Genomic DNA, 57,503 nt, shown 5'->3' on the forward strand with positions numbered 1-57,503 from the left:
GGGAGATATACAAAAAGCGATTAATCCTTATCATCTTGCCTTAAAGGTAACTCAGTCACAAGAGATATTCTCAGTAGGTGGTTCATTAAGTGTGAACGCACATGGTCGTGACATTCGGAATCACTCATTAGCTAGTACTGTTAATTGGTTTACATTATTAACACCAGAAGGGAAGGTAATTAAAGTAAGCCGCACAGAGAATAAAGAATTATTCCCGTATGTATTAGGTGGATATGGATTGTTTGGAATTATCTTAGAAGTGGAGTTTCAACTAACAAATAATGAATTATATCGAGTAGAAACAAAAACGATGGACTATAAGAAGTATCCAAATTATTTTAACAAGAACGTTTTAGAAAACCCAAATGCAAGAATGCATATTGCTAGGATTTCTGTAGCACCAGATAGCTTTTTAGATAAGGTTTATGCAATTAATTATATGGCAACATCCCGTAAAATGACCGATTCAGATCAAGAGCTGAAGGAAGATCATTCCGCTTTTTTACCGAAGTTTGCACTAGGTATGTCCAGAACTTCGGACATTGGTAAAAATCTATTTTGGGACTTTCAATATCGTTTTATTCACTCCCTAAACGGGAACTATGAAACTCGTAATAATGTCATGCGTTCTGAAAGTAAGTTTATGGAATTCGATGACCGTCAAGATACACAAGTTTTACAGGAATTTTTTGTACCTGTAAATGAATTTGTTCGTTATATTGATGATGTTAGAGAATATTTACAATATGAAAATTTAAATATATTAAATATTACGATTCGATACGTTGAAAAAGATGATGAAACAGTCATGAATTATGCGAAAGATGATATGTTTGCTTTCGTTGTTTTAATTCAACATGGAAAGGATAATGATTCTGTTCGATATGCAAAAGAAGTAATTCAAAAGTGGACTGATTTAACTTTGGAGCATAGAGGAACTTATTATTTACCTTATTATCCATATCAGTCTAAGCAACAAATGGTATCAGCATATCCAAAAGCGCAAGATTTTTTCAATAAGAAAAGAGAGTTTGATCCAAATAGTGTATTTATGAATACTTTTTATGAAAATTATGGGGAGTAATCCTATGAACCGTTTTTTAATCGCATTACTTAGTATTATTGGATTTAGTAGCTCTTTAGTATTTCCATATTATGTCCTATTCTTAAGGAATATTGGAGATGCGTATGACGTATTTAGTTTATTATATGGACTTTTTTCATTAAGTTTAAGTGTAGTTGTATACTTTGGTGGACGATTCGTTGACCGGGTTTCACCATTTTTATTAATGATATTCCATTCATTATTTTGTTGTTTATTGTTTTTTTCACTGCCTTTGATTGATAATATAAAGATTGTTTATATTGGGCAAGTTTTATTTGGAGGATTTACTGCGTTATTCAAGATTGCTGAAAAGAAATTATTTATGAACGCTTCTTCTGATTTTTATAGAAGTTACTTATTTTGGACTTCTTTTGTAACAGCTATCTGTATTATTGGTGTCGGAACTTTACTTGAATCAATTGACATTCAATTTATGTTTCATTTAGCGGCTTGGCTTTTCTTAATAAGTGCACTTGGGCTTTGTTATAAAATGATAATCAGCAAGGGGCAGACTGCTCCTAAGTAATTAAGTTTATTATTTAAATTCAAAATAACGCAACAATGTTTTGTTTTTGTAGATTATTTTTGTGACTTACGTTGTTATATTCCTTTTGATACAATAAAGTTATTGAATACCATGGTTTAAGTATAAAATACTGTTATTAATAAAAATGAAATAATAAATTTAAATTTATATATTGTTTAAGTAACGAAACAATGTTATATTAACTTTAAATTAATTAAAGTATTTATGGAGACATTCATTACTTTATGTGAAGTTAAATTGTATGGAAGGAATGATTATATATTATGAGACATGAGGAAGCTGTAGGGATTTTTTATGCTGCTTTTGTAATTTTAGGATTAACGATTGGTTTAGGTGTAGGTTATTTTACATCACATTTAATCGTAGGAGGATTTATTGGTTTTGGAATTGGAATAGGTTTAGGTCTATTCAGTAATGCTATTTTATACATTAATAGAGACTGATTTTAACTACTGTTGGTCAGTCAGTTACTTAAGTTAGACCATGTATACAGTATTGATATGATATTTTAGCTTGAAATGTAAAAGGAGAGATAGTTATGCAAAAAAGGGAAACAAAACTGGTTCCTGTTATGATTGCGTTATTACTTGGGATATTTTTCGCTTCCCTTGATAACACAATCGTTTCTACGGCGATGCCTACAATTTTAAAAGATTTAGGTGGCTATGATAAATTTGTTTGGGTAACATCAGCTTACTTAGTTACAGAAATGGCTGGGATGCCAATTTTCGGTAAACTTTCGGATATGTACGGTAGAAAAAGATTTTTTATGTTAGGAATTATTTTATTCATTTTAGGTTCAATTCTTTGTGGAACAGCAAATTCTATTATTCAACTAAGTATTTACCGTGCAATCCAAGGTATTGGCGGAAGTGCTTTAATGCCAATTGCTTTTTCAATTATTTGGGATGTGTTTCCTGTTGAAAAGCGTGGTAAAATGAGTGGTATTTTTGGTGCCGTTTTTGGATTATCAAGCGTTCTTGGACCATTAATTGGTGCTTATATAACAGATTATATTAACTGGAGATATATTTTCTATATAAATATTCCTTTTGGACTTTTAACACTTGGACTAATTAGTTATTTTTATATTGAGTCAAAAAACCACACAAAGCAACAAATCGACTGGTGGGGTGCAACAACTTTTGTAATTAGTATCGTCTGTTTAATGTTTGCACTTGAATTAGGTGGAAAAGAATACGCTTGGGAATCAGTTCAAATTCTAGGATTATTTGCTGGTTTTGCTGTTTTCCTTATTATCTTTTTATTCATTGAACGTAAAGCAGCTGAACCGATTATTTCGTTTAGTATGTTTAAATATCGTCTGTTTGCTGCTAGTAACTTTGTTGGATTATTTTATGGAGCGGCATTCATCGCTGCAACAATTTACATTCCGATCTTTATCCAGTTTGTTCAAGGGGGAACAGCTACAAATTCTGGTTTAGTCTTATTACCAATGATGGTAAGTGTTAGTATTTCTGCTTCATTTGGTGGTGCTTTAGCGAATAAAACTAGTTATCGTAATATTATGGTCGGATCAGTTGTGCTTCTGTTAGCAGGTATTATTTGCCTAGGTACGTTAACTCCTGATACGACAAAATTCCAAGTGATCATTTATATGGTCATCGTTGGCCTAGGTGTAGGGGCATCATTCTCAGTACTTGGTATGTCTGCGATGCATCATTTTGATAATGAAAATCGTGGTTCAGCGAGTTCAACTAACGCATTCCTTCGTGCTTTAGGAATGACGGTTGGTATTACTGTTTTTGGTGTTATTCAACGAAATGTATTTACTGATAAAATTGCTGATGCATTTGCAAAAAGTGGCGCACCACAGGATTTTTCGAATATTAATCAAGCCTTTACTCCTGAAGCTGCCAAATTGATTCCAGCACCGATCCTGACAAAAATTACTGATGTGTTTTCAACTTCAATTGCTCATACATTCCTTTGGACATTAGTTCCTGTAGGATTAGCGTTGATTTCAATTTTCTTAATGGGTAACGAGCGTTTATCAGATAAAGAAATGGCTAAGAGCAATGCGTCATAAATAGAAATAAAAAAGAATGGCCTTTAGACTAACGGGTTCTCCTTTGTGAGATAAAATCAGAAATTAAATTGTCAAATGGCAGACCAATCAGCAAATAATTGGTCTGTTTTTTTATTGTTAAAATAAGGTTTTTGTTGAATTATCACTGCAATAGCAGAAAATTAGCATATAAAAAAACATTGGACAATAACTATTGTCTATGCTGATTAACGTGCTATTTAAATGTCGAAAATGAATGACGAAAACTATGAGATATTATTGGAGGGAAACATTTGTTAAATAAAGATTTAGAGGTAATCCTAAATAAGATTGAAGCTTTGGAAAGTTTAGAAATAGAGATGGAAGTTGATGACCCTGAAATTGAGTTTATCTCTATTCACTTATTTTCGAGGGATGAATTTAAAGAGGGCAAGTAGGATACAGTGTAGACGATAAAGGCAATTCTTTAGTAGGTAAAGCTGATGGCGATTGGAAAGGAACTTGGTATATTATCGGTTATGACGAAGACTTAGGTGACCCAATTTTCGTAGATATAGATAATAAAAATTACCCAGTAATGACTGCAATGCACGGCGAGGGTGATTGGGAACCAGAAGTAATGTTTTCATCACTGTTATTTATATTGCTATTTTAAGTACTAAAAAGTTGCTAATTTAAGACTGGAAAGACATATTATTTTACGTTTTCCCTCCCTAAAGAGAACCCGTTACCTTTAGACTGCACCCCTTAAAGTAGATGTTGAAAAACCCACAGCTGGGCAACATTGATTTTAAGGGGTGTTTTTTATGGCGAAAAAAGGTCAAAAGTTTCACAAATATAGTATGGAAATCAAATCTGATGCTATTCGTTTAAAGGAAGAAGGTTTTTCTTATCGACTATGGACTCATCGGAATTTCCGAAATTCTTGAGCCACATAAGAATTTGGAAAGTAAACCTCCGTGTAAATTTACGATGTTGAAATATCAAAAAAGTAATCATTACTAATTTTAATGTCACTAAAATCACTACGAATCATTATTGCGTATTTAGGAAATGACGTAGGATTTTTCTAAATCCACTTAATTTTTTTCACCTCTGATAGAACATTAAATTAGATAAGGTTGTCTTTTTCAAAAAATAGTTTAGACTAGTAACTGAGGTGAATGATCTTGAAAGATAAGGTTTCTAGTACGAAATGGTTTGGACTAGCATTGCAATCTCTATTAGTTTTAGCGGAGCAAGACGGAATTTGTCCAAGCGCAGTATTAGCTCAAAAACTTGAAGCACAATCTACTTTTTTAAGAAAAATTCTTGCCAATTTAGTTAAAGCAGGCATTATTTCAGCTAAAGAAGGACGAGATGGTGGATATTATTTAGCCAGAGGTGCTAATGAAATTACTTTAAAAGATGTTTATGATGCGATGAGATCAGACCCATATTCAAAAGGCTTCTTAGATGTAAATAGTAAGGAATGTTTTGCACCATCTACCCGATCTGCTTTATACGATTTAAAAGATGAGATGGAAAGTTGGCTTGTTGAAGGTCTTGCAAAGAAAACAATTTCAGACTTATTACCGAAGGAAAATGGGTAAAATAAAATCGAAACTAGTTTCAAACTGCCTGCCAAACGCTCGCAATCAGTTTAAAAATCAAATTATTAGTATTTTTCTAATTTAGTCGAAACTAAAATGTTTCGATTTTATTTTTTTATAAACTGTAGTTGACTTTTATACAGTTAAAGTCATATACTGTATTTATAAATAATACAGTTAATTAGGGAGAGATGAAATATGTCTAATGTTAAATCTGAAAAAGAAGAGTATTTAAATAAAGTAAACGAAATAGATTTTGGTATGGAAGCCCCAAAAGAACTTGATAGTACGGATTTCTTTACTGTAGCAAAGGAAAGAAGATCAGTTCGTCATTACGATCCAAGCTTTCAAATGTCTGATGATGAAATTAAGGAATTATTAGAAATTGCAGTTCAAGCACCATCTTCTTCAAATTTACAACCTTGGAGATTCCTTGTCATTAAGGACCAAGATACTAAGCAAAAATTATTACCAATTGCTAATAACCAACAACAAGTTGTGGATGCATCTGCAGTTATCGCTGTTTTAGGTGATACAGAAGCATACAAAAATGCCAATCGCATTTATGATGAATTAGTTGAAAAAGGTATGATGACTCAAGAAGTGAAAGACTTCTACGTTGGATCAATCGTGAAAAACTACGGTGGTTTACCAGAAGAAATTGCTACAAAAATTGCGATGGTTGATGGTGGATTAGTTTCAATGCAATTTATGCTTGCAGCAAAAGCAAAAGGTTTAGATACAGTTCCAATGGGGGGATTTGACCAAGCGAAATTCGTAGAAGCTTTCAATGTACCAGCAAACTTCAAACCAGTTATGTTAATTTCAGTTGGTAAAGGAATCAAAGCAGGCTTCGAAAAAGTTCGTTTAACTTTAGATGAAGTTGTTGCTTGGGATCAGTACTAAGCTTAGAAGAGTATGTAGAGCAGGGATAAGGGAAACCTTTGCCCTGTTCTTTTTTTGTTTGAAGGAAATTTACATCCGTTTAAAGAATAACTTTTTGGAGGGAGTAATGATCCATCTAACTAGCTAAGAATAAAGTGGATGAGCCAATCCGAGTGGTATTCTAAAAACATGTATAGTAAAATTTTAAACGAAGAATTTTGATGAAGCTACTAATAATAATATGATTGAGATGAAAATTTAAGGTTAAAAAAGAGGAATTAATGAGAGGTGTTTATTGATGACAAATAATAATATGCATCCTAAAGTTGAAGCATTTTTATTGAGAGCGAAAAAGTGGCAAGAAGAATTTTATAAGTTAAGAGAAATCGTCATTGACTGTGAACTGACTGAAGATTTTAAATGGATGCATCCTTGTTACACAATTGATAATAAAAATATCGTTTTAATTCATGGTTTTAAAGAATATTGTGCCCTTCTGTTTCACAAAGGTGCGTTACTAAAAGATCCAAAAGGCATTCTGATTCAACAAACAGAAAATGTACAATCAGCACGTCAGATTCGGTTCACCAATATTCAGGAAATAATTGAAATGGAAAGCGTTTTAAAGGACTATATTAAAGAAGCAATTGAAGTGGAAAAAGCAGGTTTGCAAGTAGAATTAAAAAAGACTTCAGATTATGAAGTTCCTGAAGAATTACAACTTAAATTAGATGAAAACCCGACCTTAAAAACGGCTTTTGAAGCATTAACGCCAGGACGTCAAAGAGCTTATATTTATTATTTTTCTCAACCAAAACAATCGAAAACCCGTACGTCTAGGGTTGAGAAATATATTGATCAAATTCTCGATGGAAAAGGATTAAATGATTAGTTTTATTATAAAAATCAAAACTAGCAAAATCTGTTCCAAATCGAATAAAAACTTGTTAAAATCTGCTTATTATCTGTAAAAAGATTAATCATATCAGCGCAAGCTAAATCGCTGTTGAGATTTCCCCCACCAGCGTTAGTACATTTACCCTTTTTTACACTAATAGGGCACCTCATACATCATTTAATCTGACGTATGAGACAGCCCCATTATTTGATATTAGCCTTCTCCATGTAATCGATATGCCATGTGGTTTGTTGGGCCAACGTATTGATTAAGTGGGAACGAGTGACGAATTGCTTCAGTAATGAATTTCTTTGCAGTGTAGATTGCTTCTCTTGGTTCTACTCCTTTAGCAAGCTCTGCACAAATCGCTGCAGAATAAGTACAACCCGCACCGTGAGTATATGTAGTTTCAATTCTGTCAGATTCTAGATGCTCGATTTTTTCACCATCAAATAACACATCTATTGCATTTTCATGCTGAATTTTGCTTCCACCTTTAACTAAAACAAACTTAGCACCTAATTCATGGATTTTGCGTGCTGCTTCTTCCATTTGTTCAACAGTGCAGATTGGAGCCATTTTAGCTAACTGAGCAGCCTCAAATAAATTTGGTGTTACAACTGTTGAAAGTGGTACTAAAATTTCTCTTAATGCATCATTTGTCTCTGGGTGAAGAGCCTCGTCATTTCCTTTACAAATCATAACTGGATCTACAACAACTCGATCAATATTATGTTTTTTTATAGTTTTTGCAGCTAATTCAATTATTTCAGTTGAACCAAGCATACCTGTTTTCATTGCTTGAATTCCAACGCCAACAACGATCGTTTCTAATTGTGCCGCAATTGTATCTATATCAATTGGAAACACTTGATGATGCCAATGATTATGAGGATCCATCGCTACTAAAGTTGTAATTGCACTCATGCCATAAACATTACGTTCCTGAAACGTTTTAATATCAGCTTGTAATCCAGCTCCACCACTACTATCAGATCCCGCAAGTGTCAATGCTTTATAAATTGTCATGTGAAAAATTCCTCCTTTGAATTACATAGAATTATTATACAAAAACATAAGTGCTAGGTACAAGACATGAGCATTATGAAGAGTAAATCAAGAAATAGATCTATTAGGTTGAGTCTATTTTTGTCGAAAATTTTATTGACAAACTAGATTAATAGATTGTATATTGAGTTTATAAAAATTAATTTAATATAATCTTTATCTCGTATGGATAGAGGCGCAGTTTTGATTAGTCGTTACTTTGAGGTTTATGGTACCTGTGAAAAGTAATAAAAGGTGAAACTGCCGAAATAATAAATTTACCATTTAAATTTATTATTGGGCCTATTGCTGAATAAGCATAGGACTGTCACAAGATTACTTGTGGAGGGCTATTGAAGAGATGTTGATGCTGTTTGACACATATATTTGAGTCTTAAACACGTGAACATTGCTTCACGTGTTTTTTTGTATTTTTACCAGATTTTCCATGCTTTACATATTGACGAAAATACTGAGTAAAATACACATCATACAACACTTTTATACCGTCCCATATTCTCGCGTAAAGATAAGATTGCAAGAATCAAGAGGAGGAAATAAGATGGGACTAACAAACCCTAAAAATGATAAAGTAGTATCGAATACTCACGATGGTTCTTTAAAAAGGGGCCTTAAAGCAAGACATTTAACGATGATTTCAATTGGTGGTTCAATTGGGACAGGTTTATTTTTAGCTAGTGGAACTTCAATTAGTGAAGCTGGTCCTGGTGGAGCTGTTTTAGCTTACGGACTAATTGGTATTATGGTTTATTTCTTAATGACTAGTTTAGGTGAAATGGCGACTTATTTGCCAGTTTCTGGTTCATTTAGTACTTATGGATCTCGCTACGTTGATCCCGCATTTGGTTTTGCTATGGGTTGGAATTATTGGTATAACTGGGCAATCACTTTAGCTTTTGAATTATTAGCTTCAGCAATGTTGATGAAATATTGGTTCCCACATACTCCAGCTGTTTTATGGAGCGGAATCTTTTTAGTGATTATTTTAGGTTTAAATTTACTGTCAGTTAAAGGCTATGGTGAATCAGAGTTTTGGTTTTCATTAATTAAAGTTGTAACTGTAGTTGTCTTCTTAGTTGTTGGTATTGCAATGATTTTTGGTATTTTAAGTGGACATCATGCAGGTTTCAAAAACTTTACGATTGGAGATGCTCCGTTCCATAATGGATTTTTAGGTGTATTATCAATCTTTATTGTTGCAGGTTTCTCATTCCAAGGTACAGAGTTAATTGGTGTTGCAGCAGGTGAGACAGAACATCCAGAAAAAAATGTTCCAAAAGCTATCCGTCAAATTTTCTGGCGTATCCTTTTATTTTATGTTTTAGCTATTATCGTAATTGGTTTATTAATTCCTTATACAGATCCTGGTCTAATGAAAAACGACGTGGCTGTTAGTCCATTTACTTTAGTATTTGAAAAATTAGGTGTTGCATTTGCAGCTTCTGTAATGAATGCAGTTATTTTAACATCAGTTTTATCGGCAGGTAATAGTGGAACATACGCATCCACTCGTATGTTATATACTTTAGCAATTGAAGGAAAAGCTCCTAAATTTTTAACAAAAGTAAATAAAAATGGTGTTCCTACAAATGCTTTATATCTAACACTTGCAGTTGGTTCACTTGCTTGTTTATCTTCATTTTTCGGTGAAGGTCAAGTGTATACTTGGTTATTAAATTTATCAGGTTTATCAGGTTTCCTTGCTTGGTTAGGTATTGCGATTTCTCATTACCGTTTCCGTAAGGCTTATGTTGCTCAAGGTAAAGATTTGAATGACCTACCTTATCGTGCAAAATGGTTCCCATTAGGTCCAATCTTAGCATTTTTAGCTTGTTTATTTATTGTATTAGCTCAAAACTGGCAAGCTTTCACTGGTAATGCAATTGATTGGCAAGGTGTACTTGTTTCATACATTGGAATTCCTGTGTTTTTAATTGTTTGGTTAGGTTATAAAGTTAAACACAAAACGAAAGTTGTATCTTATAAAGAGATGGATTTATCTAGAAAATGATTATAATATATGGCCCTTTCATCTTTGATGAAAGGGTTTTTTAGTCATTTTAACGATTTTTATGTAAATTTGGAATTTTTGTTCACAAAAACTAATACCTTTAGTATTATAAAACTAAAGGTATTAGTTTTTATTATTAGGAGGGTATAAAATGAAGATTACGAAAAATAATGATCTTTATGAGTTGAGCTTTTTACCCAATTTCTTTCCTGTAAATTGTTTTTTAGTTGAAGAAGAAAACGAACTTACGTTAATTGATACAGCACTATCCTTTAGTGCGACTAAAATAATTGAAGCGGCTAATCAAATCGGCAAAAAAATTACAAATATCGTTTTAACGCATGCGCACGGCGACCATGTTGGATCGCTTGATCAATTAAAATCACTACTTCCTGATGCAGTCGTCTCCATTTCAAAACGAGATGCAAAATTATTAAAAGGCGACACTAGTCTAGAAGCTAGTGAGCCTAATACTCCTATAAAAGGCGGCGTTCCTAAACATATCCAAACTACTCCGGATCGTTTACTACAGGAAGGTGACACTATTGGGTCTTTAATAGCAGTTGAAGTTCCCGGTCATACACCTGGTTCAATGGCATTTTTAGATCAACGTACTAATGCCATTATCGCTGGGGATGCTTTTTCATTAAGAGGTGGTTTTGCGATCTCTGGTCAATTAAGAATTTTATTTCCTTTTCCATCTATGGCAACATGGAATAAAGATGCTGCATTAAATAGTGCTAAGAAAATTAGTGAATTAAAACCTACATTATTAGCAGTCGGTCATGGTACGATGTTAAGTCATCCACAAGAAGCAATTGACCGTGCTCTTAAAAAGCAGTAAGTGAAGGGGAATTCGTAATGTCACCAAGAATTGGATTGAATTTTAATCAATTACTGAGTACTTCAATTAAAATTGTCGATACAGAAGGGTGGGAGGCTTTAACGATTAGTTATCTTGCAAAGAAGCTAACGATTCAACCTCCATCGATTTATAATCATATTAAGAATTTGGATGAACTAAAAAATAGTGTTGCATTACATGGGATTACACAACTTTATGAAAAACTTCTTGATTCGGTTGAAGGTAAAAATAATGAGAAAGCAATTTTTGCATTAGCTTTTGCTTATCTTGATTATGCTAGAACCCATCCTGGTTTATATAAAGCTACATTATCTCCGTCTCAAACACCTGGAGATGAGTATCGGTTAACTGGGAATAAAATATTGAACTTAATCTATGAGTTATTGAAACCATATAATTTAACGGACATTGAGCTTATTCATGCGGTGAGAGGTTTAAGAAGTTTGCTCCATGGGTTTGTTTCGCTTGAAAAAAGTGATGGATTTGGTATAAATATTCCAATTGATGAAAGTGTGCTTTTTGTATTGAAAAATTATGTAAGAAATTTGAAGCCAGATATGAAATAATTAAAAGGATAGGAAGGGTTAAATACCCTCCTATCCTTATTTATAGAGAAAATACGTTTTTATTTAAAATTAAGCTTGTACGCCATCTTTAAAGTTTTTATTCCAGTTTTTATCTCCAGCATGTTCAAGATCTTCAGTAGTACGTTCTAATACGTCAATTAGTAACGTCTTCATATGGTGAATATTGTTATAAAATAATTTTTCTTCTTCTAAATCTGGCTTTGCATGATGAGCTGCCTTAATTGCTGTTTCTTCACGAAATCTTTTAACTTTTAAGTCTAACTCATCAAAGACGTGTTTTACATACTTTACAATATTTCTATGGTTTAACGTATTTCTCTCATTTAATTCCTCTAATTTGTTTACCATAGTCATTTCCTCCATGAATAAGATTAAAAGATTTATATTGATTATACTGAACCAACATGAAAAAACAATATAAATTATAAATTTTTAACCATTATAATCAAAACCTTATGATTTTAATTTGAGGTCAAAATTGTATTTTTTTCGAACTGTTGTATGCTACAATGACTTAATAATATTTTCTATTTTGCGTAGGAGGCCTATTATGAAAGCAATTGTCATTCATCAATATGGAGATAGCTCTGAGTTTAAAAATGTTGAACTTTCAATACCGAAGCCATCTGGTCACCAAGTTTTAGTTAAAGTTTCTGCAACTAGTATCAATCCGATTGATACAAAGATTAGAAAAGGGATTGTACAAAATTCGTTCCATCCTAATTTTCCGATGATTTTACATAGTGATTTTTCAGGTGAAGTTGTCGAAGTTGGTGAAAATGTTTCACGTTTTTCAGTTGGAGATTTTGTTTTCGGTTTAAATGTCTTTACGGGTACTCTTTCAGATTATTTTTTAATAGAAGAATCAGTAATTGCTAAAGCTCCAAAAAATTTACCAATTCAAGAAGCGGCAAGTTTACCATTAACAGCTATTACTGCATGGGAGGCACTTTTTAACAGAGGTAATTTAAAACAAGGTGATCATATTTTAATTCATGGCGGGGCAGGTGGAGTTGGTCATCTAGCTATCCAGTTGGCGAAAGCTTTTGGAGCTACTGTGACGACAACAGTTTCGTCGAAGGAAAAAGCGGACTTAGTTAAAAAACTAGGTGCAGACCACATCATTAATTACAAGGAAGAGACCGTCCAAGAATATGTTAACCGCCTAACGGATGGGCAAGGCTTTGATCTTGTTTTTGATACTGTCGGTAAAGAAAACCTAGATCAATCATTTATTGCAGTTAAACCAAAAGGTACTGTTCTAGCAATCGCTGCTCGTTCGACGCATGATTTAACACCTTTACATAACAAATCTTTATCTTTACATGTAATTTTTATTCTGCTTACTCAAAAAACTGAGGAAGGGCGTAAAGAACATAGTGCTATTTTAAATAAAATTGCTACTTTAGTTGAAAAAGGTAAGCTAAAACCGCTAATCAATCCAAAATCTTTTACATTTAATCAAGTGAAAGAAGCTCATGATTACTTTGAAAATAATGAAGTGCAATTTGGTAAAGTATTAATTGAAAATAAGTAAGTGTTATTGAATCCCTTTTGCATATGCATAGGGATTTTTTCATATCATTTGATTTTTTAGCACGAAATCACACCTATCAGTAAAAAAAGCTCAGTTTTCTGAGCTTCATGCTGTTGAAAAAATACCTTGTCAATTAATTATCAAATTATCGTAAAAGGAGTAGAGTGATGTTGATTTCCATTACAGGATGCTCGCTTTCCATGGGGCGAGACCTGAGCCTCCTCGGCAAGCCGAGGCCACTGAAAAACAGTCAATTTTATTTACTGTAATCTATATATGATCTAAAAAAGGCGATTTTTCGTTCAGAATTGAACGGAAAATCGCCTTTTCCTTTATACATTTTTAGTTTTCTTCCTTCATTAAGGTCAGTATTCGTTTTAAATTAACTGCGAATATGGCCATTGCCCCTTGCATTTCCATGCCTAATAGACCCGTGGAATTTGCTACATTGTACCCGTGTCTGTGTTTTAATTCACTATTTTTTGCTTCAATTTTATAGCGTTCTTTTGATTTCTCTTTGAAATATTCGCTTTCTTGAAATTGTGCATGCTCTTTGTGTTCAGTTGATTTAATTGTTACACTATATGATTTACTTTTGGCACCTTCTTTGTAACATCCATCTTTAAAGGGACATTTTTTACATTTTTCAATATCAAAGTAATACATATCTCGCGGATTTTTTTTCTGATTTTTTCTTTCTTGTCTTCTTTTTCGGATTGCCATATGACCTGCCTTGCAATCGTACATACCCGCATCCTTATTATATTGAAATTCATCTTCTTTTTTACGTGTTCCATGTGTAATCGTTGGGTTTAATTTCGAAACTAATTTTAATTCATTTTCATTTACGTATTGAAGATTATCAATCTCTGAATAAGCTGTATCACCAATGACTGTATCAATTTCCATTCCTGTTTCACAACTTTTTTCAATCAATGTTTGTAGGTACTTTCCATCATTTTTTTCACCAGTAGTAACCAATGCAGCTGTAATAAGACGCTCTTCGTTCATCGCAATATGTGTTTTATAACCAAAGAATGAGGTATCAGCTGATTTGTGACCAGTTTTTGCGTCAGGATCATGTGAAAATTCTAGGTTGCCCTCGTAATCTTCTACAATTTCTTTTAGATAGTTTAGTTTTTCTTTGACTTTTGGATATTCACGGATTGATTCTTCTTTTTCCACAGATTGGATGACTTTTTGACTATATTTAATTTCATCGATTAAATCATTCGTTGTTGGCTTTTGTGGGAATTTTCCTCTCATTCCCTCATTGATTTGATAAACAGCTTTTCGAAGAAGCTTTGACTTTTCCATTAAAAATTCTTTTGGTGATTTTTGATTATATCGCGATCTTGTATGAGTTGCATCAACTATAATGGAAGTACTTTTAATTAGTTCTTTTTCAAGTGCGATTTCGACTGTTTTATTGATCAACATGTCTAATAATTCAACATCTTTTAAACGAAGCTTACGAAATTTCGTTAAAGAACTTGAATTGATCACTGATTCTTCCGGAGCCATATCAAGAAAATATTTAAAAGACATATCATACTTTGATCGTTCAACAACATCAACATCTGATAAATCAAAGATCGATTTTAGTAACAAATATTTGAACATACGAATAGGCGGCACTGCATTCCGGCCGTTATCAAGGCAATATTTATTTTTTAATTCTTCTAAAACAAACGTAAAATCTACTAATTCATTTATTTGACGAAGTATATTATCTTTCGGAACAATTAAATCGTATAAAGCCATGAAAGGACTGAGAGTAAAAGATTCTTGATTTGAGATCATTCGATACACCACCGTTACTTGATACAACAATTATACAAGAAAAAAGTGAAGGCTTCCTCGATGAAATCGAGAAAGCCTTCACTTTTTTTAATCACAAGGACTTTTTCAGTGGCCTCGGCAAGCCTGCGGGGTCTCAGCCTTCCCGCTTATCCCATAGGAGTCGAGCATCCCTCCATTCCAATCAACTTATTCATCTAAAAATGTCTGCGATAAACCCTAATCAAATAGCCTTTCCTTAGAGTAATCTAACTTTAATCAGATTGTAGATCAATTAATATTGAACATTTATTAAACTAAACAATCGAATTTGTTTTCTAAAAAAGCTCATAATATTTTTAACGTCTAAAAAAATCATTTCTAGTGTTATTGAAATAATGAAATTGCTCAAACATATTTACATTTAAAACCATTAAAGCTCATTCAAAAAATGCTGATTTTATCATTATTAAATGTTCATTTAAAGTCCGTTTTCCCTATTGACGTCTTCATATTTCAACACTCTGAAGCTCAGTTTTCTGAGCTTTCTAGTTTTTATGGATTAAGATGCTTAAAAAGACTAGTAAACTTACTATTTTTTTCATAATTAAACTTCCTACTTTCATAATTTGTTTGGATACTTGGATTTGCATCGATTTGTTTAAAGTAATATGCTTTTTCATTTATCATAATCTTGAAACCACTATTTTTATATGTGACTTCTATATCCTTAAAAATCAAACTTTTTATTATTTATTGGGATTCAGATTTTCTTAAAAATGTTCCTTTATCTAATCTTCCATTACCTTGTAAATCAGCGTAATAATAATAAAATGTATAGTCATTTTCTGGATCAAAGACCATTGATCCAAGTGGCAGTTCATTACACGCAAATGTACCTCTCAATAAAAATGTCTTATTAGAGGTATTACAACTACTAGTTATGAACACCAATATAAATGTAATAAGTATTTTTTTAGTATTAAGTTTTTTCATGAACTTATTTTTCTCCTGTAATAAGACTTGTACTGTTTTCTCATTTAATAAGGAAAAGGTTATCTCATTTTTGCCGGCGTTAATTAAAGTATTAATCTATTTGTAACTTTTTTGAAAACGGCAGAAGTATAAACAAATAAGTTAAATGGTAAACATTTTTTAGTAAAATTTAACAGTGCGCTCAATTAAATCTTACTAAATTTTTGGAGAAATTTTACTTTAACTATTGAATAAATTGTGAAATTATTCACAAATAGAGAGTTCGTGTGTTTCGTTTCCCTTTTTATTAATGAATACGTCAAGACTTTGTAAAACAAAAAGTGATTATTTTGTGAATCAATAAGATTAATCTTTTTCTTCTCATGGTATTTAGTCAATAGTGGTATATAATGGAAATATAATTCATGGGATAAAGGATGTGAAAACGAGGTAGAAATTTTCTCCCTCTATTCAAATGAAAATAAAATTAATTATTGCTGATGATAACTCATTTATTAGAGAAGGTCTTAAAATCATATTGAGCTCTTATGAAGAATTTGAAGTATTAGAAACCGTAAATGATGGGAATGAAGCGTTAATATATTGTCAAAATAATGAAGTAGATGTAGCGCTTTTAGATGTTCGAATGCCAAATATGAATGGCGTTGAAGCTACGAAGCATATTTCCGAGCAAACTAAAACAAAGCCACTTATTTTAACGACATTTGATGATGATGAGTACATTATTGATGCTGTGAAAAATGGAGCAAAAGGCTATTTATTAAAAAATAATGATCCAGAACGAATTCGAGAAGCAATCAAAAGTGTTTTTCATGGAAATACAGTCATGCAAGATTTAGTACTGGATAAAATTAGAACGAATTTAACAAGCAATGCAAGTACAGCAGATACGAAAATCGATACGAGTTTGTTTACCCAAAGAGAGTTAGATGTAATGGCTTTAATCGCAAAAGGGTTTTCGAATAAGGAAATTTCTAAGCAAATTTATATTTCTGAAGGAACAGTTGCTAATTATATTACTTCAATTCTCGGAAAAACAGGGCTAGAACATCGAACACAAATTGCTATTTTCTATATTACTGGGAAAGTAGACTAGCGCGAAGGAGTTACATATGGAGCGTTGGATTATATTAAATAAGCTTTCTGTTATTTTGTATATAGCTTTAATTTGTATTCAAAAAGAAATTCCTAATTTCTCTTGGGTACTGTTTACATTGCTTGTTTATTTTTGTTTAAATATTAGTCTTTATTTAATAAAAAATAGATTGTTGATAAAATTTTTACTAATCGTATCAATTTGTTTAATTGTCTATTCCAATTTAAAGATACAACCATTATTTCTTTTACTACTCCCAATGTCAATCTTAGAGCTTGTTTCTTTTTTTACTTCGAAAAAATGGATTGGTTGTTTTCTTGCACTCCTTCCAATTTTCTACATATCTAATTCTTTCCAGCCTATTTATGGATTAATTTCATTATTTAGTTTTATCGTTTTTTCGCTTGTTAATTTGTATAACACTAGATTAAGGTTTAAAGAAGATCAAATTGACAAAATGAGGAGAACGATTCAAAAGCTGTCAAAAAAGATAAATAATCATAATGAGTTTATTGAGCAATCGGAATATACCTTCAAATTGGAGGAACGAAATCGTATTTCTCAAGAAATCCATGATAAAATAGGGCATTCAATGACAGGTGCGCTATATCAAATGGAAGCAGCTAAACATTTAATGAGTACTAATCAAGATAAAGCATTAGAATTGCTTCAAAATGCGATTAATATTTCAAAGGACGGAATTGAAAACATAAGACTTACTTTAAAAAATATGAAGCCTCCAACTGAACAAATGGGAATTCATCATATGAAATTATTCATAGATGAATTTTCTGCTAAGCATGATTTAAAAACATTGTTTGTCTATAAAGGAAATCTCGATCTTATTACGCCAATTCAATGGAAAGTAATTCAAGAAAATGTAGTTGAGGCTTTAACAAATACAATGAAATATGCAAATGCTACAGAGGTGTCGATTGAAATACATGTCATGAATAAAATGATAAAAACAAATGTAAAAGACAATGGTAAAGGGAAAGTGAGAATTAAAAAAGGTTTAGGCATCATTGGGATGGAAGAGAGAACAGCGGCTATAGACGGGAAAATAATAGTGGATGGTCATGATGGTTTTTCAGTTACAACTTTGCTTCCAATCCAATAATTTCAACATGTGATATGAGTTTCTATTAAGTCCATCATGATTTTGCCTAAATTAAAATATGAATATTCTCATGTGAAAAGGGTGAACTAATACACTGATATTAGTTCACCCTTTTGCTTATAATAGCATCATACAATTAGTTAAGAGGTGAGAGGATGAAAGTTTTAGAGATAAAAAATTTAACTAAAAAGTTCGGGGATTTTATAGCAGTAGATAATATGTCTTTATCAATTGATGAAGGAGAAATTTTCGGATTTCTTGGAGCAAATGGAGCGGGAAAAAGTACGACAATTAATATTATTTCAGGGCTACTTCGAAGTAATCAAGGAACTGTAGAAATTCTAGGGAAAAACAGTAAGAAGAATAGTAAGTTCGCAAAAATGAATATTGGAATGGTACCTCAAGACTTAGCTATTTATGAAGATTTAACTGCCTATGAAAATGTTAGATTTTTCGCTGGACTTTATGGTTTAAGAGGTTCGGAATTAAATGAAAGAGTAGAAGAAGCCTTACAATTTGTAGGGTTAGAAGATAAATTTAAGGAATATCCAAAAAATTTCTCTGGTGGAATGAAGAGAAGGTTAAATATTGCGTGTGCGATTGCACACCGACCTAAACTGATTATTATGGATGAACCAACTGTTGGGATTGATCCACATTCACGAAACTATATTCTTAATAGTGTACGTAAGCTTAATGAAATGGGCTGTACAATCATTTATACGAGCCATTACATGGAAGAAGTTGAAGAAATATGCTCACGTATTTCAATTATTGACCATGGAAAAATCATCGCTGAAGGAACAAAGGAACAGCTTAAATCGATTATTACGAATACAAAGGATATTCGAATTGAAGTTAAAACGACTGAAAATATTGATGTTGCGGAGCTTAAAGCGATTAATGGCGTTGAAAACGTTCATATTTTAGATAATGTTATTACGATTACTTCAGATAATGGTGTGAATAATTTAAATAAAATTATTCAACATTTTATTAATAATGAAATCGAAATCAGTTCATTACAGGAAAATGCGCCTAATTTAGAAACTGTTTTCCTTACATTAACAGGCCGAAATTTACGTGATTAACTTTATCGAAAATTATTTAATAAGGAGGCAATTAGCTTGAATATTTTTAATATTGCTTTCATGGAAATTAAGCGTGACTTTCGAGATGTAAGGAACTTATTTTTTATGTTAGCATTTCCAATCATTTTAATGCTTGTCTTAGGTACTTCACTTTCAAATGCTTTTTCAACATCTGTCCCGATTAAAGATGTGCATGTTTTATATAAAGATCAATCAACAACTGGTGAGTTTTCGCAGTATTTTAACGAACTAATTAAAAGTACGAAAAAGTCTGGAATTCATTTTAAAAAAGCTGAGAGTAATACAAATGGCGAGAATGAAGTGAAACGAAATCATTATGATGGCTATATTTCTATTCTAGATAACGGAATTAAGCTTTATATCAATGAAGGAAACAGTGTTGAGGGTAGTGTTATCCAAGGAATATTAACTTCTTTCGTAGATAAATATAATGTTAGCGTGGAAGTTGCAAAAGTCGATCCAACTCAAGTTAAAGAAGTCTTTTTAGGTAATTCTCAGGATGATTATATTAAGGACACGTCGATTGCATCAAATAAACAGCCAGGTTCGATGGATTATTACGCGATTGCAATGACGACTATGATTGTTCTTTATGCAGCTATGTCTGCAAGTAAATTGATCACAGGAGAAAGAGTTAGAAAAACTGCTGATCGATTAATCGTTTCTCCTATTTCTAAATTTGAGATTTTTATAGGGAAAATACTTGGAAGTTTGGTTGCTAACTTTCTGTGCATTATTGTAGTTGTCTATTTCAGTAAATTCTTTTTTAAAGCCAATTGGGGTAGCCATCTATTATTAGTCTTTATTGTTTTACTAACGGAAGTTCTTCTATCAATTAGTTTAGGGTTAGTTGTAAGCTATATCACAAAATCAAATGCATCATCTAGAGCAATCATCATGATTGTTGTGCAGCTATCTTCATTCTTTGGTGGAGCTTACTTTAAATTGGGCGATACTAGTGGGATTTTAAAATTCATTACTCAACTCTCACCACTTACTTGGGTTAATACTGCAATTACAAAAATTATTTATGCAAACGACTTGTCAGCTGCTATCCCGGCGCTTGTCTTTAATATAGGTTTTTCTTTATTATTCCTATTTCTTGCATCTATTACTCTAAAAAGAAGGGAGGGGCTATAATGCAGACAGTTTTTTGGCTAATTTCAAATACTTTAAGAGCTACTTTTAAAAATAAGAAAAATATTATTATGTATATTTTAGTGCCTCTAATTGGTATTTTTATTTCCTTTCTAGCTTATGGTGGTTCCAATAAAACGATCGTTCATGTTGGGATTGTCAATGAGGATCATCAATTTATTGCTAATGATACGATTAAGTTTTTAGAACACTTAGATAACGTTCGTATTGAAATAATAAACAATTCTGATGCCAATGATAAGATCGCTTCAGGATCACTTGATTGTGTTATTTCGTTCCATGATGGTTTTACAGAAAGTGTACGTTCTGGTAATCCAAATCATATTCAAATATCTTCTATAAAAGGTGCTCAAATTACGAGTTTTGTAAAATCTTATTTATACAATTATATCGACAATGTTTCAGCTATTAGTAGAGTGGCTAAAACAGACCAAACTAAATTTAATCAAATGTACTCCAATTACCAAAACGCAAGCTTCAAGGTCGCAACAAAAACATTATCGGATTCATCTCAATCTAAAAATATGATGACATATAGTTTAGGCTTTTTGATTATGATTATGTTAATGTCTGCAGGGAATCTTTCTGAAATTATTTTAAAGGAAAAAGAAAATCGAATTTACTACAGACTTTTGTCAGCACCTATTAATGCTAGAAAATATATTTTCTCAAATGTTGTAGTAAATATGATTGTAATGACTGTCCAAGTAATTATTACGCTCCTCTTTATGACTAAAGTATTTCATATCGATATTCAAATTCCATTTTGGGAAGCAGCAATTGTTATGATGCTTTTTGCTTTGGTCTCAGTCGGGATCTCATTAATGATTGTGGCGTTCTCTAATAGTTCAAAATCATCTGGAGCATTGCAGAACTTAATCGTTGTTCCAACTGTTATGATCTCCGGTTGTTTCTGGCCAATCGAGATTATGCCATCATCAGTACAAAGAATTGCGGATTTTCTTCCACAAAGATGGACATTAGAGACATTGACGAAGTTGCAACAAGGAAGTAGTTTAGGAAGTTTATATTTAAACATTTTAATCCTTTTAGTTTTTGCGGCTGCATTTTTCTTAATTGCTATTTATAAATTTAGTCGTAATAGTTCTACTAGAAATTTTGTGTAGATAGTAAAAAAATCCATCTCTTTATTTTAGAGATGGATTTTTTAGCTATTTTATTAGTCCCTTGAACTACAAATTTCAATAAAATGACCGTCTGGATCTGTTACATATGCTACTGTTTGACCCCATGGTTTTGTAATTGGTTCTTTGATGATCTTTACACCTTTTGTTCGTAAATCTTCTATTGTAGAACGCACATCTTCTGTTACAAATCCTATTTCAAAAGTTTGAGAGGATGCTTCAGTATTTTTATAATTTAATCCAGTCAGCTCTTGAACATTACCACGTTCAATCATAGCCAGTACGGTATTGCCAGTATCTAATTCTACATACGTACCATGATTTCCACGAATAGGAAGGCCTAAAGACTCGGTATAGAAAGTAAGAGATTTTTCTAGATTTGAAACATATAAAATTAAATACCGCATTTTCAACATTTCATTAACCTCCAGAATAGTTTAATCTCTTTTTTTTCTACATATATAAGGTATTTACCTTCTTACATTGGTTAGTGTTTATTCAAACTGATAGGTATAGAATGATTCCTTCGCGAAAAATGATTTTAATCGATCATCGGGTATATCCTCAAATTTTTCAATTTTTACAACGTCTTTTAGCATCGCCTCTGTCTGAGAACGGTGTGCTTTCATCGTTCTTAGCTTCTGAGTTGCAACATCCATTACATCATTCACGATATCTGGTTTTCCTAAAACTTCAAAGCGTTCTTTTGTAATAGCGATACACCATACTGTTGGACGATCTTCCTTATCCATTCGTCGAACTGCTTCAACAGCAGCTCTTGCAGTTGCATCATGGTCTGGGTGGACACCATGCTCTGGATAAAAAGTAATTAATAAAGTTGGCTGAATCTCGTCGATGATTTCCTTTATTGGACTAATTACATCCTCAGGGTCTTCGAATTCAATTGTTTTATCATGAAATCCTAGCATTCTTAAATCTTGGATTCCCATTTCTCTACAAGCGTCGATTAATTCGTTTTTACGTATTGTAGGAAGGGATTCTCTTGTTGCGAAAAATGGATTTCCCATATTTCGTCCCATTTCTCCTAAAGTTAAACAAGCGTATGTAACAGGAATCCCTTTATTTGTAAACTTCGAAATCGTTCCAGCAGCCCCAAAAGCTTCATCATCAGGGTGAGGGAACACAAGTAATACTTTTTCTTGTTTTTGACTCATTTTTAGTCTCCTCTCTTAAAATGGCGTGTAGCTTAAATGTATTGCGATTGCCAGCTTTCCATCCTCATTATGACCTGCTAGTAGGAGGCGACCTTTGTCATCAACTTCAAAATCAGTTAATCCTTCTGCAACAACCCAGCCTTCTTCAAGCTTTAATCCGACACGGTATGGGTTTTTGCCAGTGATCGTAGCACGGCTAATGATTACTTTCGTATTTCTGATAAAGGCATTTACCGTCATTACTTTTTCATTAAAGTGATTTGCATATGCACCATTTGTAGTTTCTAAATGTAAATAGACTGTTTGATTTATATAATTTTGAAGTGCATCTTGGACAGCACCAATTTCTAATTTTTGCATATTCTCGTACCTCCTTTAAAAAGTATTATAATCCAACTTTCCCTAAATTGGTATTTTGTTGGCTTGTGATTTTGAACATAAAAAGATCCCTATCTAATTGGGTGATAGGGATTGGGGGGATGTGTATAACATGATTACTAAAATTTAACTGTTTAAATATTCAGTTAATTTATATTTAATATACATGATGTGGAAATATTCGTCAACTATTTTTGTTAAAAAAATTTAAAATATTCAAAAAATAAGAAAATGAGGTAATTAATGGTATCTTTTTATTGATAATATACATGACTAGAACTCGACAAAAAAGACGAGTTTTTGTGTAAAATAGTCAAATTTTTACTTGTTTTACCTTTTTTTTCTTTTCTAAAAAGATATTAATTGTTAAACTAGAGTAGAATAATATTTTTAAAGGGAGGTTTTTAACGTGAAGGCAGAAGCGCGAAAATTATATAATCCACAAAGAGAAGAATTAAACAAGCCTTCTCGTAATCAATTTCCGCAGACTAAAAAAAGAAAAACAATACGAATCCATCGAATCATTTTGACAACATTATTTTTGTCTTTAATTATCGCGTCTGGAATCTATATGTATAGTCAAAACAAGATCGCTTCGGCAAAGAAACATGAACTTTCAACATTACATGTCGAACAAAAAAAAGTAGCTAAAACTGAAAAAGATTTAAACAGACAGATTAGATTATTAAATGATCCGGATTTCATAGCAAATTATGCTCGTGATCAATACATGTTCTCTAAAAAAGGAGAAACAATCATCATTGTGCCGAAATCGAAAGATGAGATCAGTTCAAACTAACAATTAATAACTTAAAGATTCTCATATATGTGGGAATCTTTTTTCTACATTCATTATAGAACTAATGTTCGTTTTATGCAAATTTAAAGTCGAACGTAAGAACTTAAATGGGAAGAAGGGAATAGAATTTTTTCATATCTTTTAAATTTTTGTCTTCTAAACAGACTCTTTCTCTTATCACTTTGTTGTCTATTTAGTTCTAATTACCCATGATTTCTACAAAATTTTTACTATTCTGAAAAATACATCTTTGTTATAATTTAAATAAGGCTTAAATAAGGAGGATTAACATGAAAAAGTTCATTTACGTTTTTGCTATTTTAATTGTACAAGTAATTTTGACGTTCCTTGTTAGTGTTCTCTCGGATTCATCGGCTAGTAATATTGCTATTATGGTAGGATTCGTTACGACGGTCTTCCTTTATTGGAAAACAGCTAAAAAAGTAAGTTATACTCCTCTTCAGCGATATCAATGGTTGCGTGCTGCTGGATTAGAATTTAATGACTTACATAAAGATTTTCAAAGAAAAATTGCTATTAAAGCATCGTTAATTTATAGTTTTTCAGGTTTAGTTGTTACTTTGTATACATCACATATTTTATTATAAGGTAGTCAAAAAAAAATGGACAAGCATACTAATTGCTGTCCATTTTTTTTTATTCCGATTCATGTTGTAGGCGTTTAATACGTCTTCTATATGCAATCGATGAAACAAGAATACTTAATTCATATATAACTAACAATGGTAAGCTTGTCATCATATCAGATACAAAATCAGGCGGTGAAATTGCTGTTCCGATAATAATAAGGATAAAATATGCAAATCGTCGAGATTTTCTTAAAAATGCTGGTGATACGATTCCGATACTTGTTAAAAATAGTATAATGACTGGTAAATCAAAGAAAAACGCAAAAGGAACAACTAAGTTAAATAGGAAGCTAAAATAGCGCTCAGCTGTGAATGTAACTGTTACCAAGTCTTCTCCGATGTCCTGTAAAAATTTTAATACGTTTGGAAAGATGAAATAATAGCCAAATGCTAATCCACAAACGAACAATAAGAATAAAGCTGGTATGTAAAGCATTGTGCTTTTTCGTTCTTTTACATGTAAGGCCGGCTTTACAAACGCCCATATTTGGTAAGCTATGACAGGGATACTACACGCGATCGCGAACACTCCACCAATCATTAGATAAATCCAAAGGACATCACTTGGACCAAGCGCCAGAAGCTTTCCATGCAAATCTTGAACAAGGAAATTGAATATAGCTTTCGTATAATATAATCCAATTCCTAAAAAAATAACGAATGCAACTATAACTTTTATTATTCGATTTCGAAGCTCATCTAAATGGTCAATGACACTCATTTCTTTTTCTTGCATAATTTCCCCCAAAGCAAACTGTGAAAGTATTTTATTACACTTTAAATTGTATAAATTGGCTAGCGATGTCGATTTTGTACATTACTCGATTTAGTTTGCCAAATTTAGGAATAAAGTGTAAGTGCAACTACGTCTTTAGTCTTTGCCTAAAAGGCTCGCCAATCGACTAGTTTTCTATAATATTGAGCTTCCTATATTTTGTCAGAAAAAAGAACAATCGTCAATGAATATAAAGACTTTAATTATTCTTAAATTACCATCATTTGTTAATTTATTCATATGAAAACTAACCTTATCCGACTATAATAAAAAGTATGAGTATGTAAGATAAGGAAGGTACCTATTTTGGATGGAAAAAGTCATGTAATTGTAGGATTATTTGCAACTGGTGTCACAATGTATGCAACAAAAAATGATTCTATGACCGTCCCACTTATTGTTGGTGCAATCAGTAGTTTGGCTCCTGATTTAGATCATCATAATGGTTCATTAACAAAAAAAGTTTCAATGCCGCTAAAAATTCTTTTCAGCTTATTATTTTTAGCAGTTACATTATTTATTGTTGTGAAGACAGGGAAGTTAATTTATTCTGGATCATGGATTTATGCAGTAGGTATTCTCTTATTATTTATTATTTGTGTTAGCTGGTTACGGAATTTAAAAACAATATTAATGTTAACAGGCATATTAATTGCAGTTATTGGCTGGTTTTTCTTTTATGGTTATTGGTCAATCTTTGCGCTTGGATTATTTATTGCTGTTTCTTCGAGATTAAAGCATCGTGGACCAACACATTCTCTTTACTTTTTAGCTGTTTGGAGTGGAATTTGTTATTTACTGCAAAAAGACCTAATGATAAATGGATTATGGTTAGCTGGTACAGTCGGTTATTTTTCTCACCTTTTAGCGGACCAGTTGTTTACAAAACAAAGTATTAAGTGGCTATAGACCTCTTTATTTTGTCACATTTTTTTATTAAAAAAGATCCATACTAAGAAAGATGTGATGATGAAAGAAGGGTCAATTTTGAAAAAAATAAATTCTCTAATATCCATGTGGATTTTGTTTTTTATGCTTTTTTTGTCAATCCCGGTTGATGCAAGTAGTAATACGTATAATCATCAACGTATTAAGGTGAATACTAATTCCTTTGTTTCTAGCAAAAAACCATCAACGCAACTTGCAATTAGGAGATCGTATCGTTCTAATAGAAGTTATCGACCAACAGCACCTAGGTCGAGTTATCGATCTTATAGAAGTCCTGGAAGGAATTTTTTAGGGTATGCAGGTGCATTTGGGTTAGGCTCTCTTTTTGGTTCGATGCTAAACCCATTTGGTGGCTACTATGGTGGTCAGCAGTTTGGTTTTTCATTTTTTGGATTACTATTAGATTTTTTAGTAATAATAGTGATTATTTGGTTTATTAAGAAAATCTTTCGTAGAAACCGATATTAACTTTCCCCTTCCCGAGGTGACTTGTGAAAATCTATTTTGATGAACAAGATGTTGCTAATGCGATTTGTGTATATGCTGCTGATTTGGAAGGGGTTCGACCAGAAAGCGTACAAATTGAATTTCAATTTAATGAAGATGATGGAGTAAGCTGTGAAGTATCAGCTAATCATCGGAATTTAATCTATTTCGAGCAACAAATATCTGACGCAATTGGTTTTTACTTGGAAGAGATTCATCGTTTTTCATCCAATGCAATGGAAATCATTATTGGTTTTGATGAAGAAGATGGAATTACGAGTGAAATATCATTTATCTATTCATAAAACCCGAGAGAGAACTGGATGTTCTTTCTCGGGTTTTTTCGATTACTTAGGCATAATTCGTTATGTATTCGTAAACAATATCTTGTACTAATTCGTATAATTCACGGTCATCATTTAATTGTTCGGTAACGATTTGTTCGTACAGTTTATCTAGCATATCAGCTGTAATCCACTGTTCGTGTTCTCCTCTATATTGCATTAACGCTCGTTTAATCATCTGCTTTACAAACTGTCTATCCACTTTTAGTCTTTCCTCCCTTAAGCTATTTTTAGTATAGCTAAAATTTTGTATTGTTCCTAGCGAAAAAAATTTATTGAAATCGAACGTATATTCGTTTAATATATGTTTATAATAAAAAATAAGAACATTAGTTCTGCTATTTTTTGGAAAATCGGAGTGATATGTATGAGCATTTGTTATGAAGAGTTACCACATCATCGGATATTATGCATCGATATGAAGAGCTTTTATGCAAGTTGTTCTGCGGTCATGCTCGAATTAGATCCATTAGAATGTTATTTAGCAGTTGTTGGAGATGTGGAGAGGGAAGGAAGTATCGTACTTGCAGCTTCCCCGCGATTAAAAAAGGAATTTGGGATTAAAACAGGATCAAGGGTTTTTGAAATACCAAAAGATCCGCGAATCAAAATTGTAAATCCCTCAATGTCAAAATATCTAGAAATCTCAACGAACATAGTAAAGTTATTAAATGAATTTGCCCCTTTAGAGGATTTACATGTATATAGTGTTGATGAATGTTTTTTAAAGGTCGATGGAGTGAAGAGATTATGGGGGGACGCATGGGAGATTGCCGAAAAAATTCGTAATGAGATTATGGCAAGATTTCAATTACCTTGTTCGATTGGGATTGGGCCGAACATGCTTTTGTCGAAGCTCTGCTTAGATTTAGAAGGAAAAAAAGATGGGATAGCAGAGTGGACTTATGAAGATGTAGAAAAAAAACTATGGCAGGTAAGTCCTCTTAGTGAAATGTGGGGAATCGGTAAAAGAACCGAACGAACTTTAAATACAATGGGTATTTTTACCGTAGGACAGTTAGCGAAATATCCTCTTCATTTGCTGGAGAAGAAATTCGGAGTGATGGGAAATCAATTATATCATCATGCGTGGGGAGTAGATCTATCTGAGCTAGGTGCGCCAATAATGAACGGACAAATTAGCTTTGGTAAAAGCCAAATATTAATGAGAGATTATACGAAAGTCGAAGAAATTAAATTTGTTATTCGTGAAATGTGTGAAGAGGTTGCACGCCGAACTCGTAATGCTAGGAAGGCAGGACGTACGATTACATTAGGAATTGGATATAGTCGGGAAGAATTCGGTGGAGGATTTTCCCACGCATATACAATGGATGAACCTACAAATATTACGTCAGATTTGTATGAGATTTGTACAAAACTATTTGATCGATATTATGAAGGGAAGACAGTTCGGCAAATTCTTATTTCTCTTTCGAATATTGTAAGTGATGAAATCATGCAGTTAAATTTGTTTGATCAGAAAAAACCTCAAAAGCGCAATTTAGGATATGTGATGGACGCAGTCCGAAAAAAATATGGATCATCTTCGCTCCTCTGGGCTGTTTCTTATGCGGAAGGAGGAACAGCACTTGCCCGAAGCAAGCTGGTAGGTGGACATAAAGGTTAAAATTTCCTTTTGTCCTTTTCCCCCTGCAAGTAAAAGCCACTAGTTCTACCTAAGGTAAAAAGAGAAGAAAAGGAGAAGAATGCTGATGATTCGTGACCGTGGCACGATTAAATGGACGTCAATGATGTTACCAGAACATGTAAAAATGCTTCGTGATTGGAAAGTATCACAAAATTATGAACAACAAAAAGATGTAGATGAACAACTATTAGAGGAAATGAACCGTCATCTTCAACAGGCAATTCACGAAGATGAAAGTGTACAAATTACTTATTATAAAGACCACTATCACCATAATGTAAAAGGAAAAATAGGGAAAATTAATTTACACCAAAATAGGCTATCTATTTATGAAGAACAGGCTGGATATATGGAGCTGTTATTAAGTGATATTGTGGACGTGAAAATTGGATCTTGAACAGCAAAAAAAAAATAATTAACCATTAACGAAAATCCCCCCTTTTTAAGTACATATACATCGAAAGGGGGAGTTGAAATGGCACAAATTGCTACTCAACAACTAACATTGTATGTAAATTTACATGCAGGAAAAGATGCACAAGGAAAAATCATTATCAAGAGGAAGGCATATAAAAATGTCCGAGTTGATGTTGATTTAGTGAAGCTAAGTGAAATCGGTAATGCCTTAGCATCATTGCAAGACCTACCATTAGTAGAGCTAGAAGTATTAAGCAATGGACTACTTTTAAACAGTCTATAAAAAAGGAGGAAAGAGATATGATTCAAACATTAGAGCTTAAATTTTTAAATGAAAACGAAAAGGTTGTTACGCTAACAGTAGACAATCCAACAATTCCAGTTAATCCAACATTAATCAATCAAGTAATGGATAAAATTGTAGCAAACAACGTATTCACTTCTACAAGTGGAATTGTCGTAGCCAAACAAGGCGCACGCTTGGTTGGTAAGGAGATTATTGAGATCGAGTTATAAGCTTATTAGGAAAAGAGTTTTGTAAGCAGTTTAAGACCTTCTGAAATGCAGAAGGTCTTTTCAGAGGTGTAAAATATACATGAGTCAATACCAGAAGTTTACAAAAATTTGGAAATTAATTGACAAAGTACAAAAACTTGAGTTTCAGACTGATTGCAAGCGCTTGTCTTTCGAGGCGCGAAGCCTGGTGAGGAGCGGAGTTACCTTTGACGGTAATGAGCACCGCAGACAGGCGAAGCAACGAAGAAAGCGAGCGTTTGTCAACAGTCTGAGACCTTCTGAAATGCAGAAGGTCTTTTTTTGCGTTATAATAATAAAGAATGAACTCATAAAATAGAAAATAGTTAAATTGTAATAAGAATGCTTTAGTAGAATTTGAGAATATAGCATTCAGATTATAAGAGAATAGTAGAAAAGGAGAGAACGACATGGCACTAATTGCAATTGATATGGATGGTACACTGGTAAATGGTAAGAATGGAATACCAATGGAAAACATTGAAAGCATCCGAGCGGCACAAAAGGAAGGAATCCATGTTGTCATTTCTACAGGTAGAATGTATGAAAGTGCGAAGGAAGTATTAGATGAGGCTGGTCTAACTTGTCCAATTGTTTGTTTAAATGGCTCTCAAATATATGACTATGAAGCGAAAATTTTACACAACGATTCAATGGATAAAGAAATTTTTGCGAAAGCCTTAAGCATATGTGAAGCAGAAAATAAAACATTTATTATTAGTACTAGTGAAGGATCATTTACAAAGTGTCGAGATACACTATATGATGAATTTTTCACTGATAAGCAAACTGGCAAGAAACACAAAGTGACAGCTACTTTAAGAAAGGTTCGAACTTATTCTTCTATTGAAGATTTTCATGATCTTGATGTATATAAAATATTATTCCTTTCCAATAAAGAAGAGGTTATTAGTCGCATTCGTCTAAAACTAATGCAAGAAGAGGGTCTGCTAATTACTTCGTCAGGTTCAAATAACGTTGAAATTAATGCAGCAAATGTAAGTAAAGGAGCGGCATTACTAAAGCTTGCACCAATCCTTGGAGTAGATTTAAATGAGAGCATGGCAATTGGAGATAGTTTTAATGATGTCTCTATGTTTAATCGAGTAGGTTTTCCAGTAGCTATGGGAAATGCGAAAGAAGAGCTAAAAGGTCACTGTACATTTGTTACAAAAACAAATGAAGAAGCAGGCGTAGCTCATGCAATTTATCATTTTTTAGATCAAAAACAAAAATTAAAGCAAAGTTAAATTCAGTTTATAGACTGGCAAAAGAGAGAAATCAAAAGTCAAAGTACTTTTGAGACTCTCTTTTTTTATGTCAAATGTTGCTGATTTCTAACAATTGACATTGTTCCATTTTGCAGTCTTTTCCACACCTAGTAGACACTTCTTATTCCTTTCACCTATTTTAAAGACATAAAGCTTGTATAGGCTAACATAATCTAAATATAAAAGGATGTGGAGTGTTAAAATGGATGCAGCCTTAGGGGTATTTCCTATCATTATTATGCTTTTTTACATTGCAATTCCTGTAGGTCTTATAGTAGTAATCTCCTACTTCTATAAATTATTTAAAATCCGAAACGAGGAATTAAAGAAGCAAAATGAACTATTAAGTCGGATTGTAAATGTACTTGAGAGGGCATAGACGTTCACAATACTATATGATTAAAAAGAACTTAGTCCGATGACTAAGTTTTTTTAATCTATTAAAATTGAAAAAAAATAAAAAAACTAGTAGACATGCTGTAACGAAAAGAAAAAACTTTCATATTAATAACATATATCAACAATTATAGACAAGCCTTTAATATGTTACTCCTAAGAGGATTTATGTCTAAATAATAAGAAAAGGTGATAGTATGAAATACCCAAGACCGCCAAGACATCATTTTCCACCAATACCTCCTGGCGAAAGTTTTGCATTTGTTACTAATAGTGGTGGAACGGTTTCCGTTAAAAAAGAGGGTACAATTGTAACTTTTCCATCATTTCAGTATGTAGGTGAAGGAATTACAATTGATCAAGCAAATGATCGATTAACAGTTGAGGTACCAGGTAATTACTTTATTACTTACACAGTGAATTTAAATGCACTATTAAACGTATCTACAAGACTATTAGTAAATGGTAGACCTATAAATGCATCAGCAATCGTAAATGAAGTGAATAGATCCATTTACGGTAGCCAAATGATCTTACCATTAGATGCTGGAGATACAATTTCACTTCAATTGTTTGACTTTGTTGGAGATGTTAAATTGTTACAAGGCGCTGGAGCTACAATTAATCTATTCAGAGTTCATTAGTACAAGTTATAATCGTTACCCCTAAAAAGATTCCCTATTCTGTTACAAGAATGCACTGCTTTAAAAAAGTAGTGCATTTTTTAATAGGTTAAAATCATAAAGTAATAAAGGTGAATCTATTAATAAACACGAAAGTACATATCGTAAAGTATAAAATTAAAAAGGGAGAATGATCTATGAGTAAAAAAGAGTTTCTACTAGATCAATTAGAAGTCTGCAGAAATGTTGAAAGTTGGATTCAACCTTTAAGTGTAGCATTGGAGAATTTAAGTTTAGAGGATATAAGTTGGAGGCAAAATGATTTTACTCATACGATTAGTGAAATCGTATACCATCTGTATTTCTATAATGAACGATGGTTGAAAAGATTTAAAGGAGAAATACCAACTGAGGTGATTGAAAGTAATGCTTCGACTTTTCGAGAGATGGAAAATTTAACAAAAGAGGATTGGCAGGCGCTTGTTAAACGGTTGGATGAGAATTTAGCGAATTGGCAGCTAGCTATAAAAGAAGCAGATGAATCAAAGCTTTATGAACAAATTCCAAATTTTCCAGTAGATGCAATCTGGTGGAGAGCGTTATCTAATCTATGTACTCATAATGCTTATCATATTGGGCAAATCCTCTACATACGAAAAGCACTAGGTTCATGGGTATCAAAAGAAGAGTAGGAAGCTAATACGGGTAAAAAACATCATTAAATAATTTATATTCCGTATAAGAAATAGTAAGCTATTTTGGAAGAAGTGGTAATGGATGGAAATAGAATTGAAAAAAGATAAATAAAGGAAAATGGGGAAGAAAAGATGATAACACAAAATGTTAGGGATTACATTTTGAATAAGTACAATATAAGTGAAGCGAATTTTTTAGGAAAGGGACAAGAAGCAGAAGTTTACTCTTATGATCAGAAGAGAGTCTTAAAATTATATAAACCAACCGCATATTCAAAGCTAAAAATATTGAAGCAATTTTATGAATCTCTGAATTCAAGTGATGCAAATTTTGAATTACCAAAAATTCACGAGATTATAAAAGAGAAGGACGTTGTTTTAACAATTGAAAAACGAATAGAAGGCAGAAATATTCAAAAAGATTTATCAAATTATGATGAGCAAGTATTAGATTCTTTCTTTGAAAACTATCTATCAACAATAGTAAGTATTCAAAGGATTAAATTAGAAAAACAATTTAAAGGCATCAAATTATTAAGTGATTATGATGAAATTTCTTCAAAGGACTGGAACGATTTTTTAAAACAATCGTTACTAAGAAAAAATACAGAAGTAGATCGTTATTTGAAAAGAGATGTATCAAATTACGAAGTGAAATTAAAACGATTAATGGATGCATTTTCAGTTGGATATGAAGGGGAATATGCATTAGTTCATGGTGATTATTATCCTTCAAATCTATTAGTAAATGCAGATGGACAAATTAATGGGGTAATTGATTTTGGATTAATGACGTTATATGGAGACCCATTATTTGATGTTGCATTAAGCTGGATTTTATTTGATTTATATGATGAATTGGGTGAAACAAAGCTAGAAAAATATTTAAATAAAGTAGTTAATCGATTAGGCGAAGAAGTTAGAAGTACAATCCATTTGTACGTTCTTTTTTATAGTATCTATTCGGCAAATTTCTTTTCCGAAACTTGCAGTGATGGACACTACCAATGGAGTGTTCGCAATTTAAATAACGAAAAGTTTTGGGCTGCACTAGAAAATTAATGAAAATATGAAACTACTAATAAAAAATGCTCACTATTAAATAGTAAGCATTTTTTATTTATTTATTTACTTCTGATTTAACTAAACCAGCTACAAGTATATAACGCTGAGGTGCATGTCCAATAAAATTAAACGGATAACAAGTGCTTACCGTTAAAGTTGGTCTTGGTTTCGGGATAATAACAGTACGATCATCTTTATCAACGATACGAATCTTATGAACTTTGTAAGTAAATGTACCAGCCGAAGTTTTAACAATTAACGGATCGCCCACTTTTACTTTGCCAAGCTCGCGGAATACAGTATCTCGATGTCCAGCAAGAACACTATTATCTCTTTCACCTGGCATCACAGATTTAGCATAATGACCTATTCCTTTTGCAAGCTCATCCTCATCTGTCCCGTGGAAGATTGGTAGAGTTGCAGAAATTCGAGGAATCGTTAATGAACCCATTTCATCGCCAAATTTAGGATAAGTCTTGTAAAGCGGTTCGTCTCTTTTAATTTGCTTCAATTTAGTTGCTGTTTCTGTTTTAATTTCTTTTTTGAAATCATCCTTAGACTGTTTATACAGCACATAGGTTTTAATTAAAGAATAAGCATTTGTTGTAGCAAAAAATAATCCGACAATAAAAAGGAGTGCAGAAAAAATAAGTAGTACTTTTCGTTTACGATTCATAGCTTATCGTTTAACAATTACCTTTTTACGTAAAACAACAGCAGTTAACATCATTAACATACCGACCATTGTCCATTCAGTTGTATGAGTTGCAGTAGTTGGAAGTTTACCGCCATTTTCCGTTCTTACTGTAACAGTTGGTTTTGGGTTTTTAATTGCTTTTTGAGTATCTTTAACGATATCTACTATTTTGTCATCACCAATAAGTTCCTCAGGTGAAAATACAGCGTCTAATAATAGATTACCAGCGTTGTCATAAATCTCTAAATATACTTTTACATTTTCCATAGAATCCATAGAATCATCCATAGTAAGTAATTTAGCAAAAGTTAGAGGAGTTTTAACACCATTTTGTTCAATTGCAACTTTAATATCAATTTTTAAAGTAGATTGAAGCTCTTTAACAATATTCATTAATTCTACTTTTAATTCAGCTGGTAATTCTTCTGGAGTAGCCTCAGTATCCATTGAGAAAAATTCAGGATAATTTTCTTCTAATGCAGATGCACGTTCTGCTAATGCTTCTAATTTTGCTTCAACAGCAGGATCATCATTTACAACTTTTTCTAGGTATGCAGATAGATTATTAATCTCTGATTCAGTAATTCCGAACTCTGAAAGAGCAGAAGAAATGTCATCCATAGAAGGGAATTCATCTTCTACACTACCTGACTCATCTTCATCTAAATAAATTAAGTTTTCGATATCAGAAGTAAAATAATATGTATCTAGTAATGATGCATTTTTGTCCATATCATCATAGTAGACTGCTAGATCGATAATTTCATCTTCAGTGTAACCGTACTCATCTAGAAGATCGTCTAAAGTTTTTTGAGTAAGTCTTTCACCTAAAGTATCTTTTAACTCATCAACTGAATCGAAATCAGAGATTGACTCACCATAGTAAGAGTTTAAATAATCCTCTAATTGTTTTTGAGTTAGGTCGATACTAACTAAATAAGTTTTTAATTCATTTGCATTTGGCGCTGCATATGCAGTTACGCCTGGTACTACTAATGCTGCAGATAAAACGACTGAAGCTAATACCTTTTTCATATTAATTCCCCCTTAAAAGTGCATTTTCTAAATGTAAATGTGATTAGATCAGATCAGTTTTATGAATGATTCAAAGGTTATAAGGTATGAGGGCATAAGAAAGCCGATTATTTAGAATTGCTCAATAATCGGCGCCAGAAAAATAAAATTTATTCTGTTTCTTTAGGAGCTCGAACGACAGATTCGAATTTTCCTTTATGAGTACCGTCACAATATGGTAATTTACTTGACATGCCGCATCGACATAATGAGAAAGCTGCTTTTTGCGGATATGTATTCCCTTCAGCATCAACTAGCTCAACAGTACCAGTCACACGTAAAGGACCATTATCTAAAACCTTAATTTGAACATCAGACATATTAAATTTCCTCCTACACATCTTAGAATTATTATATATTACATTTATATTAAAATAAATGGGTGATTTTAATAAAGTATTAATTTTTAACATGAAATTAATATGGATTTAGTATAAAATGAAAAGGTTGTTTTTTTTATACTAAAAAGGCGTTAAAGCTAAACTAAGAAAAATTTAAGTTAAGGAGTGACAATTCATGATTCGAATAGCAAAAAAAGAAGATGCCAAACAAATTGTCCCTCTAATTGTACAAGCGATTGAAGATATTGTATTTATGCTAACAGGAACATCATCATATGAACAAGCAACACCAATTTTAGAATATTATGTTCAATCAGAACAAAATAGACTAAGTTACCATAATTGTTTAGTTAAAGAAATTGAAGGAAAAGTAGTAGGAGTGATTATAGCCTACCATTCCATGGAACTATCTGTACTAGATCGTGAAATGCTTGAAATAATAAGTCGAAATTTAAATATCGAAAATGTTAAAGTTGATAAGGAAGCAGATGATGAAGATTTTTATATTGATACATTGTCAGTGCATCCAGATTATCAAGGCAAAGGAATTGGAACTGAATTATTAAAAGGATTACTTTCTTTTGCCAAACACAAAGGGATTTCACGAGTTTCATTAAATGTAGATCAAGACAAAACTTCTGCTCGCCGTGTATATGAAAAAGTGGGATTTAAATATGAGAAAGTTAGATTTATAATGAATCATTCATACGATTATTTAGTGTTCCCAATTAATGAAAAAATATTCGAAACAAAAGTCGTTTAAGATGCATCCTTTCGATTGTTTAAGTTAAAATTAAGTTTGAACAATAGGAGGGATACATATGAATTTTTTTACATTTGCAAATCCAACAGAATTAATATTTGGTAAAGATAGTGTACAAAAGTTAAAAGAAAAGGCTGCTAGCTTTGGAAAGAATGTTCTACTTGTATACGGTGGTGGAAGTATTAAGAGAAATGGCCTATACGATCAAATAGTAGGTATTCTAAAAGAAGCTAATAAAACGGTTTATGAACTAAGCGGAGTTGAACCAAATCCGAAATTATCAACAGTTCATAAAGGTATACAAATTTGTAAAGACGAAAATATTGACTTTATTTTAGCTGTTGGTGGTGGTTCTGTAATCGACTGTACAAAAGCTATTGCAGTTGGTGCGAAATTTGATGGTGAAATTTGGGATATTATTACACGTAAAGCATTCCCAACAGATGCATTAAAATTTGGAACAGTATTAACTCTTGCAGCAACTGGTTCAGAAATGAACGCTGGGTCAGTTATTACAAATTGGGAAACAAATGAAAAATTAGGTTGGGGAAGTAAATTTAGTTACCCAACGTTTTCAATCCTAGATCCTCAAAATACATTTACAGTTCCTCGTGATCAAACAGTTTATGGATCAGTGGATATAATGTCACATGTTATTGAGTCATATTTCCACCATGGAACGAATACAAAAATTCAAGATCGTTTCTGTGAGGGAATTTTAAAAACAGTTATTGAAACTGCTCCAATCGCAGTAGAGAAATTGGATGATTATCAAGCGCGTGAAACGCTATTATATAGTGGAACGATGGCATTAAATGGAATCTTAAGTATGGGTGTCCAAGGTGATTGGGCTACACATAATATTGAGCATGCAGTTTCTGCAGTAACAGATATTCCACACGGCGGAGGATTAGCGATTATTTTCCCTCATTGGATGGAATATGTAATGAGCGAAAATGCTGATCGTTTCTGTCAATTTGCAGATAGAGTATTTGATATTAGGCAAGAATCAATGTCAAAAGAAGAATGGGCATTAGCTGGTATTAAAGCTTTACGTACATTTTGGAACTCTATCGGTGCGCCAAGTCGTTTAAGTGAATACGGTATTACAAAAGAGCAACTACCTGAAATGGCTGCTAAAACGGTTAAATATGGTCCATTTGGTAACTTCAAAAAATTAGATCAAGAAGATGCATTGAAAATTTTAGAGGCAGCTCTTTAAGAATAGAAACTGGGCAGAGAAAAACTCTGTCCAGTTTTTATATTGAATGATGGTTCACGCCAATATTATTTAAAAAAGATGAAACAATTGAATAGTAATCATCTTTGTTTTCATTTAAACTCATAGCGTGTGCACCATTTTCAGCAATGAATAGTTCTCTCTTATTTTGATTTTTCGCTTCAAATAATTTAATTGTATGTGTAAATGGAATATAAGGGTCTGGTTTACTATGAACAAATAAAACGGGATTTTTAATATTATGTGTTGCCAGTAAAGGGGAAATATCTTTAATGAAAAATCCATTCCGAAGCTTTAACCAAATGCTAGAAACTGGAAGGATTGCCCATTTAGGAAGTTTATAATCCATTTTCAAACGATATGTAAGCTGTTCCTCAAATGTAGAGAACGCGCAGTCTGAAATATAGAAAGCTGCAGAATCCTCAACAAAACCAGCATATTGTAACATTGTACATGCTCCCATAGACTCCCCATGAATGCCAAGAACAATCTCACCTTTTAAATCCTTTAAATAGTGAACAACAGATTGTAAGTCATATTTCTCATAATATCCATAGCTAGTTGTCTGTCCACCTGACTCCCCATGTCGTCTATGATCATAAGTAAGTACATTAAAGCCAAGCTTTAAAAATAGCTCAGCGTATTTAATTGAGTTATTCTTATTAACCGTTACACCATGTGTAATAATGACCCATTTATTCGTATCAAAGGACTCAAACAAGTATCCCTTTAATTCATACCCATAACGGGATTGAATAGAAAAGGGCTGTTTTTGAACAGAACGATACAATCCTTCATCAAATCGGAAATTTTCCAACTCGCGCTGATAAATAAACTCAAGTGAATTTGTTTTCATAAACAAAACTTGCTGCGTAAAAAAATAGCCAACTCCAATAAAATAAATGAGAAAAAGAACAGCCACAACAAGCCAAATCATCATAATAGAACCATCACTCTCTATCCAAAAAGAATATCAAGAATTGTAGTTAACTCACCACGTGTTTTACCTTCTAAAATTGAAGGATTATAAACCTCAACAAAACCGCAATTTAAACAAGAAACAAATAAAAAATGATTATAATCAATATCTAGTAACTTACTCAAACCTGAACCCGACATTGATACTTCTTTAGTTTTAGCCTGTGTGTATTTACATTTCGAACAAACAAACCTATCCTTTAACAATTCTTCTGCTCTAGCCATAAGTAAAAGCCTCCTTTATAGTAAAGTGTATCATAGGAAAAAGAAAATTTTGAAATTTAGTTTTTGACAATTAAATCAAGTAATTCGTTAAAACATAATGGGGAAATTGAAATAAAACTTTCTTTAAAGGGTTTATAGTATATGAATAATACATTTAAAATTAAATAGGAACAGTGAACAGTGATAGTTTATTTTTAGGAGTTTACACATGTAAGCTCTTTTTTTGTGCTAAAAAACAATAAACATCAAAACATGATAAAGTAACAAACAAAATAACTATACATAGAATAGTAATATACTTTGGACAATCATTCATTTTATTAACTGTGTTTTCTTGATGAGCTGAATGAATATAAATATCAGCAAATTTTGTTTTTGTAATAGATTTCAAATTATAGGTAGTTTTTAAAAGTTAGGAAGTTGCAAAAAATGATGGACTAATTGGTCGATCATTTTTTAATTTTCGCTAGTTAGGAATGGGTTTGTAAAGGCTGAAGTCAAAAAATGTTGTGTAGTATATAGATTCAACTAAGTTATGGTGTTTAAAAGTAGAGAGTCAAATGAATATATTTTGGGGGACAACTAGACAAGAGATTATAATTTATGATAAATTATACAAGAAAAATTCCTTTAAAAACTACATATTTTAAATCGATGAAAAGGAAAGTAGTTTTTGCTATATTCGATAGCGAGCTAGGGACGGTGGAAGCCTAGTGATGAAGCATGAATGAAGAACACCTTTGAGTTCTAACCGAAAGGGATCTCTTAAGTAGGCTTAGACGTTACCAGCACGTTATTAACTGGGATAAGCAATGTTAGCTTTAAAGTTGGTCATATTATGACAATTTGGGTGGTACCGCGGAAGTTAGTCTTTCGTCCCTTTTATAGGGATAGAAGGCTTTTTTTATTGGAAAATTAACATAAGGAGGCTAATTATGATAAAGACTGTAGTAAAAGATTTATACAGAAATCAAGAAAATTTTAAAGACAAAACCGTTCAAATTTCAGGATGGATTCGCACTCTTCGTGACTCTAAAACAATAGGTTTTATGGAGTTAAACGATGGTACATTCTTTAAGAGTGTACAAATAGTATTTGAGGACAATCTTGAAAACTTCAAAGAAATTACGAAGTTACCGATTAGTTCTACTGTTTTAATAGAAGGTGAATTTATTCCAACTCCGGAAATGAAACAACCTTTTGAAATTAAAGCGACTAAAATTGTGATTGAAGGATTATCAGATACAGATTATCCATTACAAAAAAAGAGACATTCTCTTGAATATTTAAGAACAATTGCACATTTACGTCCAAGAACGAATGCATACTCAGCCGTTTTCAGAGTAAGATCACTTGCATCATACGCTATTCATAAATTCTTCCAAGAAAAAGGATATGTATATGTACATACACCGATTATTACTGGAAGTGACACAGAAGGCGCAGGAGAGATGTTCCGTGTGACAACAATGGATCTGAACCAACTTCCAAAAGCTGAAGGCGGAAAAGTGGATGATGGCGCGGATTTCTTCGGCAAAGAAACGAACTTAACTGTAAGTGGCCAATTAAATGGTGAAGCTTATGCCCTTGCTTTCCGTAATGTGTATACATTTGGTCCGACTTTTAGAGCAGAAAATTCAAATACTGCACGACATGCCGCAGAATTCTGGATGATTGAGCCGGAAGTTGCTTTTGCAGAACTACCAGATATCATGGATCTTGGTGAAGACATGGTTAAGTTTGTCATTAATTATGTATTTGAACATGCACCTGAAGAAATGGAATTCTTTAATAGCTTTATTGATAAAACACTTATTGAGAGATTAAAGAATGCATTAGAATCTGACTTTGGTAGAGTTACTTATACTGAAGCTGTTGAATTATTACAGAACTCTGGTAAAAAGTTTGACTACCCAGTTGAATGGGGAACAGATTTGCAAACTGAACATGAACGTTACTTAAGTGAGGAAATTTACAAGCGACCTGTATACGTAACTGACTATCCGAAAGAAATTAAAGCATTTTATATGAGAGCGAATGAGGATGGAAAGACAGTAGCTGCGACAGACTTATTAGTTCCAGGTATTGGCGAATTAATCGGAGGAAGTCAACGTGAAGAAAGAGAAGACATCCTTGTAGAGCGAATCAAAGAACTTGGTATGAATGAAGAAGATTACTGGTGGTATTTGGAGCTTAGAAAATACGGTGGTACAAAACATTCTGGTTATGGAATTGGATTTGAACGACTTGTTATGTATTTAACAGGAATGAAAAACATCCGTGATGTAATACCATTCCCACGTACACCAGGAAATGCAGATTTTTAACGATAAAAATGAACAATAGGATGCTGCGGCATCCTATTGTTTTTATGAAGAACCAAAAGAATCTGAGTTTTAGCATTTGAAAAAAGAGAAATAGTATTTTTATAATATAAGCAAAGATGAAATACTTCACTTTCTACTATAAATTAATGATAATATAATGGAAATGGAAGGTGATATAAAATGAAAAAAAGAAAACCACAGCAGCCTGTAAAACCGGCGTACGAACAGAAGGAAAAAATATCATTAGGATCATTAATGAATGAAGAAATTCTTCAAAAATTAAAAAATACAAAAAAACAATTGCAAGAAAATGAAACGAAGATAAAAGAGGAAGAAGAAGCACGTATTAGTGAAGAAAAGAGATTACGTGAGAAAAATAAATCATTCGAAGAGTTATTAAACGAGAGTAATATCTCTTGGAAGGACTTTAAATAAGACGCGAAATAGCGTCTTATTTTTTTTGCACGTGAAAAAAATTAATTTAATCATTTTTTTATAACAAATTTCATATTGTGAAATTTTTTGATTGTTCTAAATTTTATAATTTTTTATAGTGAAATTAAGTTAAATAACGGTAGTAGGTGGTGTGAATAATTTAAGATAGTGAAATTGATCTTTTTGAAAGCGCTTTAAAAAATTTCCGAATTCGATTTAAAAAACAAATATTAAAAAATTACATATCGGAGTGGAGGAATTATTAAATGGGTATTCGTACAGGAGCGCAATATATTGATGGACTAAGATCTAGAAAGCCAGAGGTATGGCTAGGTGGAGAAAAGGTAGAAGATATCGTAAACCATCCAGTTTTCAAACAACCGATTCTAGAGATTGCAAAATTATATGATATGCAATTTGATCCAGCTTATCAAGACAAAATCACACATATTTGTGAAGAAACTGGTGAACGAATTTCTAATGCATTTTTAGTGCCTAAGTCATCTGAAGATATTAAAAAGCGTGGAGATTTGTTCGAAGCATATGCAAAGTCAACATTTGGTTTAATGGGAAGAACACCAGATTTCTTGAACATTGTCTTAACTTCAATGGCAAGTAATTCATGGTTTTTAGATAAATATAATCCAGAGTGGTCAAAAAATGTCCAAAATTATTTCAAATTTGTTCGTGATAACGACATTTTCTTAACGCACGCTATTATTAACCCACAAAATGATCGCAGCAAGCCATCTTATGAACAAAAAGATTTATTTACACATTTAGGTGCTGTTGAAGAAACGGTTGATGGATTAGTCGTTAGAGGGGCAAAAATGCTTGCAACTTTAGCACCAATTACAGATGAAGTCATTATTTATTCATTCCCTGGATTTCACGAAGGTGATGAGCGATATGCTTTAGCATTTGCACTTCCGATTGACACGCCAGGATTAAAAATTTTATGTAGAGAACAAATGCAAGATGGTAAAAGATCATTTTTTGATCATCCATTAGCATCTAGATTCGAAGAAATGGATGCAGTTCTTGTATTTGAGGATGTGTTAGTTCCTTGGAATCGAGTATTTATTCATAATAATGTTGAAGCTGCAAATAATCTATACCCAAAAACAGGTATTGCACAACAGCCTGCTCACCAATCTGGCGTAAGAGGCTATGTAAAATTAGCTTTTGCAGTCGAGGTAGCATGCAGGTTAGCTGATTCAATAGGAGTAGATGTTTATTTAAATGTCCAAAATGACTTAGGTGAGCTACTACAATCAGTTGAAACAATTCGTGCTTTACTTCGAGTTTCTGAAATAGAGTATGAAACATTACCTTCAGGTGAAGTAAGACCGGCATGGGAACCACTTGAAACGATTCGTGGCTTGCTTCCAACTATGTACCCAAGAGCAATTGAAGTGATTCAAACAATTGGTGCAGGTGGTTTATTAATGTCACCAACAGAAGCAGACTTTGAACATCCTGAACTAAGAGATGCTATGGATAAATACTATGTTGGACGTGAAGGTGTATCCTCTTTAGATCGAGTTCAATTATTCAAACTTGCATGGGATTTATGTGGAGAAGCATTTGGACAAAGAGCACTTCAATACGAAAGATATTATACTGGTGATCCTATTCGAAAAAGAGCAATTTACTATAACCAAATGAAACGTAAGAAAACGTTTAGTATGGTAGACGATGCGTTAAACGGAGCAAAAAACTTAAAAGGAGTATCGACTAATCTAGCGAATTCTAAAGTTAACTGAATAATTTTAGAGAGCAGGGGTTTTATGAAATTTTTTAGCATCAAAGAGGAGGGGATCTAATGATCTCTTCAGTTCAAAAGATTTCTAGAATATTAGATTGCTTTACAGAAGAAGAACCAGTCCTAGGAAATTTAGAAATAGCAGAAAAGTTAAATATGAATGCAAGTTCGGTCCATCATTTAGTTCGTACTCTTTGTGCTGAAGGAATTTTAATTCAGGATAATAAGAAAAAGTATCGACTTGGGTGGAAGCTACTTGAATGGAGTAATCACGTTATGTATCAACAAGACATATATCGTGAAGCTATTCCGTTATTGGAAAATCTACTAAAAAATTATGATAGTACCGTTCATATCGGAATGTTTGATAAAGGGGACGTAAGATTTGTCTTAAAAGTTTCCTCTAAACATTCGATACCTGTCCCAACATTTATAGGTGCTAAACGACCTGCATATTGTACGAGTACTGGTAAAATTCTACTATCATATAATCCAGCATACTTAAAAACAACGATTGAAAAAGGTTTTAAAGCTTATACCACAAATACAATAACGACTATTGATGCATTAAAAAAAGAAATGACTGCGATTAAAGAGAATGGCTATAGCATTAGCAACAATGAAAATGATCTAGGATTATTCGGAATTGCAGCTCCAATTCAAACTTATACTGGTCAAACTTTTGCAGCATTAAATATGGTTGGACCAGTTTCGTATATGATGAGCCAAGACATTGGTCGAATGATTCAGGATGTTGTGAAAACTGCTAAAACAGTCTCAAATCAGCTTGGTTATATTAATGCATAATGAGAGCGCTTACTTGAGTTCAAATAAAAATGAATTAATTGGAGGATTAGAGATGAATCTTAAAAGTCGAGTTTTTAATATTTTCAAATTGATTGAGGATAATAAAGAGCTATTAAAACCACCAGTTAATAATAAAGTTATTTGGGAAGATTCAGAGTATGCTGCAATGATTATTGGAGGACCAAATAAACGTAGAGACTTCCATATCGATCCAGCAGATGAATTTTTCTATCAAATTAAAGGCAATTGCTATGTTGAGTGTATTACACCGGATGGTAAGCGTGAAGTTGTAACAGTTGGAGAAGGTGAAATTTTTATGCTTCCTTCTTTTGTTCCACATTCACCTCATAGAGTAAAAGATTCATATGGAATTGTGCTTGAACGAAAAAGAGCAGAAGGTGAATTAGAAAGCTTTGTTTGGTTCTGTGATGAGTGCAATGAAGAAATGCATAAAAAGACAGTTCAATTAACCGATATTGGTACGCAAGTAAAAGAAGCGATTGAACAATTTAATGCTAGCCTTGAATTAAGAACATGTAAAAACTGTGGTCATGTCATGAAAGAGGAAGCGGATGAATGGGTATGCGTATAGACTTTCATACACACATAATTCCTGAGGATTTACCGAATTTATTTGAAAAGTACGGTCATGAAAGATGGCCAATTTTACAACCGACGTGTTCATGTGGTGCAAATATTATGGTTGCTGGAAAAGTATTTAGGGAAGTAACTGATCAAGTTTGGAGTCCTGAAAAGAGAATTGAGGACATGAATAATGAAGAGGTAACAATGCAAGTGCTGTCGCCAATTCCTGTTACCTTCTCGTACTGGGCACCAGCTCCAGCTGCATTGGAAATGGCTCAAATTCAAAATGATTTCATTGCAAATACAGTAAAAAAGAATCCTTCAAAATTTATTGGATTAGGGACAGTACCAATGCAGAACGCTGAAATAGCTATTCAAGAAATGGATCGCTGTATTCATACACTTGGATTAAGTGGACTGGAAATTGGTACAAATGTAAATGGAACAAATTTAGACAGTGACGAGTTTAGTCCATTTTTTGAAATGGCTGAAAAATGGAATGTCCCATTGTTTATTCATCCGTGGGAAACATTAGCGAAGGATCGTACACCCGATCATAACTTTATGTATACGGTTGGAATGCCGAGTGAAACAGCTTTAGCTGCTGCTAGCTTAACATTTGGTGGAGTGATTGAAAAATATCCAAAATTAAAGATTTGTTTTGCACATGGCGGTGGTTCATTCCCATTTATTCTACCTAGATTAGATCAAGGATGGAAGGTATGGCCTCATTTGCGCAAAACTGCTTATCCACCAAGTCATTATGTAAGTAATTTCTATTTTGATTCTCTTCACTATGATCCTATTAATATTCAATTTTTAATTAACCGATTTGGCTATGACAAAATTGTGATGGGCTCGGATTATCCTTTCTTATTAAGAGAAACGCCACCTGGAAGAGTGATTAATCAAATGGATATTAATAAAGAAATGAAAGAAGCTATTTTAGGAAAGAATGCTCTGAAATTTTTAAATATTAAGGAGGCAGATTTACTTCATGGAAAACAAAGTATTGACTCCAGAAGATAGATTAATAAGTTTAGGTTATGCACTTAAACCAATAAGACCGGCTTCAGGTAATTATGTTAAATCTGTTCGTACAGGTAATCTACTATTTACATCTGGTCAAGGTGTAGATGAATACCACGGCAAAGTTGGACGAGAGTTAACACTCGAGGAAGGGTATGCTGCTTCCAGGGAGTCAATGTTAAATTTAATTAGTGTATTAAAGTACGAATTAGGTGAACTTTCAAAAGTAAAACGAATTGTAAAAATATTAGGTTTCGTAAATAGTACAGAAGATTTCTATGATCATCCGAAAGTGATGAATGGAGCTTCAGACCTTTTAGTAGAAGTGTTTGGTGAAAGAGGAAAACATGCTAGATCAGCTGTTGGGATGGTACAGCTTCCACATAATACAGCGATCGAAATTGAAATGGTTGTAGAAATAGAGGATTAAAAAATTTGGTGACACTCGTGTCACCTTTTATTCTATTAGAATGGTAGGTGCCTATTATGCAAGTTACAGAGAAGAAAAATAAAACATTACCGATTGATTGTAAGCATTTTATTGATGGCCAATCTATTCCTTCTTTTAATCAAAAAACATTTTTAAATATTAATCCTGCGACTGAAGAAGTATTAGGTTCTGTTTCTGAAGGTGGCGAGTTAGAAATTGATTTAGCAGTAAAAGCAGCAAAACGAGCGTTAAAGGGTGAATGGAAACAATTTACGAGCAATCAAAGAGCGTCAGTATTAAGAAAAATCGGCGACGGAATATTAGCTCGAAAAGAAGAATTAGCGGCGTTAGAGGCAATGGATACTGGAAAGCCATATGATCTTGCTTTAGAAGTTGATATTACGAGATCGGCTCACAATTTTTATTTTTTCGCTGACTATATTACAACTTTAAGCTCTGAGTCTCATATGCAAGATCAAACTGCCTTACATTATACATATCGTAGGCCTGTTGGTGTAGTCGGAATGATTAACCCATGGAATCTCCCTTTATTACTATTAACATGGAAGCTTGCACCTTGTTTAGCGGCTGGCAATACAGCAGTTATGAAGCCAGCAGAATGGACACCAATGACAGCTACAGTTTTAGCTGAAATTTGTAAAGATGCAGGCGTACCTGACGGAGTTGTGAATGTTGTTCACGGATTTGGGGCAAATGCTGCTGGTTCGGCTTTAACAGAACACAGCGATGTAGATGCCATCACATTTACTGGTGAAACAAAAACAGGTACAGCAATTATGAAGGCGGCAGCTCCAACGTTAAAAAAATTATCGTTTGAGCTTGGAGGAAAAAATCCAAATATTATCTTTGCTGACTCTGATTTAGACGAAGTGATTGAAACCACTTTAAAATCATCTTTTATGAATCAGGGAGAAGTTTGTTTATGTGGATCTAGAATTTATGTTCAGAGATCAATCTTTGATGAATTTATTGATAAATTTGTCGCGAAAACAAAGGAATTAAAAATTGGCGATCCGTTTGAAGAAGGCACAAAAGTTGGTGCGGTAATTAGTAAAGAACATTATGAAAAAGTATTATCTTATATCGAAATTGCAAAAGAAGAAGGCGGAACTATTTTAACGGGTGGCAGTAGACCAGCATCAATTGAAAAAGGATGCTTTATCACACCGACAATCATTACCGGGCTAAGTCGTGATTCTAGATGTGTAAGAGAAGAAATATTTGGTCCAGTCGTAACAGTTATGCCATTTGATTCGGAAGAAGAAGTGATTGAATGGGCAAATGACACTCATTATGGTTTAGGAGCTACAATTTGGACAAATGATTTACGCAGAGCCCACCGTGTTGCTCATCAAATTGAGGCTGGAATTATTTGGGTAAACACTTGGTATTTAAGAGATTTACGTACACCATTTGGCGGTATGAAGCAAAGCGGTTTAGGTCGTGAAGGTGGAATCCATAGCTTTGAGTTTTATAGTGAATTGTCGAATATTACGATTAAATTATAAGAATAAAAAGGGGGGGCTAAAGTAAATGAAGATTACTAGTGTAGACGAGCTAACGATTCTGTTGCAAGAAGCAGAAGAGAGTGGAGTTAGTATAAAAGCTTTAACTGAGATTTTTCCTGGTTTAACTGAAAGGGAAGCCTATCAAATTCAATTAAAGAATGTCGAAGAAAAATTGAAAAAAGGTCAAAAAATTATCGGTAAAAAAATTGGGTTAACTTCGATTGCTATGCAGGAGTTATTAGGAGTAGATGAACCAGATTACGGTCACTTACTAACAGATATGAATATTCCTAATTTCGGTGAAGTACAAGTTGCAAATATGATTTTACCAAAAGTAGAAGCTGAAATTGCATTTGTCTTAAAAAAGGATTTAATCGGTCCTAATATTACATTTGAGGATGTAGTGAATGCAACAGATTATATTGTACCAGCAATAGAAGTAGTAGATAGTAGAATTGAAAATTGGAAAATTCGATTAGAGGATACAGTTGCCGATAACGCATCATCATGCTTATTTGTTCTTGGCAATGAGCGTTTCGATGTAAAGGAAATTGACTTACCGAATGTTACGATGGAATTATATCGTAACGAAGAATTGATGAATTCAGGTAAGGGAGAAGCAGTGTTAGGAAATCCAATTCATTGTGTAGCATGGTTAGCCAATAAATTAAGTGAATTTGGAATCTCTCTAAATGCAGGAGAAATTATTTTATCAGGAGCTTTATCAGCTGCAATTAATGTAAATGCTGGGGACTTATTTACTGCAAAATTTCCATTATTAGGTGACGTCTCGATTTCATTTAAATAAATGAGGTGGTAATTATGAATAAATTAAAAGTCGGAATCATTGGTTCGGGCAATATTGGAACAGATTTAATGATGAAATTACAGAATAATCCATTTCTAGAATTAACAACAATGATCGGAATTGATCCAGAATCAGATGGGTTAAATCGTGCAAAAGAATTAGGAATTGAAGTAATCGATAATGGAATTCAAGGATTCATTGAACGAAAAGAACTGGCTAATTTATTGTTTGATGCAACTTCCGCAAAAGCTCATTTTTATCATGCAAAATTACTTGGTGAATTAAAGAAGCGCGTGATCGATTTAACGCCAGCGGCAATTGGGCCATTTGTCGTACCACCTGTAAATTTAGGTTCACATATAGTAGAAAGCAATGTCAATTTAATAACGTGTGGTGGGCAAGCAACGATTCCAATCGTTCATGCGGTAGGTCAAGTTGCAGAGGTTGAGTATGCTGAAATCGTTGCAACAATTAGCTCAAGAAGTGCTGGTCCTGGAACACGTGCTAATATCGATGAGTTTACTGTAACAACGGCTCGAGGACTTGAAGAGATAGGTGGAGCTAAAAAAGGAAAAGCGATCATTATTTTAAACCCGTCAGAACCCCCAATTATGATGAGAGATACAGTTTATTGCAAGGTTACGAATGAAGATTTTAACCATGAAAGCATGATTCATTCTGTTAAGCAAATGGTAAAAAAGGTTCAAGCGTATGTTCCAGGATACCGTTTAAGAATGGATCCAATTATAGATGGTTCAACGGTAACTATTTATTTAGAAGTTCAAGGATCAGGGGACTACTTACCTAGCTATGCAGGAAACTTAGATATTATGACTGCATCAGCAGTAAAAGTAGCGGAAGAGATTGCACAATATGAAATTGTAAAAACTGTTTAAAAAAGTGCCTAAAGAAAGTGAGGGAGTGCAATGTTTGGAAAAGAAGTCATTGTAACTGAAGTAGCACTTCGAGATGGAAGTCATGCAATTGCTCATTCGTATACAGTAGATCAAGTCGTTCGAATTGCGAAGGCTCTTGATGATGCAAAAATGCCTTTTATTGAAGTATCACACGGAGATGGTTTAGGTGGTTCTTCCCTACAATATGGATTATCAACAACAAATGAATTTGAATTAATCGAAGCAGCGGTAAATACATGTAATCATTCAAAGATTGCTGTCTTACTATTACCTGGTATTGGAACAGTAAAAGAATTAAAAACGGCAGCAAAAATCGGAGCAAAAATGGCTCGTATAGCTACCCATGTTACTGAAGCTGATGTTTCGAAACAACATATTTCTATGTCTAAAGAGCTTGGATTAGAAACTGTCGGATTTTTAATGATGTCCCATATGGCACCAGTTGGAAAATTAGTAGAACAAGCCAAATTGATGGAAAGTTATGGTGCGGATGTCGTATATATGGTTGACTCTGCAGGGGCGTTTCTTCCACATGAAGTAAAAGAACGTATCGCTGCTTTAAGAGGGTCTCTTGATATTGAAGTGGGATTCCATGCACATAATAATCTTTCTCTAGCGATGGCAAATACACTAGTGGCCATTGAAGAAGGAGCTACTAGAATTGATGGAAGTGTACGCTGCTTAGGTGCAGGTGCGGGAAATACACAAACTGAAGTTTTAATCGGTGTATTAGAGCGATTAGGAATCAAGACAGGAATTGATTTCTATAAGATGATGGACTTAGCAGAGGAAATCGTTGCACCAATTCTTCAAACACCACAAGAGATTACAAAAGGTAGTCTAATTTTAGGCTATGCAGGTGTGTATTCTAGTTTTCTCTTACATGCCAATCGAGCAGCTAAAAAATGGAATGTTGATGCAAGAGATATCTTAATTGAATTAGGAAAACAAAAAGTAGTCGGTGGGCAAGAGGATATGATTCAAGAAGTTGCTTGTATGTTAGCAAATAAAAAATTGTCTGTTTTTTGAGAGGAGACGACCTATGATAACTGAAATCGCAAATAAAATATATATGCACCAAAAAAACGGTCTAGAAATGGATAAAATTACGATTGAACATCCAGAACTAAACGTTAATAATGCTTATGAAATTCAAAAACTAAGTATAGATAATGCGATTAAAAATGGAGATCCATTAATTGGTTGGAAAATGGGACTAACAAGTATTGCTAAACAAAAATCTGTAAATGTTGATGAGCCGATTTATGGACGCTTAACAAAATCGATGGAATTAGAAGAAAATAAATTAAAGATGGAAGGGTCAATCCATCCTAGGGTTGAGCCAGAAATCGCATTTATGATTAACAAGCCATTGTTTGGACATGATGTAACAGCAAAAGATGTATGGGAAGCAACTGAGTATATTGTACCTGCATTAGAAGTAATCGATAGTCGATATAAAAATTTCTCATTTACACTAACAGATGTAGTAGCAGATAATGCATCTTCATCAAAATTTATCATTGGTAAACAACAATATTCACCTACATATACTTCTTGGGATGAAATTAATGTTGAATTATATAAAAATGGGGTTAAAGTACAAAGTGGAATAAGTTCTGATGTACTAGATCATCCTGTAGAATCTGTCGTAAAGTTAGTGCAGATGCTAAGTAAAAACGGTGAACAAATTGAGCCAGGGATGATTATCTTAACAGGTGGTATTACAGAAGCGATCCATGTTGAAGAGGGCGATATTGTAGAAGCACGTTTTGATGGAATCGAGACAATGTCACTACAAGTAACGAGGTAGTATATTATGCCAATCATTCAAATCCAACTGATTGAAGGTAGAAGTACAGAATTAAAAAAACAATTAATGAGAGGAATAAATGAAGTTGTTTGTCGTACTTTGGACGTTCAGCCAGCACAGGTAAGAATTTTAATAAACGAATTCGAAAAAGAAAATTGGTCCGTTGGTGGAGTTGCAAAGGATGAAGAAAAAAGTCCCTATTTGTAGGGACTTTTTCTTGTTTCTACTGTTCAAACGTGGGTTAGAACGGCCCCTGTTTTTTCCACTTTGATGTAGGGTGGAAGGTTACTCTTTTAATCATTATAGAGAACTAATCTATGTTACAGATATCTTTTGGGCAGTTATCACAGCCAATTTCATTTTTAAGAAATTGTATGTCTTTTAGAATAATTTTTCCATCAGGTGAATAACTAATAACGTTTTTTTTCTTTAAATCACTTAACATCCGATTAACACTTTCTCTTGTAGCAGCACAAAACTTAGCTAATTCTTGATTGGTAAGATGAATAGTAAGAAGAATTCCGTTTTCTATTAATTCCCCGTAAGAGTTCGATATACGGATGAGTGTAGAGTAAAGTGCGCCTTTTTTACCATTTAATACTAAGTCTCGAATCTTAGATTGATTTTTTCTAAGGTGAGTAGAAATCCATTTCATAAATTCAAATGTCAATGGAGCATGGTTAATAAGTTTTTTCTCCAAAAGATCTTTAGGAATAACCTGCACTTCTGCTGCTTCTAATGCGTAAGCGCTAAGCATATAATTTGCATTCTCTGAAAAGAGAGTCAATTCTCCAATTAAGTCATCTTTTTGACAAATGCGAAGATTTAATTCATCACCGTATAGAGTCAGTTTACTTATTTGGATCATTCCTGATTTAATTAGATACAATTCTTTAGCATCTTCTCCTTCTTGAAATATGAAGGTGCCTTTTTTTACTGAACGAGTTGATCCAATTGACTGTAATAAGGAAGCCAAATCTTTTGAAACGATTGAAAGGTCACTTTTTCTATTATTGTTTTGTTCCATCAAAGTATCTCCGCTCCGTTATAAGTTGAACATCAATGTTTTTATGTATTTATCAAGAAAACAAGTATTTTATGTATTACATTTATTATTATACTACCATGCTATTGAATAGCATAGAACTGAAAGTATAGTAAAAATACAAGTGGCAATGGGCTAGATTTTAATGTGACCAATTGATAAGTTAATGTGGGTTTAGATTCTAAAAGAATTAAGAATTTTTAAAGGTAAGAGGAGCAGTCAAAGTAAATTAAGTAGTTAAGAAAGGGTTATGATGCTGAAATACTACTTTTGGTTCGTTATTTAGGAGAAAAATTTTAATTACGTTTAATAGAATAAATAGATGTAAGTAGTAGAAAACGAGTGAAATAATAATTTATAAATGCATATTCGGACTAAAATAATAAAAGAACTTCTCATATAAGAGAAGTTCTTGCTGTTGAAAAACTACCTTGTCAATTAATTATCAAATTTTCGTAAAAGGAGTAAAGTGATGTTGATTTCCACTACAGGGTGCTCGCTTTCCATGGGGCGAGATTCTTTAGCCTCCTCGGCGAGCCTGCGGGGTCTCAGCCTTCCCGCTAATCCCATAGGAGTCGATCACCCCTCCGTTCCAATTAACTTATTCAATCAAAAAAAGTCTGCAATAAATACTAGTCAAATAGCCTTTACTTAGAGTAATCTAACTGTTGTATATTAATCAGCTTGTAGATCAATTAATATCGTACAATTATTAAACTAAACAATCGAATTTGTTTTCCTAAAAAAAGTCCATAATATTATTAACTTCTAAAAAATCATTATTAGTGTTATTGGAATCATGAAATTGCTCAAACATATTTATATTTAAAACCATTAAAGATCATTCGAAAAATGCTAATTTATCATGATTAAATGTGCATTTAAAGTCCGTTTTCCCTATTGACGACTTTATATTTCAACACTCTGAACTTCTCATATAAGAGAAGTTCCTTGTTCAATTAGGCTATTAGCCTTGTAATATAGCTTTTAAATCGCTATGTGCATTTGTAATTAATTTTAAGCCAAATGTATCAACTAATACATTCAAGACACCTGCATTAATAAAGTCAGGTGCTTTTGGTCCGATTCGAATATCTTGGATTCCTAGACTAAATAATCCTAATAAAATAGCTACAGCTTTTTGCTCAAACCAAGAAAGTATAATACTCACTGGCAATTCATTGACACTACAATTAAAGCTTTTTGCTAATGCAGTTGCAATTTTAATTGTTGAAATTGAATTATTACACTGCCCTAAATCTATAAATCTAGGAATGTTTGTACCAATTACTGTACCGTATTCTACATCATTAAAGCGAAATTTACCGCATGATGTCGTTAAAACTACTGTATCATTTGGTAAAGAAGTTACAAGCTCACGATAATATTCTCCACCTTTACCTGGAGCGTCACAACCTGCTACAACAAAGAAACGTTGAATCTTTCCATTTTTTACAGCTTCTACAATCTCAGGCGCAATAGACAAAACTGTTTCGTGATGATAACCAGTAGTCATTACTTCTTCTGATTCGATATTTGCTGCTGGTAGTTCTAATGCACGTTGAATTAATGGTGAAAAATCTTCCTCTATAATCTTTGTTACTCCTTCTAATCCCGCAACTTGATATGAGAAGAAGCGATCTGCATAACTTCCTTTTATAGGCATCACACAGTTTGTAGTTGCTAAAATCGCTCCAGGGAATTTTTCAAACAAACGCCGTTGATCAAACCAAGCTTTTCCAATGTTACCCTTTAAATGTGAATATTTTTTCAATGCTGGATAACCGTGAGCCGGTAGCATCTCAGAGTGAGTGTAAATATGTATACCTTTACCTTCTGTTTGTTTTAACAATTCTTCTAATGCAAATAAATTGTGACCAGTTACAACAATGCATTTTCCCTCGATTTTATTAGAAGAAACTTGTACAGGTTCAGGAATTCCAAAATGTTTTATATGAGCATGATCTAAAAGCTCCATTACTCGAATTGCGGCTTCACCTACTTTCATCGCCATATCTATGTGTTCTTGTATGTTAAAATTAGAATTTGTTAAAGTCATATAAAGAGCTTCATGAGTTACTTGGTCAACAAATGGATCAGTATAACCTAATTGAGCTGCATGCGTTCGATAAGCTGCAATTCCCTTTAACCCATAAATCATCGTATCTTGTAAACTTGCAATTGTTTCATCTTTTCCACATACACCTACAATTTTACATCCACCAACCGGAGTTTGTTCACATTGGTTACAAAACATCATTCATCCCCCTAACAATTTTTACTAACTTAATTATATGGGGGGATATAATCATTATTTGTGACTTAAATCACATGATATCTCTAAATTCATAAATAAATTATTCCAAATTAAAAAGATAAATTAAATAAAGTTCATAGAAAACCAATAGAATTAGAGAACGGACTAGAAAAAAGATGGATCATATTCTATAGGATGGAGAATGACGAAGATTGGGACGTAGTTTAAATGAGTGTTCCCTTTAGATGAGTTCCTTAAAGAAGTTTTAAGAGAAGTTGAATTGATTCTAATAGAGAATCGTTTTTTCGATTTGAGCCAAGCATCAGTAAAAATAAATACATTCAGTCTTATTCGTATTTAAACCTTGCATTTCAAAAGGTTTATTTCGTTAAAGACTACACGCAGAATTGATCATTGTAAACCTCAAAATGATAATGTGTATGGGTATTCATTTATTACATTAAAGTATGATTTTCTATAGCCTACTAATACTACACTCATAAATATTTAGAGTAGGTGAATTATTTTTGGAATTATTTAAAAGGTTTGAAATAAATGAAATTAACAATGAAATAAATATTACCCTTTATCTTACACCATTTTTAGAAGAATTTGGAAGTGAGTTAGGGGACAATCAAGAAAAGCGATTTACAAGTTTAAAGAAAGCCGCAATTGATTATATTCAAAAAAGTGCTCCACAAATAAAAAATGCGTCAATTACAATTGTTGCTGGTTCTGTCATATTATCAACTTTTCCTTTGAAATCTTCAGCTCATGTAGCAAATTTCAATATGAGTTATTTGTTTTTCGGGAATACAGAAACTTATCTAAATCAAATTGACAAAACTCAAGGAAATCTAGATCTTGTCGCACCTAGTTTTTTTGACCTTAACGCAGATGGAACGCTTAAAATTACAAGTCAGTTTAATGTAAACTTAGTGAATGAAATACATAAAAAGAACATTCGGATCGTTCCTTTTTTAAGTAATCATTGGGACCGAGAACTGGGTCGAAAAGCTTTAGCAAATCGGGAATTGCTTTCAACTCAAATTGCCGATTTTATTATGCAGAATAACCTTGATGGAGTAAATATAGATATTGAAAATGTAACTGACGATGACCGTGACGCTTATACTGATTTAGTTCGTTTACTTCGAAATAAGCTACCTAAAGAGAAAGAAGTTTCCGTTGCAGTTGCTGCAAATCCACACGGTTGGACAGAAGGATGGCATGGCTCATACGATTATAAAGAATTGGAAAAATACGCTGACTATATTTTTATCATGGCTTATGATGAACACTATCAAGGTGGTCCCGCTGGTCCTGTTGCGAGTATAAATTGGGTAGATAAATCAATCCAATATGCATTGAATCAAGGTGTCCCAAAAGAAGAGATCGTTTTAGGTATCCCTTTCTTTGGCCGCTATTGGAAGGAAGGCAGTTCAACTGGTGGAGGGGGAGTTCCGGTTAATCAAGTTGAATCACTCATCGCTAAATACAAGGGCATTGTTACATATGATGCAGAGAGCCAATCTCCAAAAGCGACGATTACAATCAAAGAAGGTGACACTCTTCCCGTTATACATGGGATAACATTACAGCCAGGAACCTATGTATTTTGGTATGAAAACTTGAATTCAATTAAAGCTAAAGTTGATTTAGTTCATAAATATGAGATTAAAGGGACTGGAAGTTGGTCACTTGGAAATGAGAATACATCGATATGGGCTAATTACAATAGATGGTTAACAACACATGACGAAAGAGTAACGATTCCACCACCAGTTAAGAAAACAACAGTTACTTATCCGAATTTAAAGGCTGGTACCAAAGGAAGTGACGTAAAAAAATTACAAGTTGCACTAAAGACGCATAAATTTTATAAAGGAAATGCAAATGGTATCTATGATACAGGAACAAAAAATGCTGTTATTGCTTTTCAAAAGAAATACAAATTAAAGGTGGATGGTATTGCAGGAAAGGGAGTTCAATCGAAACTTTATAGTCTAAAGGCTCCTAAAACCTACGCACTATTAAAACAAGGTTCCAAAGGAAAAAATGTAATCGATTTACAAAATGCGCTAAAGAAGTTAGGGGACTATAATGGAACTGCTAATGGAGTGTATGATTCAAAAACAAAAGCAGCAGTAATGAATTTTCAAAAAAGAAATAAATTAAAAGTTGATGGAATTGCAGGTAAACAAACGCAATCAAAGTTATTTGCCATTATTAAGTAAAATTAAAAGAAACCTTATTTCAAAAAGGGCTCATTCCTCTATCTAATAATTAAGCTTTTACCTCTCGTTTGAGAAAACCTTTGATGCCAAATGAAAATGAATAATCCAGTGTCTTATTTAGATTGGAAATCCCCACCGTAGGAAAAGCTACAATGGGGATTTTTTTACTTTAAAGTATAAATCGGCATCGAGGAGAGTTCTTAGCAAAAAACTGATGATTTCTTTTTCGCTTAAGGCTCTTTTCGTCGACGAGTTTCTTAAGGGTTTACAAATATAGGAGTTTTTGAAATGTAATAAGTAGTGTCGCTATGACCTATACCTGCTTTTGAAACAAATTCAACTTTTTGACCATAAATCTCAGATAATTTATTTGCAATTGCACTTGGCTGACCAACTGAATTAAACATGTGTAAATAGCCAAAGTAGTATTCTGAAAGATCATAACCATCTGCATCATATTCATT

Annotated in this window: 65 protein-coding genes, 1 pseudogene, 1 riboswitch and 1 other annotated feature (2 of these 68 running past the window's edge); of the genes and pseudogenes, 48 read left to right on the top strand and 18 right to left on the bottom strand. The window is 32.9% G+C overall.

Features of this window, described 5'->3' with window-relative positions; genetic code table 11:
- The 9 genes and pseudogenes from MY490_RS08280 to MY490_RS08320 form a co-directional block, all read left to right on the top strand.
- Positions 1-1,084: the 3' portion of an FAD-binding oxidoreductase gene (locus tag MY490_RS08280; RefSeq protein ID WP_248268782.1), read on the top strand. 353 nt of this gene lie to the left of the window's left edge; the window shows 1,084 of its 1,437 coding nt (coding positions 354-1,437); its start codon lies off the left edge, out of view; its stop codon occupies positions 1,082-1,084.
- Between the two features lie 4 nt (positions 1,085-1,088).
- Entirely contained in the window at positions 1,089-1,631 is a 543-nt protein-coding gene (locus tag MY490_RS08285; RefSeq protein WP_248268783.1) for an MFS transporter, read from the top strand.
- Positions 1,632-1,915: 284 nt separating this feature from the next.
- The gene (locus MY490_RS08290) at positions 1,916-2,095 is read left to right on the top strand and encodes a hypothetical protein (protein WP_248268784.1); all 180 of its coding nucleotides are present in this window, start codon (positions 1,916-1,918) and stop codon (positions 2,093-2,095) included.
- 95 nt (positions 2,096-2,190) lie between these two features.
- Positions 2,191-3,702, top strand: a complete 1,512-nt coding sequence (locus MY490_RS08295) for an MDR family MFS transporter (protein WP_248268785.1) — start codon at positions 2,191-2,193, stop codon at positions 3,700-3,702.
- A gap of 272 nt (positions 3,703-3,974) precedes the next feature.
- A pseudogene (locus MY490_RS08300) lies at positions 3,975-4,336 on the top strand (hypothetical protein).
- A 151-nt stretch (positions 4,337-4,487) separates the two neighbouring features.
- Positions 4,488-4,610: a hypothetical protein gene (locus tag MY490_RS22115; protein WP_282439851.1), complete on the top strand. Its 123-nt coding sequence runs from the start codon at positions 4,488-4,490 to the stop codon at positions 4,608-4,610.
- Positions 4,611-4,850: 240 nt separating this feature from the next.
- Positions 4,851-5,273: an RrF2 family transcriptional regulator gene (locus MY490_RS08310; RefSeq protein WP_235832739.1), complete on the top strand. Its 423-nt coding sequence runs from the start codon at positions 4,851-4,853 to the stop codon at positions 5,271-5,273.
- Between the two features lie 198 nt (positions 5,274-5,471).
- The gene (locus tag MY490_RS08315; RefSeq protein ID WP_248268786.1) at positions 5,472-6,179 is read left to right on the top strand and encodes a nitroreductase family protein; all 708 of its coding nucleotides are present in this window, start codon (positions 5,472-5,474) and stop codon (positions 6,177-6,179) included.
- Between the two features lie 277 nt (positions 6,180-6,456).
- The gene (locus MY490_RS08320; RefSeq protein WP_248268787.1) at positions 6,457-7,050 is read left to right on the top strand and encodes a YdeI/OmpD-associated family protein; all 594 of its coding nucleotides are present in this window, start codon (positions 6,457-6,459) and stop codon (positions 7,048-7,050) included.
- A 219-nt stretch (positions 7,051-7,269) separates the two neighbouring features.
- Here the strand turns inward: MY490_RS08320 and pdxK are convergent, their stop codons facing one another.
- The gene (gene pdxK, locus MY490_RS08325) at positions 7,270-8,085 is read right to left on the bottom strand and encodes a pyridoxine/pyridoxal/pyridoxamine kinase (RefSeq protein WP_248268788.1); all 816 of its coding nucleotides are present in this window, start codon (positions 8,083-8,085) and stop codon (positions 7,270-7,272) included.
- Positions 8,086-8,286: 201 nt separating this feature from the next.
- Positions 8,287-8,464, top strand: a riboswitch (Lysine riboswitch).
- A 201-nt stretch (positions 8,465-8,665) separates the two neighbouring features.
- Here pdxK and MY490_RS08330 point away from each other — a divergent pair.
- The 3 genes from MY490_RS08330 (at position 8,666) to MY490_RS08340 (ending at position 11,566) form a co-directional block, all read left to right on the top strand.
- Complete coding sequence (locus tag MY490_RS08330) at positions 8,666-10,135, top strand: amino acid permease (protein ID WP_248268789.1); 1,470 nt, start codon at positions 8,666-8,668, stop codon at positions 10,133-10,135.
- Between the two features lie 151 nt (positions 10,136-10,286).
- Positions 10,287-10,979 carry an MBL fold metallo-hydrolase gene (locus MY490_RS08335; RefSeq protein ID WP_248268790.1) on the top strand — a complete coding sequence of 231 codons (693 nt, stop codon included), beginning with the start codon at positions 10,287-10,289 and terminating at the stop codon, positions 10,977-10,979.
- A 17-nt stretch (positions 10,980-10,996) separates the two neighbouring features.
- Complete coding sequence (locus MY490_RS08340; protein WP_248268791.1) at positions 10,997-11,566, top strand: TetR/AcrR family transcriptional regulator; 570 nt, start codon at positions 10,997-10,999, stop codon at positions 11,564-11,566.
- A gap of 69 nt (positions 11,567-11,635) precedes the next feature.
- Here MY490_RS08340 and MY490_RS08345 read toward each other — a convergent pair whose 3' ends face one another.
- Positions 11,636-11,935, bottom strand: coding sequence for a hypothetical protein (locus tag MY490_RS08345; RefSeq protein WP_129688588.1), 300 nt, complete (start codon positions 11,933-11,935; stop codon positions 11,636-11,638).
- Positions 11,936-12,137: 202 nt separating this feature from the next.
- Between MY490_RS08345 and MY490_RS08350 the strand changes: the two genes are divergently transcribed.
- Positions 12,138-13,124 (top strand): zinc-dependent alcohol dehydrogenase family protein, encoded by a 987-nt coding sequence (locus MY490_RS08350; RefSeq protein ID WP_248268792.1) that lies wholly within the window; start codon positions 12,138-12,140, stop codon positions 13,122-13,124.
- A 342-nt stretch (positions 13,125-13,466) separates the two neighbouring features.
- Here the strand turns inward: MY490_RS08350 and MY490_RS08355 are convergent, their stop codons facing one another.
- The 3 genes from MY490_RS08355 to MY490_RS08360 form a co-directional block, all read right to left on the bottom strand.
- A complete protein-coding gene (locus tag MY490_RS08355) occupies positions 13,467-14,927 on the bottom strand; it encodes an IS1182 family transposase (protein ID WP_248268793.1) in 1,461 nt (486 codons plus the stop codon).
- A gap of 531 nt (positions 14,928-15,458) precedes the next feature.
- Positions 15,459-15,593: a hypothetical protein gene (locus MY490_RS22120; RefSeq protein ID WP_282439852.1), complete on the bottom strand. Its 135-nt coding sequence runs from the start codon at positions 15,591-15,593 to the stop codon at positions 15,459-15,461.
- Between the two features lie 63 nt (positions 15,594-15,656).
- Positions 15,657-15,899, bottom strand: coding sequence for a hypothetical protein (locus tag MY490_RS08360; protein WP_248268794.1), 243 nt, complete (start codon positions 15,897-15,899; stop codon positions 15,657-15,659).
- 454 nt (positions 15,900-16,353) lie between these two features.
- Here MY490_RS08360 and MY490_RS08365 point away from each other — a divergent pair, with 454 nt between their 5' ends.
- The 5 genes from MY490_RS08365 (at position 16,354) to MY490_RS08385 (ending at position 21,512) form a co-directional block, all read left to right on the top strand.
- Positions 16,354-16,995 (top strand): response regulator transcription factor, encoded by a 642-nt coding sequence (locus MY490_RS08365; RefSeq protein WP_248268795.1) that lies wholly within the window; start codon positions 16,354-16,356, stop codon positions 16,993-16,995.
- A 16-nt stretch (positions 16,996-17,011) separates the two neighbouring features.
- On the top strand, positions 17,012-18,115 hold the full coding sequence (locus MY490_RS08370; RefSeq protein WP_248268796.1) for a sensor histidine kinase: 1,104 nt from the start codon (positions 17,012-17,014) through the stop codon (positions 18,113-18,115).
- Between the two features lie 155 nt (positions 18,116-18,270).
- Positions 18,271-19,206 (top strand): ABC transporter ATP-binding protein, encoded by a 936-nt coding sequence (locus MY490_RS08375; protein WP_248268797.1) that lies wholly within the window; start codon positions 18,271-18,273, stop codon positions 19,204-19,206.
- A 36-nt stretch (positions 19,207-19,242) separates the two neighbouring features.
- Entirely contained in the window at positions 19,243-20,367 is a 1,125-nt protein-coding gene (locus tag MY490_RS08380) for an ABC transporter permease (protein WP_248268798.1), read from the top strand.
- A complete protein-coding gene (locus tag MY490_RS08385) occupies positions 20,367-21,512 on the top strand; it encodes an ABC transporter permease (protein ID WP_248268799.1) in 1,146 nt (381 codons plus the stop codon). The genes MY490_RS08380 and MY490_RS08385 overlap by 1 nt, the downstream gene beginning before the upstream one ends.
- Positions 21,513-21,565: 53 nt before the next feature.
- Here the strand turns inward: MY490_RS08385 and MY490_RS08390 are convergent, their stop codons facing one another.
- The 3 genes from MY490_RS08390 to MY490_RS08400 form a co-directional block, all read right to left on the bottom strand.
- The gene (locus MY490_RS08390; RefSeq protein ID WP_248268800.1) at positions 21,566-21,946 is read right to left on the bottom strand and encodes a VOC family protein; all 381 of its coding nucleotides are present in this window, start codon (positions 21,944-21,946) and stop codon (positions 21,566-21,568) included.
- Positions 21,947-22,024: 78 nt separating this feature from the next.
- The gene (bshB2, locus tag MY490_RS08395; RefSeq protein WP_069033403.1) at positions 22,025-22,705 is read right to left on the bottom strand and encodes a bacillithiol biosynthesis deacetylase BshB2; all 681 of its coding nucleotides are present in this window, start codon (positions 22,703-22,705) and stop codon (positions 22,025-22,027) included.
- A 15-nt stretch (positions 22,706-22,720) separates the two neighbouring features.
- Entirely contained in the window at positions 22,721-23,065 is a 345-nt protein-coding gene (locus MY490_RS08400) for a YojF family protein (protein ID WP_248268801.1), read from the bottom strand.
- Between the two features lie 427 nt (positions 23,066-23,492).
- Between MY490_RS08400 and MY490_RS08405 the strand changes: the two genes are divergently transcribed.
- Both MY490_RS08405 and MY490_RS08410 read left to right on the top strand, forming a co-directional pair.
- On the top strand, positions 23,493-23,882 hold the full coding sequence (locus MY490_RS08405) for an FtsB family cell division protein (RefSeq protein ID WP_248268802.1): 390 nt from the start codon (positions 23,493-23,495) through the stop codon (positions 23,880-23,882).
- Between the two features lie 290 nt (positions 23,883-24,172).
- On the top strand, positions 24,173-24,490 hold the full coding sequence (locus tag MY490_RS08410; protein ID WP_056475504.1) for a hypothetical protein: 318 nt from the start codon (positions 24,173-24,175) through the stop codon (positions 24,488-24,490).
- Between the two features lie 49 nt (positions 24,491-24,539).
- On the opposite strand, the gene tatC is transcribed toward MY490_RS08410, so the two are convergent.
- On the bottom strand, positions 24,540-25,268 hold the full coding sequence (gene tatC, locus MY490_RS08415; RefSeq protein WP_069033400.1) for a twin-arginine translocase subunit TatC: 729 nt from the start codon (positions 25,266-25,268) through the stop codon (positions 24,540-24,542).
- 345 nt (positions 25,269-25,613) lie between these two features.
- On the opposite strand from tatC, the gene MY490_RS08420 reads away from it, so the two are divergent.
- The 3 genes from MY490_RS08420 (at position 25,614) to MY490_RS08430 (ending at position 27,046) form a co-directional block, all read left to right on the top strand.
- Positions 25,614-26,216: a metal-dependent hydrolase gene (locus tag MY490_RS08420; protein ID WP_248268803.1), complete on the top strand. Its 603-nt coding sequence runs from the start codon at positions 25,614-25,616 to the stop codon at positions 26,214-26,216.
- A gap of 78 nt (positions 26,217-26,294) precedes the next feature.
- Positions 26,295-26,723 carry a hypothetical protein gene (locus tag MY490_RS08425; RefSeq protein ID WP_248268804.1) on the top strand — a complete coding sequence of 143 codons (429 nt, stop codon included), beginning with the start codon at positions 26,295-26,297 and terminating at the stop codon, positions 26,721-26,723.
- A gap of 23 nt (positions 26,724-26,746) precedes the next feature.
- A complete protein-coding gene (locus MY490_RS08430) occupies positions 26,747-27,046 on the top strand; it encodes a DUF2653 family protein (protein WP_248268805.1) in 300 nt (99 codons plus the stop codon).
- 46 nt (positions 27,047-27,092) lie between these two features.
- Here MY490_RS08430 and MY490_RS08435 read toward each other — a convergent pair whose 3' ends face one another.
- Positions 27,093-27,287, bottom strand: a complete 195-nt coding sequence (locus MY490_RS08435) for a YqzH family protein (protein ID WP_248268806.1) — start codon at positions 27,285-27,287, stop codon at positions 27,093-27,095.
- A gap of 165 nt (positions 27,288-27,452) precedes the next feature.
- On the opposite strand from MY490_RS08435, the gene MY490_RS08440 reads away from it, so the two are divergent.
- The 9 genes from MY490_RS08440 to MY490_RS08480 all read left to right on the top strand — a co-directional run bounded on the left by MY490_RS08440 (position 27,453) and on the right by MY490_RS08480 (position 33,734).
- Positions 27,453-28,715, top strand: a complete 1,263-nt coding sequence (locus MY490_RS08440; RefSeq protein ID WP_248268807.1) for a Y-family DNA polymerase — start codon at positions 27,453-27,455, stop codon at positions 28,713-28,715.
- Positions 28,716-28,800: 85 nt separating this feature from the next.
- Entirely contained in the window at positions 28,801-29,133 is a 333-nt protein-coding gene (locus MY490_RS08445; RefSeq protein ID WP_056475525.1) for a YolD-like family protein, read from the top strand.
- Positions 29,134-29,211: 78 nt separating this feature from the next.
- On the top strand, positions 29,212-29,436 hold the full coding sequence (locus MY490_RS08450; RefSeq protein WP_098234305.1) for a DUF1659 domain-containing protein: 225 nt from the start codon (positions 29,212-29,214) through the stop codon (positions 29,434-29,436).
- Between the two features lie 17 nt (positions 29,437-29,453).
- Positions 29,454-29,669, top strand: coding sequence for a DUF2922 domain-containing protein (locus MY490_RS08455; RefSeq protein WP_056475532.1), 216 nt, complete (start codon positions 29,454-29,456; stop codon positions 29,667-29,669).
- 428 nt (positions 29,670-30,097) lie between these two features.
- Positions 30,098-30,937 carry a Cof-type HAD-IIB family hydrolase gene (locus tag MY490_RS08460; protein ID WP_248268808.1) on the top strand — a complete coding sequence of 280 codons (840 nt, stop codon included), beginning with the start codon at positions 30,098-30,100 and terminating at the stop codon, positions 30,935-30,937.
- 223 nt (positions 30,938-31,160) lie between these two features.
- A complete protein-coding gene (locus MY490_RS08465) occupies positions 31,161-31,337 on the top strand; it encodes a hypothetical protein (RefSeq protein WP_248268809.1) in 177 nt (58 codons plus the stop codon).
- A gap of 214 nt (positions 31,338-31,551) precedes the next feature.
- Entirely contained in the window at positions 31,552-31,998 is a 447-nt protein-coding gene (locus MY490_RS08470; protein WP_248268810.1) for a BclA C-terminal domain-containing protein, read from the top strand.
- Positions 31,999-32,174: 176 nt separating this feature from the next.
- Positions 32,175-32,669 (top strand): DinB family protein, encoded by a 495-nt coding sequence (locus tag MY490_RS08475; protein WP_248268811.1) that lies wholly within the window; start codon positions 32,175-32,177, stop codon positions 32,667-32,669.
- A gap of 135 nt (positions 32,670-32,804) precedes the next feature.
- Positions 32,805-33,734 carry an aminoglycoside phosphotransferase family protein gene (locus MY490_RS08480; protein ID WP_248268812.1) on the top strand — a complete coding sequence of 310 codons (930 nt, stop codon included), beginning with the start codon at positions 32,805-32,807 and terminating at the stop codon, positions 33,732-33,734.
- 58 nt (positions 33,735-33,792) lie between these two features.
- On the opposite strand, the gene MY490_RS08485 is transcribed toward MY490_RS08480, so the two are convergent.
- From MY490_RS08485 to MY490_RS08495, 3 genes are all read right to left on the bottom strand, one after another.
- A complete protein-coding gene (locus MY490_RS08485; RefSeq protein WP_248268813.1) occupies positions 33,793-34,413 on the bottom strand; it encodes a class D sortase in 621 nt (206 codons plus the stop codon).
- A 3-nt stretch (positions 34,414-34,416) separates the two neighbouring features.
- Positions 34,417-35,469: a processed acidic surface protein gene (locus MY490_RS08490; RefSeq protein WP_248268814.1), complete on the bottom strand. Its 1,053-nt coding sequence runs from the start codon at positions 35,467-35,469 to the stop codon at positions 34,417-34,419.
- 149 nt (positions 35,470-35,618) lie between these two features.
- On the bottom strand, positions 35,619-35,828 hold the full coding sequence (locus MY490_RS08495; RefSeq protein ID WP_248268815.1) for a CDGSH iron-sulfur domain-containing protein: 210 nt from the start codon (positions 35,826-35,828) through the stop codon (positions 35,619-35,621).
- Between the two features lie 196 nt (positions 35,829-36,024).
- Between MY490_RS08495 and MY490_RS08500 the strand changes: the two genes are divergently transcribed.
- Together MY490_RS08500 and MY490_RS08505 are read left to right on the top strand one after the other, a co-directional pair.
- Positions 36,025-36,612 (top strand): GNAT family N-acetyltransferase, encoded by a 588-nt coding sequence (locus tag MY490_RS08500; RefSeq protein ID WP_248268816.1) that lies wholly within the window; start codon positions 36,025-36,027, stop codon positions 36,610-36,612.
- Between the two features lie 58 nt (positions 36,613-36,670).
- The gene (locus tag MY490_RS08505; RefSeq protein WP_248268817.1) at positions 36,671-37,834 is read left to right on the top strand and encodes an iron-containing alcohol dehydrogenase; all 1,164 of its coding nucleotides are present in this window, start codon (positions 36,671-36,673) and stop codon (positions 37,832-37,834) included.
- A 37-nt stretch (positions 37,835-37,871) separates the two neighbouring features.
- Here the strand turns inward: MY490_RS08505 and MY490_RS08510 are convergent, their stop codons facing one another.
- Together MY490_RS08510 and MY490_RS08515 are read right to left on the bottom strand one after the other, a co-directional pair.
- On the bottom strand, positions 37,872-38,789 hold the full coding sequence (locus MY490_RS08510) for an alpha/beta hydrolase (RefSeq protein ID WP_432707068.1): 918 nt from the start codon (positions 38,787-38,789) through the stop codon (positions 37,872-37,874).
- A 20-nt stretch (positions 38,790-38,809) separates the two neighbouring features.
- Positions 38,810-39,055 carry a zinc ribbon domain-containing protein gene (locus MY490_RS08515; RefSeq protein WP_248268819.1) on the bottom strand — a complete coding sequence of 82 codons (246 nt, stop codon included), beginning with the start codon at positions 39,053-39,055 and terminating at the stop codon, positions 38,810-38,812.
- Between the two features lie 645 nt (positions 39,056-39,700).
- Positions 39,701-39,939: a binding site (T-box leader), on the top strand.
- Positions 39,940-39,990: 51 nt separating this feature from the next.
- Between MY490_RS08515 and asnS the strand changes: the two genes are divergently transcribed.
- The 13 genes from asnS to MY490_RS08580 all read left to right on the top strand — a co-directional run bounded on the left by asnS (position 39,991) and on the right by MY490_RS08580 (position 51,707).
- Positions 39,991-41,382, top strand: a complete 1,392-nt coding sequence (gene asnS / locus MY490_RS08520) for an asparagine--tRNA ligase (protein ID WP_248268820.1) — start codon at positions 39,991-39,993, stop codon at positions 41,380-41,382.
- 180 nt (positions 41,383-41,562) lie between these two features.
- Positions 41,563-41,817: a YqkE family protein gene (locus tag MY490_RS08525; RefSeq protein ID WP_248268821.1), complete on the top strand. Its 255-nt coding sequence runs from the start codon at positions 41,563-41,565 to the stop codon at positions 41,815-41,817.
- A 266-nt stretch (positions 41,818-42,083) separates the two neighbouring features.
- Positions 42,084-43,583 (top strand): 4-hydroxyphenylacetate 3-hydroxylase family protein, encoded by a 1,500-nt coding sequence (locus MY490_RS08530; RefSeq protein ID WP_248268822.1) that lies wholly within the window; start codon positions 42,084-42,086, stop codon positions 43,581-43,583.
- Positions 43,584-43,642: 59 nt separating this feature from the next.
- Entirely contained in the window at positions 43,643-44,389 is a 747-nt protein-coding gene (locus MY490_RS08535) for an IclR family transcriptional regulator (RefSeq protein ID WP_248268823.1), read from the top strand.
- A gap of 52 nt (positions 44,390-44,441) precedes the next feature.
- Positions 44,442-44,981: a 3-hydroxyanthranilate 3,4-dioxygenase gene (locus tag MY490_RS08540; RefSeq protein ID WP_114343061.1), complete on the top strand. Its 540-nt coding sequence runs from the start codon at positions 44,442-44,444 to the stop codon at positions 44,979-44,981.
- A complete protein-coding gene (locus MY490_RS08545; RefSeq protein WP_248268824.1) occupies positions 44,966-46,003 on the top strand; it encodes an amidohydrolase family protein in 1,038 nt (345 codons plus the stop codon). The genes MY490_RS08540 and MY490_RS08545 overlap by 16 nt, the downstream gene beginning before the upstream one ends.
- A complete protein-coding gene (locus MY490_RS08550; RefSeq protein ID WP_248268825.1) occupies positions 45,972-46,433 on the top strand; it encodes a RidA family protein in 462 nt (153 codons plus the stop codon). The genes MY490_RS08545 and MY490_RS08550 overlap by 32 nt, the downstream gene beginning before the upstream one ends.
- Before the next feature lie 56 nt (positions 46,434-46,489).
- The gene (locus tag MY490_RS08555) at positions 46,490-47,962 is read left to right on the top strand and encodes an aldehyde dehydrogenase (protein WP_248268826.1); all 1,473 of its coding nucleotides are present in this window, start codon (positions 46,490-46,492) and stop codon (positions 47,960-47,962) included.
- Positions 47,963-47,987: 25 nt separating this feature from the next.
- Positions 47,988-48,770 carry a 2-keto-4-pentenoate hydratase gene (locus tag MY490_RS08560; RefSeq protein WP_248268827.1) on the top strand — a complete coding sequence of 261 codons (783 nt, stop codon included), beginning with the start codon at positions 47,988-47,990 and terminating at the stop codon, positions 48,768-48,770.
- Between the two features lie 14 nt (positions 48,771-48,784).
- Positions 48,785-49,666, top strand: a complete 882-nt coding sequence (locus MY490_RS08565; RefSeq protein ID WP_248268828.1) for an acetaldehyde dehydrogenase (acetylating) — start codon at positions 48,785-48,787, stop codon at positions 49,664-49,666.
- 30 nt (positions 49,667-49,696) lie between these two features.
- Positions 49,697-50,716 (top strand): 4-hydroxy-2-oxovalerate aldolase, encoded by a 1,020-nt coding sequence (dmpG, locus tag MY490_RS08570; protein WP_248268829.1) that lies wholly within the window; start codon positions 49,697-49,699, stop codon positions 50,714-50,716.
- A gap of 13 nt (positions 50,717-50,729) precedes the next feature.
- Positions 50,730-51,500: a 2-keto-4-pentenoate hydratase gene (locus MY490_RS08575; protein ID WP_248268830.1), complete on the top strand. Its 771-nt coding sequence runs from the start codon at positions 50,730-50,732 to the stop codon at positions 51,498-51,500.
- Positions 51,501-51,506: 6 nt separating this feature from the next.
- Positions 51,507-51,707 carry a tautomerase family protein gene (locus MY490_RS08580; RefSeq protein WP_248268831.1) on the top strand — a complete coding sequence of 67 codons (201 nt, stop codon included), beginning with the start codon at positions 51,507-51,509 and terminating at the stop codon, positions 51,705-51,707.
- A gap of 103 nt (positions 51,708-51,810) precedes the next feature.
- On the opposite strand, the gene MY490_RS08585 is transcribed toward MY490_RS08580, so the two are convergent.
- Entirely contained in the window at positions 51,811-52,527 is a 717-nt protein-coding gene (locus MY490_RS08585) for a Crp/Fnr family transcriptional regulator (RefSeq protein ID WP_248268832.1), read from the bottom strand.
- Between the two features lie 985 nt (positions 52,528-53,512).
- Positions 53,513-54,802 carry a hydroxylamine reductase gene (hcp, locus tag MY490_RS08590; RefSeq protein ID WP_248268833.1) on the bottom strand — a complete coding sequence of 430 codons (1,290 nt, stop codon included), beginning with the start codon at positions 54,800-54,802 and terminating at the stop codon, positions 53,513-53,515.
- A gap of 527 nt (positions 54,803-55,329) precedes the next feature.
- Here hcp and MY490_RS08595 point away from each other — a divergent pair.
- Entirely contained in the window at positions 55,330-57,039 is a 1,710-nt protein-coding gene (locus MY490_RS08595) for a glycosyl hydrolase family 18 protein (RefSeq protein ID WP_248268834.1), read from the top strand.
- A gap of 257 nt (positions 57,040-57,296) precedes the next feature.
- On the opposite strand, the gene MY490_RS08600 is transcribed toward MY490_RS08595, so the two are convergent.
- Positions 57,297-57,503, bottom strand: the final stretch of a protein-coding gene (locus tag MY490_RS08600) for a hypothetical protein (protein ID WP_248268835.1). Its footprint extends 738 nt past the window's final position; 207 of the gene's 945 nt are visible here — the last part of the coding sequence; the start codon falls outside the window, past its right edge; its stop codon occupies positions 57,297-57,299.

The sequence above is a fragment of the Gottfriedia acidiceleris genome (genome assembly GCF_023115465.1).
Classification (GTDB): Bacteria; Bacillota; Bacilli; order Bacillales; family Bacillaceae_G; genus Gottfriedia; species Gottfriedia acidiceleris_B.

Bases quoted from the DNA above. Each gene is read 5' to 3' on its own strand.
- MY490_RS08350 (WP_248268792.1), top strand. From the start codon at position 12,138: ATGAAAGCAATTGTCATTCATCAATATGGAGATAGCTCTGAGTTTAAA.
- MY490_RS22120 (WP_282439852.1), bottom strand. From the start codon at position 15,593: ATGATAAATGAAAAAGCATATTACTTTAAACAAATCGATGCAAATCCA.
- MY490_RS08475 (WP_248268811.1), top strand. From the start codon at position 32,175: ATGAGTAAAAAAGAGTTTCTACTAGATCAATTAGAAGTCTGCAGAAAT.
- MY490_RS08375 (WP_248268797.1), top strand. From the start codon at position 18,271: ATGAAAGTTTTAGAGATAAAAAATTTAACTAAAAAGTTCGGGGATTTT.
- MY490_RS08575 (WP_248268830.1), top strand. From the start codon at position 50,730: ATGATAACTGAAATCGCAAATAAAATATATATGCACCAAAAAAACGGT.
- MY490_RS08585 (WP_248268832.1), bottom strand. From the start codon at position 52,527: ATGGAACAAAACAATAATAGAAAAAGTGACCTTTCAATCGTTTCAAAA.
- MY490_RS08455 (WP_056475532.1), top strand. From the start codon at position 29,454: ATGATTCAAACATTAGAGCTTAAATTTTTAAATGAAAACGAAAAGGTT.
- MY490_RS08320 (WP_248268787.1), top strand. From the start codon at position 6,457: ATGACAAATAATAATATGCATCCTAAAGTTGAAGCATTTTTATTGAGA.
- MY490_RS08495 (WP_248268815.1), bottom strand. From the start codon at position 35,828: ATGTCTGATGTTCAAATTAAGGTTTTAGATAATGGTCCTTTACGTGTG.
- MY490_RS08550 (WP_248268825.1), top strand. From the start codon at position 45,972: ATGGAAAACAAAGTATTGACTCCAGAAGATAGATTAATAAGTTTAGGT.
- MY490_RS08345 (WP_129688588.1), bottom strand. From the start codon at position 11,935: ATGGTAAACAAATTAGAGGAATTAAATGAGAGAAATACGTTAAACCAT.
- MY490_RS08330 (WP_248268789.1), top strand. From the start codon at position 8,666: ATGGGACTAACAAACCCTAAAAATGATAAAGTAGTATCGAATACTCAC.
- bshB2 (WP_069033403.1), bottom strand. From the start codon at position 22,705: ATGAGTCAAAAACAAGAAAAAGTATTACTTGTGTTCCCTCACCCTGAT.
- MY490_RS08285 (WP_248268783.1), top strand. From the start codon at position 1,089: ATGAACCGTTTTTTAATCGCATTACTTAGTATTATTGGATTTAGTAGC.
- MY490_RS08515 (WP_248268819.1), bottom strand. From the start codon at position 39,055: ATGGCTAGAGCAGAAGAATTGTTAAAGGATAGGTTTGTTTGTTCGAAA.
- MY490_RS08400 (WP_248268801.1), bottom strand. From the start codon at position 23,065: ATGCAAAAATTAGAAATTGGTGCTGTCCAAGATGCACTTCAAAATTAT.
- MY490_RS08565 (WP_248268828.1), top strand. From the start codon at position 48,785: ATGAATAAATTAAAAGTCGGAATCATTGGTTCGGGCAATATTGGAACA.
- asnS (WP_248268820.1), top strand. From the start codon at position 39,991: ATGATAAAGACTGTAGTAAAAGATTTATACAGAAATCAAGAAAATTTT.
- MY490_RS08470 (WP_248268810.1), top strand. From the start codon at position 31,552: ATGAAATACCCAAGACCGCCAAGACATCATTTTCCACCAATACCTCCT.
- MY490_RS08385 (WP_248268799.1), top strand. From the start codon at position 20,367: ATGCAGACAGTTTTTTGGCTAATTTCAAATACTTTAAGAGCTACTTTT.
- MY490_RS08370 (WP_248268796.1), top strand. From the start codon at position 17,012: ATGGAGCGTTGGATTATATTAAATAAGCTTTCTGTTATTTTGTATATA.
- MY490_RS08315 (WP_248268786.1), top strand. From the start codon at position 5,472: ATGTCTAATGTTAAATCTGAAAAAGAAGAGTATTTAAATAAAGTAAAC.
- MY490_RS08505 (WP_248268817.1), top strand. From the start codon at position 36,671: ATGAATTTTTTTACATTTGCAAATCCAACAGAATTAATATTTGGTAAA.
- MY490_RS08535 (WP_248268823.1), top strand. From the start codon at position 43,643: ATGATCTCTTCAGTTCAAAAGATTTCTAGAATATTAGATTGCTTTACA.
- MY490_RS08460 (WP_248268808.1), top strand. From the start codon at position 30,098: ATGGCACTAATTGCAATTGATATGGATGGTACACTGGTAAATGGTAAG.
- hcp (WP_248268833.1), bottom strand. From the start codon at position 54,802: ATGTTTTGTAACCAATGTGAACAAACTCCGGTTGGTGGATGTAAAATT.
- pdxK (WP_248268788.1), bottom strand. From the start codon at position 8,085: ATGACAATTTATAAAGCATTGACACTTGCGGGATCTGATAGTAGTGGT.
- MY490_RS08545 (WP_248268824.1), top strand. From the start codon at position 44,966: ATGGGTATGCGTATAGACTTTCATACACACATAATTCCTGAGGATTTA.
- MY490_RS08510 (WP_432707068.1), bottom strand. From the start codon at position 38,789: ATGATTTGGCTTGTTGTGGCTGTTCTTTTTCTCATTTATTTTATTGGA.
- MY490_RS08580 (WP_248268831.1), top strand. From the start codon at position 51,507: ATGCCAATCATTCAAATCCAACTGATTGAAGGTAGAAGTACAGAATTA.
- MY490_RS08560 (WP_248268827.1), top strand. From the start codon at position 47,988: ATGAAGATTACTAGTGTAGACGAGCTAACGATTCTGTTGCAAGAAGCA.
- MY490_RS08410 (WP_056475504.1), top strand. From the start codon at position 24,173: ATGAAAAAGTTCATTTACGTTTTTGCTATTTTAATTGTACAAGTAATT.
- MY490_RS08540 (WP_114343061.1), top strand. From the start codon at position 44,442: ATGAATCTTAAAAGTCGAGTTTTTAATATTTTCAAATTGATTGAGGAT.
- MY490_RS08490 (WP_248268814.1), bottom strand. From the start codon at position 35,469: ATGAAAAAGGTATTAGCTTCAGTCGTTTTATCTGCAGCATTAGTAGTA.
- MY490_RS22115 (WP_282439851.1), top strand. From the start codon at position 4,488: ATGGCGAAAAAAGGTCAAAAGTTTCACAAATATAGTATGGAAATCAAA.
- MY490_RS08335 (WP_248268790.1), top strand. From the start codon at position 10,287: ATGAAGATTACGAAAAATAATGATCTTTATGAGTTGAGCTTTTTACCC.
- tatC (WP_069033400.1), bottom strand. From the start codon at position 25,268: ATGCAAGAAAAAGAAATGAGTGTCATTGACCATTTAGATGAGCTTCGA.
- MY490_RS08485 (WP_248268813.1), bottom strand. From the start codon at position 34,413: ATGAATCGTAAACGAAAAGTACTACTTATTTTTTCTGCACTCCTTTTT.
- MY490_RS08500 (WP_248268816.1), top strand. From the start codon at position 36,025: ATGATTCGAATAGCAAAAAAAGAAGATGCCAAACAAATTGTCCCTCTA.
- MY490_RS08365 (WP_248268795.1), top strand. From the start codon at position 16,354: ATGAAAATAAAATTAATTATTGCTGATGATAACTCATTTATTAGAGAA.
- MY490_RS08555 (WP_248268826.1), top strand. From the start codon at position 46,490: ATGCAAGTTACAGAGAAGAAAAATAAAACATTACCGATTGATTGTAAG.
- MY490_RS08530 (WP_248268822.1), top strand. From the start codon at position 42,084: ATGGGTATTCGTACAGGAGCGCAATATATTGATGGACTAAGATCTAGA.
- MY490_RS08445 (WP_056475525.1), top strand. From the start codon at position 28,801: ATGATTCGTGACCGTGGCACGATTAAATGGACGTCAATGATGTTACCA.
- MY490_RS08290 (WP_248268784.1), top strand. From the start codon at position 1,916: ATGAGACATGAGGAAGCTGTAGGGATTTTTTATGCTGCTTTTGTAATT.
- MY490_RS08295 (WP_248268785.1), top strand. From the start codon at position 2,191: ATGCAAAAAAGGGAAACAAAACTGGTTCCTGTTATGATTGCGTTATTA.
- MY490_RS08355 (WP_248268793.1), bottom strand. From the start codon at position 14,927: ATGATCTCAAATCAAGAATCTTTTACTCTCAGTCCTTTCATGGCTTTA.
- MY490_RS08465 (WP_248268809.1), top strand. From the start codon at position 31,161: ATGGATGCAGCCTTAGGGGTATTTCCTATCATTATTATGCTTTTTTAC.
- MY490_RS08340 (WP_248268791.1), top strand. From the start codon at position 10,997: ATGTCACCAAGAATTGGATTGAATTTTAATCAATTACTGAGTACTTCA.
- MY490_RS08390 (WP_248268800.1), bottom strand. From the start codon at position 21,946: ATGTTGAAAATGCGGTATTTAATTTTATATGTTTCAAATCTAGAAAAA.
- MY490_RS08450 (WP_098234305.1), top strand. From the start codon at position 29,212: ATGGCACAAATTGCTACTCAACAACTAACATTGTATGTAAATTTACAT.
- MY490_RS08360 (WP_248268794.1), bottom strand. From the start codon at position 15,899: ATGAAAAAACTTAATACTAAAAAAATACTTATTACATTTATATTGGTG.
- MY490_RS08440 (WP_248268807.1), top strand. From the start codon at position 27,453: ATGAGCATTTGTTATGAAGAGTTACCACATCATCGGATATTATGCATC.
- MY490_RS08480 (WP_248268812.1), top strand. From the start codon at position 32,805: ATGATAACACAAAATGTTAGGGATTACATTTTGAATAAGTACAATATA.
- MY490_RS08525 (WP_248268821.1), top strand. From the start codon at position 41,563: ATGAAAAAAAGAAAACCACAGCAGCCTGTAAAACCGGCGTACGAACAG.
- dmpG (WP_248268829.1), top strand. From the start codon at position 49,697: ATGTTTGGAAAAGAAGTCATTGTAACTGAAGTAGCACTTCGAGATGGA.